Genomic DNA, 55,972 nt, shown 5'->3' with positions numbered 1-55,972 from the left:
GTCGTGCATGTCACCGTGCATCTCATGCCCGGCGGCCATATCACGGACGGCCACATTCAGCTTGACCTCACCGGCACGGGCGAAATGCAGGGTGATGGCAAAGTGCTCACCCTGCTTCAGCGGCTTTTTCAGTCCCATCAGCATGATGTGGAAGCCACCCGGCGCAAATTTGACGGTTTTGCCGGCGGCAATCTCGACACCCCCTTCGACCTCGCGCATGCGCATGACGCCATTGTCCATGCTGGTATGGTGCAGCTGGGCCTGATCGGCGACGGCCGTGCTGACCGAGATCAGTTTGTCACTGCTGGCGCCATGATTGCTGATGGTGAGGTAGGCCGCACCATTGGCGGCCTGAGCGGCCGTCGAGCGAGCCCATACGCCGTCGATGGTCAGATCGCCTGCCTTGACCGGATGGGCCGATGCCAATTGACTGGCCAGTAGCAAAAAGACCGCAGCAAATAACTTCTTCATATGACCTCGCGCAGATGAATGATGACTACGTCAAATTAACATGGGCTGATTCAGAGCAAAAGCGGCAAATTGCCACACTCCCTTATGCTAATCTGCGACCTGAAACTACCTTTAGCCGCCGCACCGGGGCTTTTTGACCCGTGCGGCATTAGAATGAGCCGCCTCGACCATTTCGGTTGCTAACAACATGTTCAAGACCTTTTTCCTGCAGTACCTGTTTGGTGGCCTGATCAGCCTGATCACGATTACCAACCCGCTGTCGAAAATCCCGATGTTTGTCACCCTGACGGCCGGCATGAGTGACCTGCGCCGCAACCATCAGGCCAAGATGGCAGCGGTCTATGCAGGATCGATCATGGCAGTCAGCCTGCTGGCCGGTAACGTCATCCTGTCGGTCTTCGGCATCTCCTATGGGGCGCTGCGTATTGCCGGCGGGTTTGTCGTGGCGGTGCTGGGCTATCGCATGCTGTTCCTGTCACAGGATCCGGGGCAGGCCCCCAAGCCGAGCAATAATCGCGAAGATTACGCTTTCTTTCCGCTGGCCATGCCCGGCATCAGTGGCCCCGGGACCATTGCCGTGGTGATCGGCATCGCCACGGAGATCGCCGAAGAGCACTCGCTGGCGACCAAGGCGCTGGCTTTCGGCATGACCTTCACCGCCATCTTTCTGACCAGCCTGGGCATGTGGTTTGTCTTGCGCTTCTCGGCCTTGCTGTCCGAAAAGATGGGGCGCAACGGCACGGAGGTCATGACACGGCTGCTGGGCTTCCTGCTGATTTGTGTCGGTGTGCAGTTCATCGGCTCGGGCATCCGCAGCTTCATGGCCGGTTCCTGATCTGTAGTCAAACTACTTTTTTGCAACAGCCCGTTTGCTACTCGGCACACGGGCTGTTTGTCTTTTTATCAACGATTTGACCATTGTCATGGTGCGGCGCACACTTGAAATGTAGTTTTATTTCAAAATCTGCCAGGGGGTGCCATGACCATCAAAGCGGTACTGTTCGACCACGACGGGACGTTGGTTGATTCGGAAATGATTCACTATCGACTGTGGTATGACGTCCTGCGCCTGCATGGTGTCGATCTGCCCTTGCCGGTCTATCAGCAACGTTATGCCGGGGTGCCGTCGGACGATAATGCCCGGGACATGGTGACGCGCTTCGAGCTGGATGTCGCTGCCGAGACGCTGTTTGCCGCCAAGGATCAGCGCACGGTCGATTATCTCGCGCAGCAGGCTTTCCCCCTGATGCCCGGTGTGCCGGAGATGCTCGATGCCTGTCGGCGTCATCGCCTCGACCTGGCGGTGGTGACCGGGGCCAACCAGCATGGCGTCGCGGCGTCGGCGCGCGAGCATGCCTGCTTCTCGCGCTTTGCCACCATGGTCAGCCGCGATGACGTGCGCTTCAGCAAACCTGAACCGGATGTCTATCTGCTGGCACTGGAAAGACTGGAATTGAAGGCCGAAGAGTGTATCGCGATCGAAGATACCGAATCCGGGGCCCGGGCAGCACACGCGGCGGGGATACGCTGCATCGCCGTTCCGACGGCTCTGTCGCAGCATCACGATTTCTCCGGCGCTGAAACGCGCTGCGGCAATATGGGCGAAGCCTGGCACTGGATCGAACAACGGGTCTGAAAGTACAGGCCATGGCGTGCCATGGCCTGCGTGATGATCAGAAACGATAGCCGACTTTTGCATTAAACCGGGTCATTGAGGGCTTGGTGCTAAAGTCGCTTATTGTGTTCGTAATCGAGTGATTGATGTTGGCGAACTGGACATATTCCCCCTCAAACTGGAGTTCCAGGCCATCTTTCCAGTTGCGGGTCAGCCCCAGTCCGATCCCGTAGCCCTTCACTTTCTTGCTTTGTATATTATCCATCCAGGTCGGGGTGGTGCGGAACCGATATGCCGACTCAGCGTTGGCCTCGTGGTAAGCGAGTTTGCCGGATACCAGCCAGTTCTCTCCCCACTTTCGTCCGATGGTGCCATAGACTGCGGTGTGATTTTTCAGCGTGAGCGTGAGGGTTTGCGAACCGGTCAGTGGAATGTAGCTGACAATGCTTTCTCCACTGGTGCGCTTGCCAGCCTCATACTCCACGCCGATACCGGCCACCCATTTCGGCGCCATCTGCCATTGCCAGTTCATGTCGATGACCGGCAGCAGGCTGGCACGGAAATCATTGCCCGAACTCATGTTGGGGTTGCCATTACTGATGGTGATGAACAGCTTGTAAATCTCCTCGTTGCTGACCTGATGTTGAATCCCGGCCAGGGAGGCGCCAAGGCTGATGGAAGGGCCGACAAAAGGATCTGCCTGCGCCCAGCTGCTGCAGGCCAGCAGGCTGCCGGCCAGGAGGAGGGGACTTGATTTGCGCATATTGGCTCCTGAAAGGACAAGAGCGCGTCAGCGCTCTTGTCGTGGGTGAAAACGGAGCCAAATTTATGGTTTCTCAGTACACCGGTCAGTCAGCCAATCTGGAAAATGCGATCAGCCAATTCCTATTCGTTGCTTTGGGCGGCCACGATGGCCGCGGCCCGCTCCGGCGGTGCCAGCAGCATGGCCAGTTTGGCACGCCAGCCCTTGACCTGACGGATTTCGTGCAGCATGTCGCGCCATTCGCAGAAGGTAACGCGCAAGGGGTTATAGGTGTTGACGGGTTTGACCGTGCCATAGTCACAGGGCTCGTCGTCACGCTCCGCCACATAGGTGCCGAACAACCGGTCCCAGATCACCAGCACACCGGCGTAATTCCGGTCGATGTAGAGCGGATTGCGCGCGTGATGGCAGCGATGCACCTGCGGGGTGTTGAGCACAAACTCCAGCGGTCCCAGATCCCGGCACAGGCGGGTGTGGACAAAAAACTGATAGGCCAGATTCAGCAGCACGACCGTAATGATCGACTGTGCCGGAAAGCCGATCCAGGCCAGGGGCAGCCAGAACAGCCACATGCCGGCCACCGGATACATCAGGCTTTGGCGGAAGGCCGTGGTGAAGTTCATGCGCGTCGAGCTGTGATGGACGTTATGGGCGGCCCATAGCCAGCGTACACGGTGGCTGGCACGGTGGAACCAGTAGTAGAGAAAGTCCTGCAGCACAAACAGCGCCAGGGTACTTTGCCAGCCCGGGGTGATGACAAACAGGTGGTGCTTTTCGGCCAGCCAGGTGAACAGTGGCAGGGTCAGCAGCCAGGCGAGCTTGTCTGCCCCCTGATGCAGCAGTGCCAGCACGGCATTGCACAGTGAGTCTGCCAGGCTGAAATACTCGCTGTGGCCATGCCGGCGCCAGTAAACAAATTCGCCGGCGACAAACAGCAGAAACAGCGGCGACATCGCCAGCAGAATCAGTTCGACATCCAGATGCATGGTGCCCCCGGCAGATTGAATGACCATTAGTCATGATAATAGCATCGCTGCGGCATGCGGATGAAAAATGGCATGGCACGGCCTGCCGGGTGTGGTATCGATACCAAGAAGAACGGGGGCCGAGGCCCCCGTGTTCATTTGCGCAGTTTGCCGATGCTCATCAGCATGCCGGTGCCGATGAACAGGGTGACGGTGGCGGTACCGCCATAGGAGACAAAGGGCAGGGGCACGCCGACCACCGGCAGAATACCCGAGACCATGCCCATATTGACGAAGGCGTAGAAGAAGAACGACAGGGTGATCGAGCCGGCCATCAGGCGGCCATACAGCGTCTGAGCCCGCGCGGTGATCATCAGGCCGCGGCTGATGATCAGCAGGTAAAGGCCGACCAGGATCAGGTTGCCGATCATGCCGAACTCTTCCGAGAATACGGCAAAGATGAAGTCGGTCGTTCGCTCCGGAATGTAGTCGAGGTGCGTCTGGGTGCCGTTGAGCCAGCCCTTGCCGATCGGACCGCCGGAACCGATGGCGATCATGGACTGGATGATGTGGTAGCCGGCGCCGAGCGGGTCGCTCATCGGGTCGATCAGGGTCAGAATGCGCTTTCGCTGGTAGTCGTGCATGACGTGCCAGATGACCGGCAGGCTGGCCGAGAAGGCGATCAGTCCGCCGACGATCACGCGCCAGGACAGGCCGGCGAAAAACAGCACGAAGAAGCCGGCGGCCATGATCAGGGTGGCGGTCCCCAGGTCAGGCTGCTTGAGAATCAGGCCGACCGGCAGCAGCATCAGTAGCACCGCACCGATAAAGTGCCACCAGCGCAGATTGGCCTCGTGCTTCTGGAAGTACCAGGCGATCATCATCGGCAGGGCGATCTTCATGATTTCCGATGGCTGGATGCGGGTGAAGCCCAGTGACAGCCAGCGGGTGGAACCATTGACGGTAATGCCCTTGAAATGGACGGCGATCAGCAACAGCAGGCCGACGAGATACAGGGGCGGTCCGAAATGCATGATCACCTGCGGTCGCGTACGCGCGATGATCCACATGATGCACAGCGACAGCACGGTGTAGGCCAGCTTGTTGTCGATCTTGTCGAAACTCTGGTTCGAGGCAGAGTAGAGCACCAGCAGGCTCAGCATGAAAATGAGGCCGAGAAACAGCATCAGCCAGCCATCGAGCGGCTCGATCAGTTTGGCCCACAGGCGCTTAAGGATTTGCGACTTCATCGCTGGCAACCTTCTTGGCGGGTGGGGGCGCCTGCACGATCGGCAGGGTCGCGGTTTTCAGTTCTTCGGCAATGGCCGGGGGGACTTTGCCGGTGAGATAGAAGTCGAAAATGGCGCGGGCAATCGGTGCCGCGGCGCCGGCACCCCAGCCGCCGTTTTCGACGATCACCGCCACGGCGATTTTCGGATGATCCACCGGTGCGAAGGCAATAAACCAGGAGTGGTCGCGGTTTTGCTCCGCAATGGCAGAGGCGTTGTACTTGGCGCCCTGCTTGATCGCCACCACCTGTGCCGTACCGGTCTTGCCGGCCATGGTATAGGTCAGGCCGGCACCAATGGAGCCTGCCGTGCCACCCGGCTTGAGCACGCCTTCCATACCGGCCTTGATGTAATCGAAGTAGGCCTGCGGGAAGGGCAGCTGTCGCAGCGGCGAAGTATTGACATGCGTCTCGCGGCCGGTGCGCACATCGACAATCGATTCGACCAGATGCGGGCGGAACAGCTTGCCGTCATTGGCCATGGTGGCGGTGGCATTGGCCATCTGCAGCGGGGTATAGGAGTTGTAACCCTGGCCGATACCGATACTGACGACGTCGCCCGGCAGCCATTTCTGCGCTGCCGGCCCCAGTCTGGCAAAGCGGCGGGCTTTCCATTCTTTCGACGGCAGGACGCCGGCCAGCTCGCCATCCAGGTCGATGCCGGTTTTGCTGCCCAGCCCGAACTGGCCGATCACCGGCGAAATCCGGTCGATGCCCATGTCCCAGGCCAGCTTGTAAAAGAAGGTGTCACTGGACACGGTGATGGCCTTTTGCAGGGTCACCATGCCATGGCCGTTCTTGTCGGCATCGCGGAACTGGTGTGAGCTGCCCGGCAGCACAAACACCCCCGGTGCGCCGCGGATGTCATCCATCTTGATGATGCCGGACATCAGTGCCGCCATGGCCATGAACGGCTTGAAAGTCGAGCCGGGAGGGTAGATACCGCGCATGGCGCGATTGACCAGCGGTTTGTGCCAGTCGCCGTTCAGTGCGGCCCAGGTCTGGCTGTCGATACCGTCGATGAACAGGGCCGGATCGAAACCCGGCTTGGAGAGGAAGGCCAGCACGCCGCCGTCATTGGGATCGATGGCGACCAGGGCGCCACGGCGGTCACCAAACAGTTTGTCGGCAATTTCCTGCAGACGGATATCCAGTGCCAGTTTGAGGGTGTTGCCGTTGACGGGCGGGGTGCGCTTGAGCGAGCGGATGGCTCGGCCACCGGAGTCGGTCTCAACCTCCTCGAAGCCGACCTGGCCATGCAGCTGGTCTTCATACACCGCTTCCAGGCCGGTTTTGCCAATATACGTGGTGCCACGGTAATTGGTGGTCTTGTCTTCGTCTTCGAGCTGTTGCTTTTCTTTCAGGTTGATACGGCCGATATAGCCCAGCGCATGGCTGGTCAGTTCCTTGAACGGATAGTCGCGGAACAGGCGGGCCTTGACCTCGACCCCCTGGAAACGCCACATATTGGCGGCCAGGCGAGCGGCTTCCTCATCGGTCAGCTTGACCTTGAGCGGCAGGGTCTCGAAATCCTTGGCATCTTCCTGGAATTTGCGGAAGCGCTTCATATCACGCGGCGTGATATCGACCAGCTGCTTGAGCTGAGCGATGGTGGCTTCCATGTCGTCGATCTTGCTGGGGGTCAGTTCCAGCGTGTAAGACGAATAGTTCTGCGCCAGGACCACCCCGTTGCGATCCAGAATCAGTCCGCGGTTGGGCAGGATGGGCACCAGCGAGATGCGGTTGTTCTGGGCCAGGGTGGTGAAGTGCTGGTACTGCACGACCTGCAGCCAGACAAAGCGGCCGATCAGCAGGAAAAACATCAGCAACATGAAGACGTACGCCACCACCAGGCGCAGCTGGAACTGATTCTCTTCCGAACGCAGGTTTTTCAGGCTGGTGAGTTTCTCGCGTGGCATGGTCAGACTTTATGCGATCGGTAGGGCAACAGCAGCAGCTTGGTCAGCAGCGGCCAGAGGATGGCGCCGGTCAGTGGCGGGATGAAATACGACCAGCCGATAAAAGCCGAGCCGGTGGCCATGCGGGTGGCCACCATGATGAGCTGGTTGGTCAGCATCAGCGCCAGCACCGCCAGCGTCTGCTGGCCGAGGTTGAACATGATCAGCTGGCGCTGGCGCAGCAGGGCCATATAGCTGGTGATCGAATACGCCAGGGCGTGCTGGCCGAACATGCCGGTCGAGGCGACGTCGGCAATGATGCCCAGGGTAAACGCCGTGCCGACGCTGACGCGGCGCGGCTGGTTGATGACCCAGTAGAGGATCAGCAGGGCGATGAAGTCGGGCAGCCAGAGCGCCGTGCTGACCGGCAGCGGCAGCAGGTCGATCAGGATGGCAATGACAAAGCTCAGGTAGATGAAGCGCCGCCGGACCGGCTTCAACAGTTCTTTCGGTCGGTCAAACGACATGGCTTACTCCGTGGAATCGTCGGGTTGTGCTTTGCCCTTCTTGGGCGCAGGCGTGGCCGGGTCGGCCGGTCGGGCAGGGATATTGGCCTTTTCCTGCAGGATCAGCACGTAGCGTCCCTTCTGGACGCCGGCAGTCGGCATGGTGGTCACATGAATGAATGCACTGTCCGGGTTGCGCTCGACGCGGGTGACGAACGCCACCGGAATCCCTTCCGGGTAGAGGCCGTCGATACCGGAGGTGACCATCAGGTCGCCCGGGCGCACGTCGGCATGAATCGGCAGATAGCGGGCTTCGACACCGCCGCCGTAGCCATAGAGGATGGCACGCAGGCCGGTACGCTGGATGGTGACCGGGATCATCAGGGTCTTGTCGGTGATCAGCGTGACTTCGGCCGTCAGGGGCTGGACGCGGGTGATCTGGCCGATCAGGCCGCGATCATCGACCACCGGCTGACCGGCGTGCAGCTTCGAATCCTGGCCCTTGTCGATGATGATCTTGTAGGAGAAGGGGTCGCGGCCGGTGTAGAGGATTTCCGCCAGGCTGGCGCCGTCCGGTCGTTCGCTCTTGAGCTGGTTGAGTGCGCGCAGGGCTTCGAAGTCGTGCTCTGCCGCTTCCAGACGCTGTACGCGCGACAGCAGCACGATCTGCTGCCGGCGCAACACTTCGTTTTCCGCCTGCAGGGTGCTTTGTGTCGTGAGAAAGTCGTCGATGCGCCGTGCGGCAACCAAGGGGAAGTTGATTGCGCGTTGCAGCGGATAGAACAGCACCGACATGCCTTGACGGGTGTATTCCATCAGCCCGTACTGGCTGTCGCCGATCAGCAGGGCAACCGACATCGCGACGCAGATGGCAAGCCGCGAGCCGGGCGAAAGTCCCTGGCGAATGAAACTGGGATTATTGGCAAAATCCATCAGACCCTGCGTTCCCCCGGTGGGGCATGACTGGTTGCAACCCCGCGGCGCCCGAGGGCGCTACGGGGCCTTTGGCAATGTGATTATGGTACGTTGGTGAAGATGGTGCCGATCTTGTCCATCTTTTCCAGTGCCTTGCCGGAACCGCGTACCACGCAGGTCAGCGGCTCTTCACCGACAAATACCGGCAGACCGGTTTCTTCCGCCAGCAGGCGGTCGATATCCTTCAGCAGCGCGCCGCCACCGGTCAGCACCATGCCCTTTTCGGCAATGTCGGCACCCAGTTCCGGCGGGGTCTGTTCCAGAGCGATCTTCACGGCGGAAACGATCTGGTTCAGCGGCTCGGTCAGGGCTTCCAGAATTTCGTTGGAAGAAACGGTGAAGGAACGCGGAATCCCTTCGGCCAGATTGCGGCCCTTGACTTCCATTTCACGCACTTCGGCGCCCGGGAAGGCGGAGCCGATGGTCTTCTTGATTTCTTCAGCGGTGGTTTCGCCGATCAGCATGCCGTAGTTGCGGCGGATGTAGTTGATGATGGCTTCGTCAAACTTGTCGCCACCGACACGCACCGAGTTCGAGTACACCACGCCACCGAGGGAGATCACGCCGACTTCGGTCGTGCCGCCGCCGATATCCACGACCATCGAGCCGGTCGGTTCTTCAACCGGCAGGCCGGCACCAATGGCGGCTGCCATCGGTTCTTCGATCAGTTCGACGCGACGGGCGCCGGCCGCCAGGGCCGAATCCTTGATCGCACGACGCTCAACCTGGGTCGAACCGCAGGGAACGCAGATCACGATGCGCGGGCTGGCCGAGAAGAAGCGGCTCGGGGTGACCTTCTTGATGAACTGCTTGAGCATCTGTTCGGTCACGGTGAAGTCGGCGATCACGCCGTCCTTCATCGGACGGATAGCCTGAATCGAGCCCGGGGTACGACCGAGCATCTTCTTGGCTTCCAGGCCGACGGCCAGGATGGATTTTTTGTTGGTCGGCGCATCGTTGTGGATCGCGACGACCGAGGGTTCATCAAGCACAATGCCCTTGCCGCGCATGTAGATCAGAGTGTTAGCGGTGCCAAGGTCAATGGCGAGGTCATTCGAAAAATAGCCGGTTAGCGAACGAAACATTGGGTCGATCCTGGTTCAGTTGTCCGTTGACGGGTGCCGGGCCCGAGGCCCGAAAGTCCATGAGTTTACACTTGAATCCACCCCGGCTGCTGAATCGTGGGCCGGACAGTGCCACCCATCAATCGGCATGCGCCGCAGTGATGCATCAATCTTGGGAGAATCAAACGGGCTATGATACCCTATTACTCTTGAAAGATTAAAGGTTTTAAAGAGGACGCCATGTCACTGACGCAGCAAGATGTCGCGCGTATCGCCAAATTGGCTCGCATCGCGGTCACCGAACAGGAAATCGAGGCCGTCGGCCAGCAATTGAATGACATTTTCGGCCTGATCGAGCAGATGCAGGCGATCAACACCGATGACGTCGAGCCGATGTCGCACCCGCAGGATGTCGCTCTGCGCCTGCGTGCCGACGCCGTGACCGAAGCCGATCAGCGTGCCGCCTTCATGGCCCTGGCCCCGCAGGCCGAAGCCGGGCTGTTCCTGGTACCCAAGGTCATCGAATAAACCCTCTCTGTACCCGAATTCGGGCGTAGTGGCAGCCAGTGCCGCCCTGCGCCAACGGCTAATGGAATGACAACAATGATCACTGCCACGCTCAAGACCCTGTCGCAGCAACTGGCGAGCGGCGCCGTTTCCAGCGAAGAGCTGGCGCGCGCCTACCTGGCGCGCATCGATGCGCTGAACCCGGCGCTGAATGCCTTCATCACCGTCGATCACGACAAGACCCTGGCAGAAGCCCGCGCGGCCGACGCCCGTCGCGCCGCCGGCCAGGCCGGCCTGCTGACCGGTGTGCCGATGGCGCACAAGGACCTGTTCTGCCAGCAGGGCTGGAAGACCTCCTGCGGCTCGCGCATGCTGGACAATTTTGTCTCGCCTTACGATGCCCATGTGGTCGAACAGTGCAAAAAGGCCGGCCTGGTAACGCTGGGCCGCACCAATATGGATGAATTCGCCATGGGGTCCTCCAACGAGAACTCCTGGTATGGCGCCGTGAAAAACCCCTGGGACACCGCCGCTATTCCGGGGGGCTCCTCCGGTGGTTCGGCCGTTGCCGTCGCCGCGCGCATGGTACCGGTGGCCACGGCAACCGATACCGGTGGCTCGATTCGCCAGCCGGCATCGCATTGCGGTGTGACCGGTCTCAAGCCGACCTACGGCGTGGTCAGCCGCTATGGCATGGTGGCCTTTGCTTCCTCGCTTGATCAGGGCGGCATGATGGCACAGACGGCCGAAGACTGTGCCCTGATGCTTAATGTGATGGCCGGTTTCGACCAGCGGGACTCGACCAGCGTCGAGCGTGCTGCCGAAGACTATGCCCGTGATCTGGCCAGACCGCTGGCCGGACTCCGGGTCGGTCTGCCGCGCGAGTATTTCGCCGAAGGTCTGTCTGCGGATGTGGCGCGCGTGGTCGACGCGGCTGTGGCCGAGCTGAAGAAGCAGGGGGCGACCGTTGTCGACGTCAGCCTGCCGAACACTGCCCTGTCGATCCCGTCCTATTACGTGATTGCGCCGGCAGAGGCGTCGTCCAACCTGAGCCGATATGACGGCGTGCGCTATGGCCACCGTGCGGCAGAGTACAGCGATCTGGTCGACATGTACGAAAAGACCCGTGCCGAAGGCTTTGGCGCCGAGGTCAAGCGCCGCATCATGGTCGGCACCTATGTGTTGTCGCATGGCTACTACGACGCCTATTACCTCAAGGCGCAGAAGATCCGTCGTCTGATTGCCAATGACTTTGCCGCGGCCTTCCGCGACTGTGACGTCATTCTCGGACCGGTGGCGCCGACGGCAGCCTTCGACCTGGGCTCGATGAACAACGACCCGGTCGAGATGTACCTGTCGGACATCTATACCCTGTCGGTCAACCTGGCCGGCCTGCCCGGCATGAGCGTGCCGGCCGGTTTCGCCGGCAATGGCCGTCCGATCGGTCTGCAGCTGATCGGCAACTATTTCGAGGAGGCGCGCCTGTTGAATGTGGCTCACCAGTTCCAGCTGGCCACCGATTGGCACACCCGCGCACCGGCGCTGTAAAGGGAAGAACAGACTATGAAATGGGAAGTCGTGATCGGTCTGGAAGTGCATGTGCAACTGTCCACCGTGTCCAAAATTTTCTCCGGCGCCTCGACCGCTTTCGGTGCGGCGCCGAACACCCAGGCCTGCAATGTCGACCTCGCCTATCCCGGTGTGCTGCCGGTACTGAACGAGGCGGCCGTCGACAAGGCCATCCGTCTCGGCCTGGCGCTGGGCTCGAAGATCAATCAGAAAAACGTCTTCGCCCGCAAGAATTACTTCTATCCGGACCTTCCCAAGGGATATCAGATCAGCCAGATGGATCTGCCGGTGGTCGAGGGCGGGCAAATTACCATTCAGCTGGGTGAAGAAGAAAAGATCATCCGTCTGACCCGCGCGCACATGGAAGAAGATGCCGGCAAGAGCCTGCACGAAGATTTCCATGGCCTGTCCGGCATCGACCTGAACCGTGCCGGTACGCCGCTGCTGGAGATCGTCTCCGAACCGGACATGCGTTCCGTGGAAGAGGCCGTCGCCTATGCCAAGTCGCTGTACACGCTGGTGACCTGGCTGGGTATCTGCGATGGCAACATGCAGGAAGGCAGCTTCCGCATGGACGTCAACGTTTCCGTGCGGCCCGAGGGGCAAAAGGAATTCGGCACCCGGCGCGAGATCAAGAACCTCAACTCCTTCCGCTTCCTCGAGCAGGCGGCACGCTACGAGATCCAGTGGCAGATCGATACGCTGGAAGACGGCGGCAAGATCCAGCAGGCCACCGTGCTGTTCGATCCGGAGAGCGGCGAGACGCGCATGATGCGCAGCAAGGAAGATGCCCACGACTATCGCTATTTCCCCGATCCGGATTTGCTGCCGGTGTGGATCAGCGAGGCATGGATTGCCCGTGTGCGCGGCGAGATGCCGGAACTGCCGGGGCAGATGAAGGCGCGCTTTGCCAGCGAATACGGCCTCTCGGCCTACGATGCCGCCCTGCTGACCAGCAGCCTGGCTCAGGCGCAATACTTTGAGGCGGCTGTCAAGGCCGGTGGCCAGGGCAAGCTGGTGGCCAACTGGATCAATGGCGAAATCGCAGCCCGGCTGAACCGGGACGGCCGCGACATCAGCAGTAGTCCGATCTCGGCCGAGCGTCTGGCTGGCCTGGTGGCGCGCATTGCCGACAATACCTTGTCCAGCAAGCTGGCCAAGCAGGTGTTCGATGCCATGTGGGACAGTGATCTGTCGGCGGATGCCATTATCGAGCGTGATGGCCTGAAGCAGGTCTCCGACGTCGGCGCTATCGAGAAAATGGTGGAAGAAGCCATTGCCGCCAACCCCAAGGCAGTCGAAGAATTCCGTGCCGGCAAGGAAAAGGCACTCAATGCGCTGGCGGGTCAGGTCATGAAGGCTTCGAAGGGCAAGGCCAACCCGGCTCAGGTACTTGAAATACTCAAGAATAAATTGACTGCCTGATTGTTAATTCGTTGATTTAAGACGGCCGGTCTTGACCGGCCGTCTGATTTTTTTCGGATTAATACTACAGATTGTGGTTTTTTCTCATTTCACACCCCACATTCAGTGCATTATTTAAGGTACTGATTTGTCTCGGTTTATCACTTCATACCCTCCAGCTAAGTCTTTGTCTCATAAGGCGAATTAGCCGTTAACGATATTGACCGTGGGGAACTTCTTTCTTATAGTGGCGAAAAGTGGGGCAAAGTGGGTTAAAGTGGAGAATGGAAGCACTCTAAGGGAAGCGTGAGCAAATAAAATGATTGGCGGTGTCAGCGTAGTCTCTCTCGATAGCAAAGGTCGTCTGGCCATTCCGGCCCGACACCGGGAGACGCTGTTGTCCGCTTTCGGCCACAAGCTGGTCGTGACGCTCGAATCTTCCGACCACCTGCTGATGTATCCGGAGCCGAACTGGCGCCCGGTTGAAGCCCGCCTGCTGGCCCTGCCCACCGGGAATCCCACCCTCAAGCGCTATCAGCGCCTGGTACTGGGGCATGCCGAAACCCTGGAAATGGATAGCGCCGGCCGCATCCTGCTGCCGTCGCGTTTGCGTGAACTCACCGGTCTGGACAAGGAAGTGGCCCTGGTGGGTATGGGGAACCGCTTCGAACTGTGGAATGCCCGCGAGTGGGACGACCAGACCAATGCTGCACTGGAAATCAGCCAGGATGACCTGGCGGAACACCTTGGAGATTTCACGCTGTGACCACCGCCCCCTTCGTGCACCTGACGGTGCTCTTGAACGAAGCTGTTGCCGCACTCGCCGTTCGCCCGGACGGTGTGTACGTCGATGGCACGTTCGGGCGTGGTGGGCATAGTCGGCTGATCCTGTCGCAATTGGGCCCCCAGGGGCGCCTGATTGCCTTCGACAAAGACCCCGAAGCCGTGGCCGTCGGCCGTGCCCTGTCCGAGCAGGACCCGCGCTTCACACTGGTGCATGACGGTTTCGAGTCCCTTGCACGTTCTCTCGATCAACTGGGTATTGCCCGGGTCGACGGCATCCTGCTCGATCTGGGGGTGTCTTCACCGCAGATCGACGATGCGCGACGCGGTTTCAGTTTCCGCTTCGATGCGCCGCTCGACATGCGTATGGATACCACGCGCGGCATGACCGCTGCCGAATGGCTGGCCACGGCTGACGAGGCGGAAATCAGGGAGGTTATCAAGACTTATGGTGAAGAGCGGTTTGCTCGCAAGATCGCAGCAGCCATTGTTGCGCAACGGGACATCGAGCCCATCACGACTACGCGTGAGCTCGCTGTGCTCGTTGGGAAAAACGTCCGTACTCGTGAGCCGGGGCAAGACCCTGCAACGCGGACTTTCCAGGCGATAAGAATTCACATCAACCACGAGCTGGACGAGCTGAACAACATTCTGCCGCAGGCGGTCTCCAGACTGGCCCTCGGCGGTCGTCTGGCCATCATCAGCTTCCATTCGCTGGAAGACCGCATCGTCAAGTTGTTCCTGCGCGATGCCAGCACGGCCGACAAGCTGCCCTCCTGGGTGCCGGTTCGTGCCAGCGATCTGGCCGAAGCACCGATGAAGCTGATCGGCAAGGCCGTGCGCGCCGGCGATGAGGAAGTCGCCGCCAACCCGCGCTCACGCAGCGCCATCATGCGCGTGGCCGAGCGTACTGCCGGGACATGGCAAGGGGAGGGGGCATGAACAAGCTCAACGCCATCCTGCTCGCCCTGGTTGTTCTGTGTGCTTGGTCAGTGGTGACCTCGCAGCACGTCTCGCGCACGCTTTACAGTGATCTGCAGAAAGAACAGAAATCCCAGCAGCAACTGGATGTCGAATATGGCCAGCTGATGCTGGAGCAAGGCACCTGGGGCGCGCATGCCGTGATCGAGAAAGCGGCAGAAGCCAGACTTGGCATGCATACACCTGATCCGCGTCAGGTTCAGGTCATTACGGCGGGAGCCACCTGATGAAGGTCTACCAGCCCGCCAAGCGCTTCGTGCCGCCACCTCCCGCCCTGCGCATGTCGACAGGGCGTGTCCGTTTTATGCTTGCGGCCATCGGCCTGCTGTTTGCCGGCCTGATCGGGCGTGCCATTTACCTGCAGGTGGCACAGCAATCCTTCCTGGTGAATCAGGGGGATGCGCGCTTCCGCCGTTCGATGGTGCTGGAAGCCAATCGTGGTCTGATCACCGACCGCAATGGCGAACCGCTGGCCATCAGTACCCCGGTGCAGACCATCTGGGCCAGCCCTTCCGACATGGATCCGGTGCCGCCGGCCAAGCTGCGTGAGCTGGCCCGCCTGCTGGAAATGTCGCCGGAAGAGGTGGACAGCAAGCTGTCCGACCACAAGCGCGAGTTCGTCTATCTCAAGCGTCAGATCAGCCCGGAGCTGGCTGCACAGGTGATGGCGCTGGGTATTCCCGGCATTGCCAAGCAGCAGGAGTTCCGCCGCTTCTACCCGGCCGGTGACATTTTTGCCCACATCATTGGCTTCACCGGTGTGGACGGCAAGGGTCAGGAAGGCGTCGAACTGGCACGCGAGAAGATGCTGGCCGGCAGCAACGGCCGCCGGGTCGTGATCAAGGATCAGCGTGGTCACATCATCGAGGATGTCGGCCCGATCGAACCGCCGCGTGATGGCCAGACCCTGATGCTGGCCGTCGACCAGCGCATCCAGTATCTGGCTTCGCGCGAAATCAAGGCCGCCGTCGAGGCCAACAAGGCCAAGGCCGGCTCGGTGGTGGTGCTGGATGCCCACAGCGGCGAATTGCTCGCGCTGGCCAACTTCCCGACCTACAACCCCAACAACCGCCAGGGCGTCACCACCGAGATGATGCGCAACCGGGCGGTGATCGATACCTTCGAGCCCGGTTCGACCATGAAGCCGCTGTCGATCTCCGTGGCGCTGGAGGAGGGCAAGGCCAGCGTCAAGACCGTGCTCGATACCCATCCCTACATGATCGGCCCGGCACGGATTCACGACGTGACCGACTCCGACCGTCTGGATATCGAAGGCATCATCAAGAAGTCCAGTAACGTCGGCGCCAGCAAGCTGGCGCTGATGGTCAAGCCGCAGGATTTCTGGAGCTACTACGATTCGCTCGGTTTCGGCCGCTCGCCGGACACGGGCTTCCCCGGGGAGGCCGCCGGCCGTCTGCGTGACTGGAAAACCTGGCGCCCGATCGAGCAGGCCACCATGTCCTTCGGCTACGGCGTGTCGGTCAGCCTGCTGCAAATGGCCCGTGCCTACAGCATCTTTACCAACCACGGCATGATGATGCCGGTTTCGCTGTACAAGACCGGTACACCGCTGCCGGGCAAGCAGGTTCTGGCGGCCAAAACCGCCGACGAGATGCGCGATGTCCTGATCGCCAACAGCGAACCCGGCGGTGGTGCCGTCGGTGGCCGCATCCTGGGCTACAGCATCGGCGGCAAGAGCGGTACCGCACGCAAACTGGTCGGCAACACTTATGTCGCCGACAAGCACCGTGCCCTGTTTATCGGCTTTGCCCCGGGCAAGGACCCGAAAATGATCGTGGCCGTGATGATTGATGAGCCTTCGGCCGGCAAGTACTACGGTGGCGCCGTGGCGGCACCGGTGTTTGCCAATGTGGCCGGTGGCGCCCTGCGCATCCTGAATGTGCAGCCGGATCAGCCGTACAACAACACCCTGTTGCCGGCAACCACGCCGATACCGGCGGATTTTTAAAGAAACCAGACAAATGTTCAGTCGCTTGTCACCGTTGCCGGACTGGAATCCGGCAGATCTCAACCAGTTGGGCGTCGACATCAAGCGTGTCGAGTCCGACAGTCGGCGCGTCATGCCGGGCGATGTATTCCTCGCCTTCGGCGGTGCGTTTGCCGACGGACGCCACTTCATCCCCATGGCCATTGCCAATGGGGCGGTGGCCGTCCTGTGGGATCCCGCGGATGGCTTCGTCTGGAACCCTGCCTGGCAGGTGCCGAACCTGGCCGTGCCTGAACTGCGCCTGCGCGCCGGCATCATTGCCAGCCACGTCAGCCACGACCCGAGCCGTGCGATGCGCGTGATCGGCATTACCGGGACCAATGGCAAGACCTCGCTGTCGCACTGGCTGGCGCAGGCCTTCTCGCTGCTGGGCCAGAAAGCGGCACTGATCGGTACGGTTGGTAACGGTATTTATGGCGAGCTGACTGAAACCACCCATACCACCCCGGATCCGGTGACCATCCAGCACAAGCTGACCGAGTATCGCCGCCAGGGGGCGCATGTGGTGACCATGGAAGTGTCCTCGCATGGTCTGGATCAGGCACGGGCCAATGGCGTGGCTTTCCATACCGCGCTGTTCACCAACCTGACCCGCGACCATCTGGATTATCACGGCACCATGGAAGCCTACGGTGCGGCCAAGGAAAAGCTGTTCCACTGGCAAGGGCTGCAAAACGCCGTGGTCAATGTCGACGACGATTTCGGTCGCGCCATGGTGGGCCGTCTCGATCACGAGCAAGTGCGGGTGATCACCTATGGCCTGGAGCAGGGGGATGTTCGCCCGCTCAAGTTGCTGAATTCGCTCGATGGCCTGCAGATGCATGTGACCACCCCCTGGGGCGAAGTCGACATCCGCAGCGGGCTGCTGGGGCGCTTTAACGCCGCCAACCTGCTGGCCTGCCTGGCTACCCTGTGCGCCAATGGCGTCGATCTGACCATTGCCGCCCAGGCGCTGGGCAAGATCCAGCCGGCTCGTGGCCGCATGCAGCGCATCGGCGGTGCGCACGAACCCCTGGTGGTCGTGGATTACGCCCACACCCCGGATGCGCTCGACAAGGCGCTGTCGACGCTGGCCGAGATTCGTCCGGCCGGCAGCAAGCTGTTCTGCGTGTTTGGCTGTGGCGGCGACCGCGACAACGGCAAGCGTCCGATCATGGGTGGGATTGCCGAGCGGATTGCCGACGTCGCGGTGCTGACCAGCGACAATCCGCGTACCGAAGATCCTCTGTCCATCATCAATATGGTGCTGGCCGGCATGAAGCACCCGGGCCATGTGGAAGTGGATCGCGAAGCGGCCATTCACTGGGCCGTGGCGCAGGCACGGGCTGGCGACATCATCCTGATTGCCGGCAAGGGGCACGAAGAATATCAGGATATCAACGGCGTCAAACGGCCGTTCTCCGATTTTCGCGTCGCTGAAGATGCACTGACCGAATGGGGCAAGACACATGATGCTGACGCTATCTGAAGCCGCACGCCTGGCGGGCGGCCAGCTGATCGGCTCGGATGCCGAGATCATGCGTGTGGTGACCGACAGCCGGGCCATCCAGCCGGGCGATCTGTTTGTTGCCCTCAAGGGCGAGCGCTTCGATGCGCATGATTTCGTGGTAAAAGCGCTGGAACAGGGGGCGGTGGCCGCCGTGGTTCACGAAGGGTTTGCGCTTGAGCAGGAAGGCAGCCTGATCGCCGTGGCCGATACACGGCTGGCGCTTGGTCAGCTGGCCGCCGGCTGGCGTGCCCGCTTCGACCTGCCGCTGGTGGGGGTGACCGGCTCGAACGGCAAGACCACGGTCAAGGAAATGCTGGCCGCCATCCTGCGTGCCCACGCCGGTGCCGATGCCGTCCTGATGACCGCCGGTAATCTGAACAACGACATCGGCCTGCCGCTGACGCTCCTGGGCATGAATGCCTCGCATCGCTATGCCGTGATCGAAATGGGCATGAACCATACCGGGGAGCTGAGCTATCTCACCGCGCTGGCTCGTCCGGATGTCGCGCTGATCAACAATGCCCTGCGTGCCCACCTGGGCCAGTTTGACTCGGTCGAGAGCATTGCCCGGGCCAAGTCGGAAATCTTCGAGGGCCTGCCGGAACATGGCGTGGCCGTGTTCAACGCCGAAGACCCGAATGCCGAACTGTTTGCCGCAGCCGCCGGTGCGCATCGCGTGCTGCGTTTTGGCCTCAAGCAGGGCGATGTGCAGGCGCTGAATTACACCCTGGGCAGTGACGGCAGCAGCATGACGCTGCACACCCCGCTGGGCGAGATGGCCGTACGCATCCCCGCACCGGGCGAGCACAACGTACGCAACGCCCTGGCCGCCGCCACGCTGGCGCTGGCGCTGGATGTACCGCCTGCTGCCATCACGCGCGGCCTGATGGCCTTCGAAGGCGCCAAGGGGCGTCTGCAAAAGAAGACCGCCCGCAATGGGGCCAGTGTGCTGGACGACACCTATAACGCCAACCCGGATTCGATGCATGCCGGCCTGGAAGTCTTGTCGCGACTGCGTGCACCGCGCTGGTTCGTGATGGGCGACATGGGCGAACTGGGCGAGACGGCGCCGCAGTTGCATGCCGAAATTGGTCAGGCTGCCCGTCAGCTTGGCGTCGAAATGATGGTGACGCTGGGGGAACTCAGCCGCCATGCCAGCGAGGCCTATGGCGCGCCGGCAAAGCATTTTGAAGCGATCGAACCCTTGCTGGCCTGGCTGGACGGCGCCTTGCCGCCGCAGGCGACTGTGCTGGTCAAAGGTTCGCACTTCATGAACATGGATCGTGTCGTCGACCACCTGGTCGGCCAGAAGGGGAAATGAAGTGTTGCTCTGGTTAGCTGATTTGCTTGCGCATCATATTCGCGCATTCAGTGTCTTCAACTACGTGACCTTGCGTGCCGTGCTGGCATCGCTGACGTCGCTGGGGATCTCCTTGTGCCTGGGGCCGATGCTGATCCGCAAGCTCACCGAGCTGAAGGCTGGCCAGGCGGTACGTTCCGATGGTCCGCAAACCCACCTGATCAAGGCCGGGACGCCGACCATGGGCGGGACGCTGATCTTGCTGTCGATCACCCTGACCGTCCTGCTGTGGGCCGACCTGCGCAACAAATATGTCTGGATTCTGCTGGCCGTGATGCTGAGCACCGGTGCCATCGGGTTTTACGATGACTGGCGCAAGGTCGTCTACCGCGACCCGAAGGGAATCTCGGCCCGCGCCAAGATGTTCTGGCAGTCGCTGATCGCCATCAGCGCCGGGGTGTTGCTGGTGAGCACCGCCAGCCTGCCGGCATCGACCGAGTTCATCGTGCCGTTCCTGAAGAACGTTATCTATCCGTTCGGCGCCATCGGTTTCTGCGTGCTGACCTATCTGGTGATTGTCGGCGCCTCCAATGCCGTCAACCTGACCGACGGCCTGGATGGTCTGGCGGCCCTGCCGACGGTGCTGGTGGCGGCAGCGCTGGCGATTTTCGCCTACATTGCCGGCCACGCGGTGTTTTCCAAATACCTCGGCCTGCCCTTTATTCCGGGGGCCCACGAAGTGGCCGTATTCTGCGCGGCGATTTGCGGCGCCTGCCTGGGCTTTCTGTGGTTCAACGCCTATCCGGCCCAGGTGTTCATGGGCGACGTCGGGGCGCTGGCACTGGGGGCTTCGCTGGGCACCGTGGCCGTCATCGTGCGGCAGGAAATCGTGTTTTTCATCATGGGTGGTCTGTTCGTGATGGAAGCCTTGTCGGTGATGATCCAGGTGACATCGTTCAAGCTCACCGGCAAGCGGGTGTTCCGCATGGCACCGCTGCATCACCACTATGAACTGAAGGGCTGGAAAGAGACGCAGGTGGTCGTGCGTTTCTGGATCATCACCATGATGCTGGTGCTGATCGGCCTGTCGACCATCAAGCTGCGCTGAGAATGAAAATGAATATTGCCAACCGTCACATCATGGTCGTGGGGCTCGGAGATTCCGGGCTGGCCACCGTGCGCTGGCTTGCCGCGCACGGCGCGATCGTGTCGGTGGCCGACAGCCGTGCCACGCCGCCCAACCTGGACGTGCTGCACCGCGAACTGCCTCAGGTGACGGTGCGTGCCGGCGCCTTTGACGCACAGACCTTCGACGGCGTCGAACTGCTGGTTGTCAGCCCGGGCGTGGCATTGTCCACCCCGGCCATTGCCGCCTATCGCGCCCGGGGTGGCGAGGTGGTCGGCGATATCGAGCTGTTTGCCCGTGCCATCGCCGGCAGTGACGCGCGCGTGATTGCCATCAGTGGCTCCAACGGCAAGAGCACGGTGACCACGCTGGTGGGACATTTGTGCCGCCATGCCGGTCTGGATGCCGAAGTGGCGGGCAATATCGGCCTGCCGGTACTGGAAGCCCTGGCGCAGCGCGAGGCCAGCGGCAAGCAGCCGGATGTCTGGGTGCTGGAACTGTCCAGCTTCCAGCTGGAGACCACCACCAGCCTGCACGCCGATGCGGCCACGGTACTGAACATCTCCGAGGATCACCTCGATCGCTACAACGATCTGCTGGATTACGCCCATGCCAAGACCGCCGTGTTCAACGGCCGCGGCGTGCAGGTACTGAATGCCGAAGACCCGCTGGTGCGCGCCATGGTGCGGCCGGGGCATGCCATCAAATGGTTCGCGCTGAATGATCGTGTTGAATACGGGCTGCAGCAGCAAGAGGGGCAGGCCTGGTTGTGCCTGGATGGCCAGCGGTCATTCGACCTGGCACAGCTCCCGCTCGAGGGACTGCACAATGCCGCCAATGCCCTGGCGGCACTGGCGCTGTGCGAAGGCATCGGCCTGGCTCGCGAGACCCTGCTGGCCGGTCTGAGCAGCTTCCGCGGCTTGTCGCATCGCGTCGAGCTGGTCAATGAATTCGACGGTATCAAGTTCATCGACGACTCCAAGGGCACCAATGTCGGTGCCACGGTAGCGGCGCTCAACGGCATGACCCGTCCGGTGGTGCTGATTGCCGGTGGCGATGGCAAGGGCCAGGATTTCGCGCCGCTGGCGCCGGCCTGCCAGCGCATTGTGCGCAAGGTGATGCTGATCGGCCGCGATGCCGACAAGATCGCTGCGGCGCTGTCCGGCAGCGAGATTGCCCTGCAGCACTTCGAGACGCTGCAGGATGCGACGCGTGCCGCCTGTGCGCTGGCGCAACCGGGTGATGTGGTGTTGCTGTCGCCCGCCTGTGCCAGCCTGGACATGTTCCGCAATTATGCCGAGCGCGCCCAGGTATTCATTGATACCGTGCGCGCCGTGCAGAGCGAGCGCGGGCTATGACGGTGGCCAGCATGAAAGGACAGTATGCCGCCACCAGCGTGATCGACGAGGCACTGGCCTGGGCCATTGCCCTGTTGCTGTCGATCAGCCTGGTGATGGTGTACTCGGCCTCGATTGCTTATGCGGAAGCCGATGCGGCAACGCAGAACAAGTACTTTTATTTGATTCGCCATGTGATTTTCATGGTGATTGGTCTGTCCGGCGGCTATGTCGCGTTTCAGATTCCGACGGCCTTCTGGCAGAAATACGCCGGCAAGTTGTTTTTGATCGGCGTACTGATGCTGGTGGCGGTGCTGATCCCGGGGATCGGCAAGGTGGTCAACGGTTCGCGGCGCTGGATCTCGCTGTTCGTGATCAATCTGCAGCCGTCTGAACTGATGAAGATGGCCACGGTGATCTACACGGCAGATTACACGGTGCGAAAGTCGCACAAGTTGCACAGCCTCAAGGAAGGCTTTCTGCCGATGTTTGTCGCCATGGTGGTGGTGGCCTTCCTGCTGCTGCGCGAGCCGGACTTCGGCGCGCTGATGGTGGTCATGACGATTGCCATGGGGATTCTGTTCCTCGGCGGCATCAACATGCGCATCTTCAGCGGGCTGGCCGCGATGGCGCTGGTGGCGATCGTGCTGCTGATCATCAGCTCGCCGTATCGCCTGAAGCGGGTGCTGGGGTTCATGGACCCCTGGGATGATCCGTTCGGCAAGGGCTATCAGCTGTCGCACTCGCTGATCGCCATCGGTCGCGGTGAGTGGTTCGGTGTCGGGCTCGGCGCAAGTGTGGAAAAACTGTTTTACCTGCCGGAAGCGCACACCGACTTCATTCTGGCCGTGATTGCCGAAGAGTTCGGCTTTTTCGGCATTTGTGTATTGATTGCCCTGTATGCCTGGATCGTGCGCCGCGCGTTCCACATCGGGGTCGAGTCGCGCAAGCTGGAGCGTTACTACCAGTCGCTGGTGGCGCAGGGCATCGGCATCTGGCTCGGGATTCAGGCCTTTTTCAACATGGGCGTGAACATGGGTCTGTTGCCGACCAAGGGTCTGACGCTGCCCCTGATGTCGTTTGGTGGTTCGGCGATGTTGTTCAACCTGATTTCGATGGCGCTGCTGCTGCGCGTCGATTACGAAAACCGGAGGATCATGCGCGGCTACAAAGGCTGAGGCGCATGGAAACGATGATGGCAAACAAGACCGTAATGATCATGGCGGGTGGTACCGGGGGGCATATCTTCCCGGCACTGGCCGTGGCTGACGTCCTCAAGGGGCGCGGCTGGCAGGTGATCTGGCTCGGTGCCGCGGGCGGGATGGAAACCCGTCTGGTGCCGCAGCACGGCTATGCCATCGAAACCATCCGCATCGCCGGCATGCGCAAGAACGGTCTCAAGCGCTGGCTCTCGCTGCCCTTCATGATGGCGCGAGCCCTGGCTTGTACCACCGGCGTCATCCTGCGCCACCGTCCGGATATCGCTGTCGGCTTCGGTGGTTATACCGGCTTCCCGGGTGGCCTGATGAGCCGCGTGCTGTGGAAGCCGCTGGTGATTCACGAGCAGAACTCGGTGGCCGGGCTGACCAATCGCCTGCTGTCGAAGATTGCCAGCCGCACCCTGTTTGCCTTCCCGGGTGCCTTCCCGGGAGATGACGGCCTGGTCGGCAACCCGGTACGTCCGGAGATCGCCGCCGTGGCCGAGCCGGAAAGCCGCTTTGCCGATCGCAGCGGCCCGCTGCGCGTACTGGTGGTGGGCGGCAGCCTGGGGGCCAAGGTGCTGAACGAAACCTTGCCGCAGGCGCTGGCCCTGTTGCCGCAAGCGCAGCGACCGCAGGTGGTGCATCAGGCCGGCGTCAAGCAGATCGATGCCCTGAAACAGCATTATGCCGATGCCGGCGTCGAGGCAGATTGCCGCGCCTTCATCGATGACATGGCCGTCGAGTATGCCCGCGCCGATCTGGTGATCTGCCGTGCCGGCGCTTTGACGGTAGCCGAACTGGCCGCGGCCGGTGTAGCCAGCATGCTGGTACCGTTGCCCAGCGCCGTGGATGACCACCAGACCGGCAATGCCCGCTACCTGTCCCGGGCCGGTGCAGCCCGTCTGGTGCCGCAAAAGGAACTGACGCCGGCCAGCCTGGCGGCCAGCCTGCAAACATTGACGCGTGACGAGTGCCTGGAAATGGCCCGCAACGCACGCCGTCTCGCCATCGTCGATGCCGCCACGCGCGTCGCCGATGCCTGCGAGGCACTGACAAGAGAATGAAATGAAACACAGAGTCAATCACATCCACTTCGTAGGCATTGGCGGTGTCGGCATGAGCGGCATCGCCGAGGTACTGCTGAACCTGGGTTATACCGTCAGCGGTTCCGACATGTCCGATAACGCCACCACCAAGCGCCTGGTCGGCCAGGGAGCGCGCGTGTATTTCGGGCACGATGCCACGTATGTGCAGGGTGCGGATGTGGTGGTGACCTCGACGGCCGTGAAGGCCGACAACCCGGAAGTGATGGCCGCCAAGGCCCAGAACATTACGGTGATCCCGCGCGCGCTGATGCTGGCCGAGCTGATGCGCTTCAAGCAGGGCATCGCCATTGCCGGTACCCACGGCAAGACCACCACCACCAGCCTGGTGTCCTCGGTACTGGCCGCTGCCGGACTGGATCCGACCTTCGTCATCGGCGGCAAGCTGACGGCGGCCGGCACCAATGCGCGTCTGGGCTCGGGCGAGTTCCTGGTGGCCGAGGCCGACGAGTCGGATGCTTCTTTCCTGTATCTGACCCCGGTGATGGCCGTCGTGACCAATATCGATGCCGACCACATGGACACCTATGGTCATGACTTCGACAAGCTGAAGCAGGCCTTCGTCGACTTCTTGCAGCGCCTGCCGTTCTACGGGTGTGCCGCGCTGTGTGTCGACGACGCCAATGTGCGCGAGATTCTGCCGCGTATCACCAAGCCGGTCACGACCTATGGTTTTGATGCCGATGCCCATATCCGCGCCGAGAACCTGGTCGCCGATGCCGGCCGCATGCGTTTCGACGTCGTGCTGAAGGACGGCCAGCGCTTCCCGGTCCTGCTCAACCTGCCGGGCCGCCACAACGTGCTCAATGCGCTGTCGGCGATTGCCATCGGTCTGGAGTGCGGTGCAGATATTCCGTCGATCCAGAAGGGCCTGGCTGACTTCGCCGGCGTCGGCCGTCGCTTCCAGCGCTACGGTGAAGTCGCCAGCAAGGATGGCGGGCAGTTCACGCTGATCGACGACTACGGCCATCATCCGGTCGAAATGGCCGCGACGCTGGCTGCCGTCCGCGGCGCATTCCCGGACCGCCGGCTGCTGCTGGCCTTCCAGCCGCACCGTTTCAGCCGCACCCGCGACCTGTTCGAAGACTTCGTCAAGGTGCTGAACACCGTGGACGGTCTGTTGCTGGGTGAGGTGTATGCCGCGGGCGAAGCCCCGATCGTGGCCGCGGATGGCCGTGCCCTGGCGCGTGCCGTGCGGATCGGCGGCAAGGTCGAACCGATTTTCGTCGAAAGCATCGACGACATGCCGCAGGCGATTCTCGATGCTGCCCGCGACGGCGATGTGGTGATCACCATGGGGGCAGGCTCCATTGGTGCCGTGCCGGCCAAAGTGGTGGCACAAGTTTAAGCAAACCGGCCGCACAGGCGGCCAGCACAGGAAACAAGGCAATGAAGCAGTACGGCAAAGTGGCAGTGATGATGGGCGGATCCTCCGCCGAGCGCGAAGTGTCGCTGATGAGCGGCAGTGGCGTGCTCAAGGCGCTGCAGTCGCGTCAGGTGGATGCGCACCCGTTCGATCCTTCCGAGAAGCCGCTGTCGGCGCTCAAGGAGGAAGGCTTCGATCGCGTTTTCATCATTCTGCATGGCCCGTTTGGCGAAGATGGCACGCTGCAGGGCGCGCTGGAAACCCTCGGGCTGCCGTATACCGGTTGTGGCGTCATGGCTTCGGCCATCGGGATGGACAAGTGGCGCACCAAGTTGCTGTGGCAGGCCGCCGGGCTGCCGATTCCGGCGTTCCGTCTGCTGGATGAGCAGACGGACCTGGATCAGGTGGTTGCCGAACTGGGACTGCCGCTGTTCGTCAAGCCTGCCTGTGAAGGCTCGAGCATCGGCATCAGCAAGGTGAAAAGCGCGGCGGAAATGCGTGCAGCCTACGAAGCTGCCCGCAAGTACGACAGCCTGGTGCTGGCGGAGCAGTTCATTGGTGGTGGCGAGTATACCTGCGCGATGCTGGGCGAGCGTGCGCTGCCGACCATCAAGATCGAGCCGGCGACCGAGTTTTATGACTATGACGCCAAGTATTTCCGTGATGACACGGTGTACCGCTGTCCGTCGGGGATTCCGGCCGACACCGAGGCCCGGGTTCACGAATATGCCCTGCGTGCCTTCAAGGTACTTGGCGGGCAGGGGTGGGGCCGCATCGACTTCCTGATGGATGAGGCCGGTCAGCCTTACCTGCTGGAAGTGAATACCGCCCCGGGCATGACCAGCCACAGTCTGGTGCCGATGGCCGCCCGTCAGGCCGGCATGAGCTACGAGGATCTGTGTCTGGCGGTACTGGATACGGCGCATGTGGGATAACCACATCGCGTTGCGCAGGCTGGCGAATCTGCTGTTGCTGGTCTCGATCGGGATGTTGCTGTACGCAGGTGGGTTTTGGGTAACGCATGCACCGGTGTTCCCGGTGAAGAAGATCCGCATCACCGGAAAGATGCAGCGGGTCACGCCGGAACAGCTGAAGTTCATTGCCGAGCATGAACTGACCGGTTCGTTCTTTACCCTGGACATTGATCGTACGCGTGCGGCATTCGGCAAGCTGCCCTGGGTCAGGGGCGCACAGGTGAGAAGAACCTGGCCGGATACGCTGGAGATCTCGATTGACGAGTATGCGGCGCTGTCGCGCTGGGGGGAGGACGGGCTGGTCGATGTCAATGGCACATGGTTTGACGCCGCCAGCGACCAGAATGATCTGCCGGTGTTTTACGGTCCGGCAGGCGCCCAGAAGGACATGGCGCAGATGTATCAGCGGCTGAAGCAGGACTTCGCCCTGGCAGATTTGAAGATCGTGCGGCTGGTGTTGTCTGATCGGCGCGCATGGAGTGTTGAGCTGGATAACGGGGTACATATCGAGCTGGGACGGGGCGATGTCGAGAATCGCGCGCTCCGGTTCACGACCCACTGGAAGGGAACGCTGGCAAGGCTGCCGTACCCGATCAGCTACGTCGATATGCGTTATCCGAATGGATTCGCTGTCCGCATGCCGGGGTATCAGGCATCGCAGGCGGCTCAAGGTAAAAAGTAAGCAGTTGGAGCGACAGGTGAGCAAACCGAAGGAAAGCAAGAACATGTTGGTTGGCCTCGACATCGGCACGTCGAAGATCGTGGCGATCGTCGCGGAGGTCCTGGAGGATGGCCAGCTCAACATCGTCGGCATGGGGCAGACCCCCTCGCGCGGACTCAAGCGCGGCATGGTCGTGAACATCGAGTCCACCGTGCAGGCGATCCAGCGCGCGCTGGAAGAGGCGGAGCTCATGGCTGACTGCAAGATCCATGAAGTGTTTACCGGCATTGCCGGTAGCCACATCAAGAGCGTCAACTCGCACGGCATGGTGGCGATCAAGGACCGTGAAGTGACGCAGATGGATATTGACCGCGTGATCGAAACCGCCCGTGCGGTGAGTATTCCGCCGGATCATCAGGTGCTGCACATCCTGACCCAGGAGTACAGCATCGATGGTCAGGAAGGGGTGCGCGAGCCACTGGGCATGAGCGGTGTCCGACTGGAGGCGAAGGTGCATATCGTCACCGGCGCCGTGTCGGCAGCACAGAACGTCACCAAGTGCGTGCGGCGCTGCGGTCTGGAAGTGTCGGATCTGGTGCTGCAGCCGATGGCCTCGGCCATCGCAGTGCTGTCGGAAGACGAAAAGGATCTGGGCGTGTGCCTGATCGACATCGGCGGCGGGACTACCGATATCGCGGTTTACGCAAATGGCGCCATCCGCCATACGGCGGTGATTCCGATCGCCGGTGACCAGATCACCAACGACATCGCCATGGCACTGCGTACGCCGACCAAGGAAGCCGAGGACATCAAGATCCAGCATGGCGTGGCGCTGGTGAACCTGGCCGATCCGGGGCAGATGATCGAAGTGCCCGGCGTGGGTGAGCGCGGACCGCGCCAGATGTCGCGCGCGACGCTGGCCGAAGTGGTCGAGCCGCGAGTCGAAGAGTTGTTCCAGCTGGTGCAGCAGGAGCTGCGCCGCAGCGGTTTCGAAGACATGCTGTCTTCCGGCATCGTGCTGACCGGCGGTGCCAGCCTGATGCCGGGCATGGTCGAACTGGCCGAAGAGGTGTTCCACATGCCGGTGCGTGTCGGTGTGCCGAAGTACGTGGGCGGTCTGGCCGAGGTGGTCAAGACGCCGCGCTTCTCCACCGGTGTCGGCCTGCTGTTGTACGGCAAGGATCAGATTCAGGCCCCGTCGGGGTCGAAGGCGGCTTCAGGCGGCGTGGGCAGTGTGTTCTCGCGCATGAAGGCGTGGTTTGCAGGCAATTTCTAAACATTGTTCGGGCGTTGTATCAGTAACAGGCTCATCTTTAATGAGGAGAGAAAAATGAGCGGAATGGTATTCGAAGTCATGCAGGATGCGGCTCAGGAAGCCGTCATCAAAGTGATCGGTGTGGGCGGCGGCGGTTGCAATGCCATCGACAACATGATCGACGGCAAGGTACAAGGCGTGGAATTCATCTGCGCCAATACCGATGCCCAAACCCTGAAGCGCAACAAGGCGCAGATCAAGCTGCAGCTGGGCACTTGCCTGACCAAGGGCCTGGGCGCCGGTGCCAACCCGGAAATCGGCCGCAATGCGGCGCTGGAAGACCGTGAGCGCATCGCCGACACCCTGCGCGGTGCCAATATGGTGTTCGTCACGGCCGGCATGGGTGGCGGGACCGGCACCGGTGCTGCCCCGGTGGTCGCCGAAGTGGCCAAGGAAATGGGCATCCTGACCGTCGGTGTGGTGACCCGTCCTTTCGAACACGAAGGCAAACGGACCAAGGTGGCCCAGTCCGGTATCGATGATCTGAAAAAGCATGTCGATTCGCTGATCGTGATCCCGAACGAAAAGCTGATGGAAGTGCTGGGCGATGATGTCACCATGCGCGAAGCCTTCCGCGCGGCGGATGACGTCCTCAAGGGCGCCGTGGCCGGTATCGCCGAAGTGATCACTTGCCCCGGTCTGATCAACGTCGACTTTGCCGACGTCCGCACCGTGATGTGCGAAATGGGCCTGGCCATGATGGGTTCGGCCTACGCCTCCGGTATCGACCGTGCCCGTGTGGCGGCCGAGCAGGCCGTTGCCAGCCCGCTGCTGGACAACATCACGCTGGAAGGTGCGCGTGGCGTGCTGGTCAATATCTCGACCGCACCGGGCTGCCTGAAGATGAGCGAATACCGCGAAATCATGTCGATCGTCCGTCAGTACGCCGACGAAAGCGCGGAGGTGAAGTTCGGTACCGCCGAAGTGGACGATATCCCGGAAGACACCATTCGTGTCACCCTGATCGCCACCGGTCTGGGCAAGAAGCCGGCAACCCGCAATGAAGAGCGTCCGGAATACATCAAGATCGTCAAGACCGGCACCGATGACCGTGCGGTCGAAGTGCTGAACTACGACGATTTCGATACCCCGGCGATCATGCGCAGCCGTGGCCGTCGCACGCCGAGCTCGACCGACTTCTCGAATCCGGAAGTGAGCGAATCGTTCGATATCCCGGCCTTCCTGCGCAAGCAGGCAGACTGATCGATACGCGCTATCGATTTGATTTTATTAATTAATAAAGCATAGGTCTTGGCCATGCTAAACTCAGGTCGTCCCTGATTTGGTAGAAAGCATCAAATGATTCTGCAGCGCACGCTGAAGCAAGCGATCAGCGCCACGGGTGTGGGTTTGCACTCCGGCGAACGGGTACGCCTGACCCTGTTGCCGGCCAAACCCGACTCGGGAATCACCTTCTATCGCACCGACTTGCCCGGGTCGGAAGCGGTGAAAGCCGAGCCGCTGATGGTGAACGACACGCGACTCTCCTCAACACTGGTCACGGAGACCGGTGTGCGTGTCGGCACCATCGAGCACCTCATGTCTGCTTTCGCCGGATTAGGGATCGACAACCTGGATGTCGAAGTGACGGCGGTAGAGATTCCCATCATGGATGGCTCTGCCGCCCCCTTTATCTATTTGCTGCAAACTGCCGGCATCATCGAGCAAAAGACAGCAAAACGTTTTATCCGCATCAAGCAGTCGGTTGAGGTGGTTGAGGGCGACAAATGGGTCCGCTTCGAGCCGTATGATGGCTTCAAAGTGACCCTGTCGATCCAGTTCAATCACCCGGCGTTTAATCTGGCGCCGCAGACCGTACAGATCGATTTTGCCAACCATTCCTATATCGACGAGATCAGCCGGGCCCGCACCTTCTGCTTCATGCATGAGGTCGAGTCGATGCGTAATCACGGTCTGGGGCTGGGGGGCAATCTGGAAAACGCCATCGTGATCGATGACGAATTTGTCCTCAATGAGGGCGGACTGCGTTTCCCGGATGAGTTTGTCCGTCACAAGATCCTTGATGCCATCGGCGACCTGTACATCCTTGGTCATCCGATCATCGGTGCCTTCTCCGGCTTTAAATCCGGCCATGCCATGAATAATCAGCTGCTGCGCAAGCTGCTGGCGACGCCCGATGCCTGGGAATATGTCAGCTTCCGCGAACCGGAAGACGCGCCCTCCAGTTTCCACCGTATTCCGGACCCCGAGTGATGCAGGCACTACTGCGTTTTGCCCTGTTTGCCGGCACCTTGTTCTGTGGCGTGGGGATGATCCGTCTGGCACGTCGGCCGGATGCCCTGCAGGCACAAAAGATCGGCCGTGGCCTGCACTATCTGACATGGCTTTGCGGCGTGCTGCTGGTGCTCTGGCTGTTGGGGTTGGCCCGGCACTAGGGGCGGTTTGAAAACTGATTGTGAAAGCGTTGCCGCAATGATATTGTCATTGCTTCTTCCTCTGTCCTGATTGCGCTTGCCCATGTGATGCATTCCTGAAAAATCCAGCCATCTTTGCCCGACAGGGCTGATTTTTCATGGGAAAACATCATGTTCCGGATTTTTCTGCGCGCATGGCGTCACCACGCCTGGCTGCGCCGCCTATGCTTTGCGCTGATCGCCAGCTCGATCGGTAATGGTCTGACCTTCATTGTCATTTTTGCTACCCTCAGGCAATGGCATGCCCCGCCATCCGGCATGGCACTGGCCTTTGTGCTGAATACGGCCCCCGGACTGCTCGGCAGCCGGCTCGGTGAGTCCCTGCTTGGCCGTATGTCGCCGGCCCGCATCCTGATGCTGGCCGAGGCCGGGGGACTCGCCGGCTTGTTGCTGCCCTGGCTGGCGCTCGCCCTGCAGCATCCGGGCTGGTTGTTGCTGGCCAGCCTGATGTCGGCATTGACCGGCGGTATGGCGCTGCCTGCGCTGACCACCCTGCTGAAGCAGGGGCTGGCGGCTGAGGAGACCGCCGCGGGGGCCCTGATCGACACCCTGGTGTTTGCCTGCCACGTCTTGTTTGGTATCGGGCTGGGCGTGCTGCTCTATCCGCACTGGCCCGCCCGGAGCTTGCTGGCGCTGGATGCGCTCAGCTATCTGCTGGCCATCGCCTGGCTGAACGCCCTGCCCGTCATCACCCGCCCAGCACCGACACCATCAGGCCGCCAGCGGCATCCCACGACGCTGACCGCCGGACAGCGCCGCAGCCTGTGGCTGCTCTCGGTGCTGACCCTGGTCGGTGCGCCTGCCATGGCCCTGTTGCCGGTACTGGGCTCACAAGGCAACCAGCAGATGTTGCCGCTGCTGTTTGCCCGCAGCCTGGGGCAATTGTGTGGTCCCTTGCTGGTGCGGGAGCACTGGCTGTCGAAAGGTGCCAGCAACCGGTTATTGCTGCTTTGTCTGGCCGGGTTTGCCTTGTGCTATGGCCTGCTGCCCGTGGTCAGTCAGCTCCCATGGGCCTTGCTGCTGGTTTTCCTGGCGCATGTGCTCTCCAACGTGGTGTTCAGCCTGGGCTGGCATGGTTTGCTGCGACATTTCCCGCCGCAGCTGATCGGCTGGGCGAGCGCCTGCAGCTATCGACGCCAGGTGTGGACTGCTGCGTGCATGGGCATGGCTGCCGGCTGGCTGGCCGACATGCTTCGTCCTGCCGTCAGCCTGTACCTGAGCAGCGCACTGGGACTGCTCATGGCGACGATTCTGCTGCTGCGACTACCCGGGCCCATGATGCAGGCCAATACAGAGCGTTCCGGCAAGGTGTAAGCTGAAACCAACCTTTGCCCATTTTTCAAGGAGCACACAATGAACCACAAGCTTGAGGTCACGACTGACAGCAGTGAAGTATGGCAACACCTGGTGACGCCGGAAGGCGAACCGGCCGGCTTTCGCATGCGGTCGACCCTGCCTGCCGATCCGAATGGGGTCGAATTGCTGCTGGAGCATTGGGACGCCGGCATGACCGAGCCGCCGCACTCGCACCCTGGTGATGACATGACCGTGGTGGTCGCTGGCCGGATGCAGGTGCAGTACTACTGTCGGGCCGCCGATGGCAGCCTGCAGAAGGATGGCGACCCCTTTGTACTGGAGCAGGGCGAAACCGGTTATAACCGTGCCGGGCGTATCCACGATGCCCGCTACCTGAGCGATTGCAAGCTGGCCTTCGTGCATAGCGGGCCGTTTGGTTTCAACGAAGAGAAATAAGCCACCCGCCTGCCTGCCCGTGGTGGCAGGCAGGCGAGCTCAGGCACCCTGGCTGTAACGCTGGTTCAGCGCGTAGAGAATGGCGCAGCTTTCAATGTCGAGTTCACCACGGATATCGCCGGGCCGGAAGTGCATCTGGAATGCCCGCAGCAGCGATCGCCACTGACTGTCTGATGCCGGGGCGGCATAACCGTAGCGCTTGAATGCCACCGCCAGCTCTGCCCGCGCGGGTAAGCCCGTACGCGTGAATTGTGCCGCGAACTGCTGTTTGACCGACTCCTCATACCAGGCGCCAATCCCGGCCTGGTGCAAGCGCTGCCATGGCAATTTCGGGCCGGGGTCGGATTTGCGCTCATAGGCGACATCCGCATGGCCGACCACATGCTTTGGCGAGATATCCGGATAGCGGGCCAGAATCGAAGTGGCCAACTGCTGCAGCGCCAGGATCTGCTCTTCTTCGTAGTCGGGGAAGTCAAATACCCCGCCGCGGGCACTGGCCAGGTTCACGATCTCGATGCCGATCGCCGTGTCATTCAGATTATCCCTGCCTGCCCAATGGCTGATGCCGGCGTGCCAGGCCCGATCCTCTTCCCTGACCAGCCTGAAAATGCGCAGCGTGTCGAAGCCGGCCGCCCGGTAGCTCGCGTCTTGTCGTGCCGGAATCAGATAGTGAGCACTGACATTGCCCCGGGTCAGGGCGGTGACTGAACCGGCAAAGGGCAGAGCAGTATAGTGGATGATCAGGAAGCGGATGCGCTGGTTGAAGCCCGATCTGGCGGGATAGCTGGTGTCGTCAATGGGGAACATCTTGGATTCTCCGGGTAAAGTGCTGCCTCCCAGGGAGGCTGGGGCGACACTATCGCAGCCTGGGGGGACGGAGAGAAGCCAAGGCGTTCGGGCTAATTATTTTGCATTAAGTAGCTGAATTTGTTGTGCCAAATACATCATTTCTGTCGGTCTGTGCCTTGCCTGAGCGTCTCGTCTGGATGCTGGCTTCGGCCGCCAGCGCGGCGCCGAGGGCCACGACGGTTTGTCTTTGCGGCGGAATCAGCACGGGCATGTCCAGTCGCTGCGTCAGGGCCTGACGCAAAGCATGACAGTGCGCCAGTCCGCCGATGAAGACCAGGGGCGACACCGGCGAGATGCGGCGCACCAGTGCGGCGGCGCGAGAGGCAACCGCATCCACGATACCGCGGGCAATTTCCTCTCGCCGGCAGCCACGGGCGATCAGGCTGACCACCTCCGACTCGGCAAAAACGGTGCAGGTGCTGTTGATGACATGCCCAGGCCCCTCTTGACCCGCCAGGGCCAATTCCCCGAACTCGTTGAGGGTGCAGCCGAGCGACATGGCCAGGACTTCGAAAAACCGTCCGGTGCCGGCTGCGCATTTATCGTTCATTTCGAACTGACCGACGTGGCCGTCCGCACCCAGTGAAATGGCCTTGGTATCCTGTCCACCGATATCCAGTACGGTGCAGCAGTCCGGAAAGCAGTGGCGGGCACCCAGCGCGGCCGCGCGTATCTCGGTAATGACTTCGCCGCCCAGCTGGCCGGCGAACAATCGCCGGCCATAGCCGGTCGCGGCGATGGCGTCGAAATGCTGATCCTGCAGCAGCTGGCGGCAGACCGCCAGCGGCTCGAAGGTGTTTTCCATCACTCGGTGCAGTACCGGCTGGCCATCCTCCAGGATGACCAGCTTGACGGTACGTGAGCCGATATCAATGCCGGCTGTTCTCATGCACTCAACCGTTCGATGAAGGCCTCGACACGGGTACGGATCTGGCCGACATCTTCCTGGCTGTAATCCGTGTCAATGCGCAAGGTCGGGATGGCCGATTGCTCCAGCGCCTTGATCACCGGACCGGTCTCCATCTGGTATGGCTGACAGAACTGCAAGGTATAGTGGATCACGCCATCGGACTTGCGCTCGGCGGAAACATCCCGCACAAAGTTCAGCCGCGACGGGTTGGGGGTGAACACGGCACAGTCGATCTGCAGGTAGCGGTCGACCAGATGCTGCATCATCTGTGGCAGCGTGCTGCCGCTTTCGTCCGTCAGCCAGCGCGTACTGCGCTCGCCGACACAGCCTTCTTCCGCCACGATGACTGCGCCGCTGCTTTCGACGATGGCCGGAATCTTCCAGTTCGGCACGGCCATCGGGCAGCCCGACAACACCACGCGCGGATGATCGGCCGGGAAAACCCCGACGCCCTGTTGGACCCGCTGCTCCAGTTCATCACACAGTTGATTGACCGAGTTGGTAAAGCGCACCGGGTCGTCGTAGAACGACACCTGCGAGATCAGCAGGGCATCCAGGCCAGAAATCGGTACCGGTCGTGCCGTGCGCAAAGCCGCCAGGCGCTTGAGTGCCCGACGCTTGTTGTTGACGGTGACAATCGCGGCGGCCAGTTTGTCGGCCTGCAAGGTTTTGCCGGTCACCGCTTCGAGTTTGCGGGCAAATTGCGCATACTCGCTGAGCATCAGTTGCTTGCCCGCTGCGGATTTCACCTGCGGCAGATCGATGACATAGAGGTCGGGGATATAGTCACCCAGAATCTCATAGGCCTTTTTCTTGCCATCACAGGTATTTTCGCCAACCACCAGATCACAGGCTTCGACGTAGGGACAGACCTTGCCCAGTTTGAAGCCGAAGGCCGATTTGATCAGTGCACAGGTATTGCGCGGCAGAATCTGATCCACCAATTCGGTCGCCCATTCGCCACCGGTACAGAGGCCAACCGACACACCATCCAGCGCCAGGATCAGCTCTTCCGGCACGTAGGTGCAGTATGAGCCGATGATTTTGCGGCCAGCCGCCTTGGCATCCATCAATTCCTTGATGCGCAGGCCATGGACTTCGCTCATGACGAAATCAAAATACTGCATGCCCTGAGGCCGGTTTGGCTGAGAGATGAATACATCCTGATAAACCTGCCCCAGGTAGGACAGCAAGGCATCGTGGGCATCCAGATCCAGCCCCAGTGATTGCCACATTTCCCGGTACTCGCTCATTACACTCCCCTTGATGATGGATCAGTGAATCAACGCAAGGTCACTTCGAGCGTGCTGACACCGTGTCCTGAGCGGTCAGGGCGGGGCGATCGGGCGGAAATGGCGAGAGGGAGGGGGCTGAGCGCCCCTGTCATCCGGGTGTTCGGACGGGCAAGGTTCAAAAGCGGGTCCGACACCGTGCTGCGATATCCGCTGCTTATGCCAGAAGAGTCCCTTGATCTAAAGATATATGTAGAGAGGATGCTACCCGGGTGCAGGGGAGTCAAACGTTTGTTTCATATGAAACGAAAACCATACCCATGGTGTGGTTAATTTGCCGAATGAGCGCGGCGGTCGCCCTGTGGCCGACCGCCGGCTGGGATGGCGATTAAAGCCAGGGGGCCTTTTTCAGCAGCGTCAGCGCCGTGGCGGCATCCGCCGGCGTTTGCCAGTCGACGCACAGATCTTCGGCCAGACGCAGACGCGTCATGTCATCTTCATTGACCCGGCGCCACACGGAGCGCCTGGATTCATACCATTTCATGCCCACCGTATCACCGAAGGCATAGGGGCGGGTCTCGCGACTCCGGCAATGGATCCCTTCGTAGCTGACATTTTCCGCACCGGTCGCACTGACCACGCGCAAGGTGAAGCGTACGACTTCATCACTGCCAACGCTGAGCGATTTGCCATCCACGTAAAAATGGTAGTCCTTCTTGAGGGGGACAAAAAAACCGACCCAATCGGGTTTGTCCGGATAGGGCGGGACGGTGTACTCCCCCTCTTTCCAGGGGCCGGTGTCTTCAAAAGCATAGACACCATTGTTGATCGGCTTGTAGTCCCGGGTTGCCGGGTTGGCCAGTGCGCCATGGGCCAGCAGGCAGCAGGCCAGGGACGCGACAAGAAGCTTGATACGCATGAATTCTCCGTTAGCGGGTGCCGGCGGGCTGCGGACCCGGGCGCAGGGTATAACGTCGTCTGCCGGTTTCTTTACCGGCCAGACCAAAGCTGCGTTCAGACACGGCGATATCGCCGCGGCTGCTGACGACCAGCAAGGTTGAGGCGCGCGTACCATAGTCGCGCCCGACGATAAAGATCGAAGATAGTACCCGTTCGAGGGCCGATCCGATACCGGTATTCGGCATGCGACCGGGGGGGGCCTGCTGGGGATCTTCCAGCCAGGCAAATGCTTCTTCCTCGCGCGGCGCGGCGCGCAGACCGCGCAGGTGATCGGCCAGCCGTTCGGTCTTGAACCAGGCCGTGTCGAGCGAGGCATTCGACAGGGTGTGCAAACCCGGGGTGACCCGCGTTAACTGTCCGGTGCGACTATGAAAATGGTAAAGGTCATCGGTGCTGCCGAACAGCAGATTGAAGGGCGCGTAGTGCTGGCGGACATCAGGCAGGCGGGCGGCAAAGTCCAGCGCGGGCTCGTCGCCGAGGACGAACTGACTGACCAGTTCGCCGCGCGAGCGTTCTCCGGTGGTGGCAAAGCCTTCCCGGATATGGGTCACGGCGGCAAAGCGTCCGTTGTTGCGGATCGCCATCCAGCTGCCGCCGGCCTGCAAGTCGCGTCCGCCAAGCACATCCGGACGATCCGGCCAGAAATCCAGCGCTTCGGTCGGGCGGGCATATTGCTCGTCCCGATTGCCCAGCAGGACCAGCTGTCCCAGGCCGGGCATTTTATAGGCGAAGGCGAGAACACACATGAATAATCACCACAACTAAAGTTGGGAGTCATACGCACTCAGCGTACACTATTAGATCCTGCGCAAGATTATCGGCAGGCGCTAATGTTTACATTGTATCGTGAATGAACCTGGATTACCCAAGATGCAAATTGATCGCTCTCTGGATTTGTCGGGCCTGAACTGCCCCTTGCCCATCCTGCGCGCCAAGAAGGCGCTGGCCGATATGGCCAGTGGCAGTACCCTGGAGGTGCTGGCCACCGATCCGGGCGCACCGGCGGATTTCGCCGCTTTCTGCCGCCAGACCGGCAACACCTTGCAGGTTTCCGAGACCACGGCCGAAGGCAAGTTCAGGCTGATCCTGCAACGCAAATGAACCACTCAGGAATCTCCCGCATGCACACCCTGACCCTGACCCGCCCGGATGACTGGCATCTGCATGTGCGCGATGGCGCTGTGCTGGCCGATGTGCTGCGCGATACCTGTCGCCAGATGGGGCGCGCCATCATCATGCCGAACCTGCGTCCGCCGGTGACCACCGTGGACGCCGCGCGCCAGTACCGTGAGCGTATCCTGGCGGCCTGTCCGACCGGCAGCCGCTTCGAGCCGCTGATGACGCTGTATCTGACGGAATCCACCAGCGCCGAAGAGGTGCGCCTGGCGCGCGCCAGCGGTTTCGTGCATGGCATCAAGCTGTATCCTGCCGGCGCCACCACCAACTCCGATGCCGGGGTCAGAGCGGTCGAGCATGCCATGCCGGCGCTGGAAGCCATGGCCGAGTGTGGTTTGCCGCTGCTGGTGCATGGCGAAGTGACCGATGGCGAGATCGATGTGTTCGACCGCGAGGCGGTTTTCATCGAGCGCGTCATGATGCCGCTGCTGGCCAGATTGCCGTCTCTGCGCGTGGTGTTCGAACACATTACCACCAAGGACGCTGTCGACTTTGTGACCGAAGGGGGCGACAACCTGGCTGCCACCCTGACGGCCCACCACCTGCTGATGAACCGCAATGCGCTGTTCGTCGGTGGTATCCGTCCGCATCACTATTGCCTGCCGGTGCTCAAGCGTGAAGTACACCGACAGGCCTTGCTGCGGGCGGCAACATCCGGATCGAAGAAGTTTTTTCTCGGTACCGACAGTGCTCCGCATGCGCGGGGTGCCAAGGAAAGCGCCTGTGGCTGTGCCGGCATGTATACCGCCCACGCAGCCATCGAGTTGTATGCCGAGGCCTTCGACAGCGTGAATGCGCTGGACAGACTGGAGGCGTTTGCCAGCTTCAACGGTCCGGATTTTTATCACTTGCCGCGCAACACCGACCAGATCACGCTGGAACGGAAGCCGCAGGCGGTGCCAGCCACACTGGCGTTTGGCAGTGAGGAACTGGTCCCCTTGCGGGCAGGCGAGACGCTCTCATGGACTATGGTGCCCTGACAGGTACCCATTCGAACAGGTGAAACACAGAGATGCGCAGACATCGCAAAGCCAAAATCGTTGCAACCCTGGGGCCGGCCAGTTCTGACCGCGCTACCATCCTGGCCCTGGCCAAAGCCGGTGCCGATGTGTTCCGGCTGAACTTCAGCCACGGTACTCATGAACAACACGCAGAACGCATGGCGGTCATCCGCAGTGTCGAAGCAGAAATTGATCGTCCGATCGGTGTCCTGCTGGATCTGCAGGGGCCGAAGCTGCGGATTGCCACCTTCGCCACCGACAGCGTGCATCTGACCGCCGGGCAGACCTTCCGCCTGGATCAGTCGCTGGAGCCCGGCAGTGTCGAGCGTGTCGGTTTGCCACATCCGGAAATCTTCGCTGCGCTCAAGCCCGGCAGCGAACTGCTGCTGGACGATGGCCGCGTCAAGCTGGAAGTGGTCAAATGCAGCCCGACCGAAGCCGAGACCGTGGTACGCACAGCCGGTGATCTGTCTGATCGCAAGGGCGTGAACGTGCCCGGTGTGGTGCTGCCGCTGTCGCCGCTGACGGTCAAGGACCGGCAGGATCTGGACTTTGGCATGACCCTTGGCGTGGACTGGGTCGCCTTGTCCTTCGTGCAGCGCCCGGAAGATATCCTTGAGCTCAAGCAGCTGATCGATGGCCGTGCCCAGGTGATTGCCAAACTGGAGAAGCCGGCCGCCATCGAGCGGCTGGACGCCATTGTCGACGTGGCCGACGGCATCATGGTGGCGCGTGGTGATCTGGGCGTGGAAATGCCGCCGGAACAAGTCCCGCCGACGCAGCGTCGCATCCTGCGTGTCTGCCGCGCCAAGGGGACGCCGGTCATCGTGGCGACCCAGATGCTGGATTCGATGGTGCATGCTCCGGTACCGACCCGTGCCGAGGCCTCTGATGTGGCAACGGCCATCTATGACGGCACCGATGCCGTGATGCTGTCGGCCGAATCGGCCTCCGGTGAATACCCGGTCGAGGCGGTGTCGATGATGGATCGCATCATTGCCCAGGTCGAGCGCGACCCGCTGCATCAGGCCATGCTGGATGCCTCGCACAGTGACCCGCGCAGCACGGCGCCGGATGCCATCAGTGCGGCGCTGCGCCAGATCGCCCATACCCTGTCGCTGCCGGTGATGGTGACCTACAGCACCTCGGGCCATACCGCCTGGCGGGTAGCCCGCGAGCGACCGGAAGCGCCGATTCTGTGCGTGACGCCGCGTGTCGGGACTGCACGTCAGCTGGCGCTGTTGTGGGGGGTACATGCCGTGGTGACCAAGGATGCCGAGTCGGTTGACGAAATGACCGATGCCGCATGCCGGCTGGCCAAGTCGCATGGTTTTGCCGAGCCGGGCCAGATGCTGGCGATCGCTGCCGGTTTGCCGTTTGGCACGCCAGGCGCTACCAACCTGCTGCGCATTGCCATGGTCGGCGCATGACGTCCTGCTGGCCACTGGTGTCATCAAAAGCCCGCACATTGCAAAACGTGCGGGTTTTTTTATCCCTGAACGGACGCTTAGCGGGCTGCTGACGGGCAGGTGCGGTCAGATGGGTACACCTTTGCATTGTCCAACAACAGGGTTGTTGGAGTGCCGGTCAGCAGTCATCCCAGGCCTTCTGGCCGGTGAAACAATATTGCGTTATTGGCTATAACCATAAATTTTGTGTCAATTGCATATCGGCATTCCACAGGGTTTTGGCGGCAGCGCCAGACAGCTTTTGGGCAAGAGTGTGCGATCTTGTGTGCAAATGATTCGCATTTTGGCGACAGCCTGTGCAACTGGCAGGCTTTTGCGACATCAAATGCCAACTGGGTGCGGGTATGACAATGGCGTGGTTCGGGGTGGGGAAATTGTCTGTTATTCGATTTTTTTAAAATATCATGCTGATCAATGCTTGATGATATAAAAAGTGCAAGAGCATAATAGGCTCATCCGTGCGGTTCACGAAACCGGATCGGTAAAACCAAAAAGCAGCCTCATCGGCCGCACTCAGAAATACAGGAGAATAGACACAATGAAACAGCAGAACATGCTGAGCGTTCTGGCGGCTTCCGTCGCCCTGGCGCTCGCTGTACCGGCCGCCCAGGCCGCCGTACCGGCTGGCGTCAAGCTGGCCGCCAATCAGGAACTGGTCCGTGGCAATGGCTCCGAAGTCGAGTCGCTGGATATCTCCCAGGTCGAATCGCAGCCGGCCATCAACGTGGCGGATGACCTGTACGAAGGTCTGACCACCCGTGATGCACACAGCAAGATCCTGCCGGGCGTGGCCGAAAGCTGGAAGCAGACTAGCCCGACGACCTGGGTCTTCCACCTGCGCAAGAATGCCAAGTGGTCCAATGGCGATCCTGTGACTGCTGAAGATTTTGTCTATTCCTGGCAGCGTACCGTTGATCCGAAGACCGCCACCCAGTACGGCATCTTCTTCGAGTTCATCAAGAACGGTAAGGACATCATGTCCGGCAAGCAGCCGGTGTCCAATCTGGGTATCAAAGCCACCGATGCCCACACCATTGAAATCACCACCGAAACGCCGACGGCTTTCCTGCCCGACATGCTGGCCAACCCGCAAATGGCTCCGCTGCACAAGGCTTCGTTCGTCAAGTTCGGCAAGGAATTCACCAAGCCGGGCAATCTGGTTTCCAACGGCGCCTATCGTCTGAAGGAATGGGTCGTCAACAGCCGTCTGGTGCTGGAAAAGAACCCGAACTACTGGGATGCCAAGAACGTCCACATCACCAAGGTCACCTACAACCCGACCGACAGTGAAGACGCCACCCTGAAGATGTTCCAGGCCGGTCAGCTGGATACCGTTCTGCGCGCACCGACCGGCATGTATCAGAAGCTGCTGAGCACCATGCCGAAGGAAGTGAAGACCAACAAGCTGCTGGCACTCTACTACTACAGCTTCAATAACGCCGATCCGGTCCTCAAGGACAAGCGCGTGCGTCAGGCCCTGTCCATGGTGGTTGACCGTGACATCCTGACCAAGAAGGTGCTGGGCGAAGGCCAGGTACCTGCTTATGGTCTGACGGTTGCCGGTACCAATGGCGCCAACGTCACTGCCTATGACTGGAGCAAGTGGCCGATGGCCAAGCGTGTGGACGAAGCCAAGAAGTTGCTGACCGCTGCCGGCTATGGCCCGAACCATCCGCTGAACCTGAAGCTGTCGTACAACACCTCGGAAGCGCACAAGAAGGTCGCGCTGTTCCTGTCCAGCGAGTGGAAGACCAAGCTGGGTGTGACGACCTCGATGGAAAACCAGGAGTTCAAGGTATTCCTCAAGACCCGTCACGACGGTGCCTATCAGGTTGCCCGTAACGGCTGGACCGTTGACTACAACGACGCCACCTCCTTCCTCGACCTGATCCGTTGCGGTTCGGACCAGAACGACCTGAAGTATTGCAGCAAGAAGGTGGACGCACTGATCACCCAGGGCAAGGAAACCATCGACGCTGCCAAGCGCACTGCCTTGCTGACCCAGGCAGCCAAGACGGCCATGGATGACTATCCGATGATGCCGCTGTATCAGTACACCAACCCGTATCTGGTGAAGACCAAGGTCGGTGGCTGGAACATCCCCAATCCGACGGATCATTACAAGACCCAGTTCCTGTATATCCAGCAGTAATCAGCAGTCAGACTGCCTGTATTCCCGCCCGGAGCGATTCCGGGCGGGTTTTTGCCACGCGCGTTGATTCCATCGGCGTTTCAAACGTGTTGTGAGGATCTGAGTCGGAGTTATTGATCCATGTTGTCTTATACCTTCAAACGCATTTTGGGTGCGATTCCGACCGTGTTCGTCGTGATCACGGTCTGTTTTGTCATGCTGCAACTGACGCCGGGCGGTCCGTTCGACCGCGAACGCAAGGTGTCGCCCGAGGTGCTGGCCAATCTGCAGGCCAAGTACCATCTGAACGAGCCGGTCTACAAGCAGTTCGGCTACTACCTGAACAACCTGCTGCACGGGGATCTGGGCGCCTCTTTCCGCTATGCGGACTGGTCGGTCAATACCCTGGTGGCCCAGGCCTTGCCCTATTCGATCACGGTCGGTGGTGTGGCGATGGTCCTGTCGCTGGTGATTGGCGTCTTGCTGGGGATTACCGCTGCGCTCAAGCAGAACAGCATCATCGATTATTTCGTGATGTTCCTGGGTAACTTCGGCAGTGCCGTCCCGTCGTTCATCATCGGGCCGGTGATGATTCTGATTTTCTGCATCTGGTCCAAACTGCTGCCCTTTGGCCAGTTTGACCTGACCCTGGCCTATCTGGCGCTGCCGGTGGCCTTGCTCACCATCATCAACGTGTCCACGCTGGGCCGGATGATGCGCGGCAGCCTGATCGAAGTGCTGCACAGCAACTTCATCCGCACGGCGAAAGCCAAGGGCCTGCCGATGCGCGTCATCATCATGCGCCATGCGCTCAAACCGGCCTTGCTGCCGATCGTGACCGTACTTGGCCCGCTGGCCGTCAGCTCGATTGCACAGGCCGTGGTGACGGAAACCATGTTCTCCATTCCCGGTCTGGGTCGCCTGCTGGTCAATGGCGCCATCAACCGTGATTACACGCTGGTGCTCGGCCTGGTGACCCTGGTGGCGATTCTGACGGTCTTGTTCAACCTGATGGTCGACATTGTGTACGCGATGCTCGATCCACGTATCCGTTACTGACCTCAGGAGATTCAAGATATGTTTAGCAAAGCCAAGCGTCAGGAAATGACGCAAACCCTGGAGTCGGCACTGGATGTGGCCGTGGTGGAAGGCCGCAGCCCATGGAAGGATGCCCGGCTGCGTTTCATGAAGAACCATGCTGCCGTGGTCAGTCTGATGCTGCTGATCCTGATCGGTCTGCTGGTGACGGTGGGCCCCTGGGTCTTGCCGAATGCCTTTGACGCACAGGACTGGTCGGCTGGTCAGCCTTTCGGACCGACGCTGGAAAACTGGCATCTGTTCGGCTCGGACGATCAGATGCGCGATCTGCTGGTGCGTGTTCTGGTCGGCGGCCGTATTACCTTCATGGTCGGCATTCTCGGCTCCTTCGTGGCCGTGGTGATCGGTGTCGCCTGGGGGGCCATCGCCGGCTTCGTCGGCGGCAAGGTCGATGCAGTGATGATGCGTTTCGTTGACGTGATGTATGCGCTGCCCTTCATGCTGTTCGCCATTTTGCTGATGACCTTCTTCGGTCGCAGTCTGGTGCAGATGTTCATTGCCCTGGGGGCGATTTCCTGGCTCGACATGGCGCGTATCGTGCGTGGCCAGACCTTGTCGCTGAAGTCGAAAGAGTTCATCGAAGCGGCACACGCCATCGGCGTTTCCCGCTGGGCCATCATCTTCCGCCACATCGTGCCCAACCTGCTGGGCGTGGTGGTGGTCTACGCCACGGTCACCATCCCGAACGTGATCCTGACCGAGTCGGTACTGTCCTTCCTCGGCCTGGGCGTGCAGGAACCGATGACCAGTTGGGGGGTTTTGGTGCAGAACGGTGCTCAGTACATGGATTCGGCCTTGTGGATGCTGGCTTTCCCGGCCTCCTTCCTGATGGTCACCCTGTATTGCGCCAATTATGTTGGTGATGGTCTGCGCGACGCGCTCGACCCGAAAGACCGTTGAGCGGAGGACAGACAATGGCATTGTTACAAGTGAAAGACCTCGGCGTGCGTTTCAGCACGCACGATGGCATGGTTCACGCCGTCAACGGTGTGAGTTTCAACCTGGAGCGCGGCCAGACCATGGGGATTGTCGGTGAGTCTGGCTCGGGCAAGAGCCAGTCGGTACTGGCGATGATGGGCTTGCTGGCGCGCAATGGTCAGACTTCGGGCGAGGCGCTTTATCAGGGCAAGAATCTGCTGACCATGCCGGCCCATGAACTGAACAAGATTCGTGGCGACCGTCTGTCGATGATCTTCCAGGACCCGATGACCTCGCTGAATCCTTACCTGACCATCGAGCGCCAGATGACCGAAGTGCTGGAACTGCACAAGGGCATGGATCGCAAGAGCGCCAAGGCGCGCGCGATCCAGCTGCTTGATGCGGTCCGTATTCCGGATGCCAAGCGTCGGGTGGACATGTACCCGCATGAATTCTCCGGCGGCATGCGTCAGCGGGTGATGATTGCCATGGCCCTGTTGTGCGAACCGGAAATCCTGATCGCCGACGAGCCGACCACTGCGCTGGACGTGACTGTCCAGGCACAGATCCTCACCCTGCTCAAAGAGCTGCAGCGAGACTTTGGCACCGCCATTATCATGATTACGCACGATCTGGGGGTGGTTGCCGGCTTGTGTGATCAGGTCATGGTGATGTACGGCGGTCGTGTCATGGAGTATGCCTACTCCGACAGTATTTTCTATTCGCCGAGCCATCCTTACACCATCGGTCTGCTGGGTGCGCTGCCGCGCATGGACGAAGATGGCAGTGAACTGGTGAGCATTCCGGGCAACCCGCCCAACCTGGCCAATATGCCCAAGGGCTGTCCGTTTGCCGAACGCTGCACACATGCGACCAGCCAGTGCGCCAGCGAGGTGCCTGTCCTGGTGTCGAACGAGGACGATACCGTGCGTCGTGCCTGCCATGTGCCAGCCAGCCAGTTGATCAATATGAACAAGGAGGCGGCTCATGTCTGAATCCAAACAGCCGATCCTGTCGGTACGTAATGTCAAAGTGCACTTCAAGGTGACTGGCGGCGAGAAGGCCTGGCCCTGGACGCCCAAGAAGACCCTCAAGGCAGTCGACGGTGTGTCGTTCGATCTGTATGCCGGCGAAACCCTCGGTGTGGTGGGCGAGTCGGGTTGCGGCAAGTCGACGCTGTCGCGTGCCATCCTCAACCTGATCCCGGCCACGGATGGCGAAATCGTCTGGATGGGCAAGGATCTGCGCAAGGGGGGCAGCAGTGACTGGCATCGGGTCCGTCGCGACATCCAGATGATCTTCCAGGATCCGCTGGCCTCGCTCGACCCGCGCATGACCGTGGCGCAGATCATTGCCGAGCCGCTGCGTACGCACCGTCCGGAACTGTCTGACAAAGAGGTGAAGGATCGTGTGCGCAAGATGATGAAGCGCGTCGGTCTGACCGAACAGCAAATCAACCGTTACCCGCACGAGTTTTCCGGTGGTCAGTGTCAGCGTATCGGGATTGCCCGTGCGCTGATTCTGGAGCCGAAGCTGATCATCTGCGACGAGCCGGTCTCGGCACTGGATGTGTCGATTCAGGCGCAGATCATCAATCTGCTCAAGGAATTGCAGCGGGAGATGGGTCTGGCGCTGATCTTCATCGCGCACGATCTGGCGGTGGTCAAGCACATCTCCGACCGCATCCTGGTGATGTATCTGGGCCGTGAAATGGAACTGGCCAACAAGCATGCGCTGTACGATAGCCCGACGCATCCGTACACCCGGGCTCTGTTGTCGGCGATTCCCTTCCCCGATCCGGAGCGTGAGCGTAACAAGACCATCCAGATTCTGAATGGCGACTTGCCCTCACCGATCAACCCGCCGTCCGGCTGCGTGTTCCGTACCCGTTGTCCGCAAGCCGAAGCACGTTGCGCCAGCGAAATGCCCAAGCTGCACTCGGTCACCGGCGAGACGCAGTGCTCCTGCCTGCTGGTCTGAGCACCTCTGCGAGTAGAAGAAAAAGGCGCTGCCAGTCTGGCAGCGCCTTTTTTTGTTCACGGTATCCTTCGAGTTGTCGGGGCGAATAGAGACGTGCCCCGGGCTCGACTGTCAGGCTTATTTGGCGGCCGATGCGTCCTTGGGAGGATCTTCGCTATCCAGTTCGTACGTCGGGTCCTTCACCCACTCCACCATATCTTCGGCAATCTGCTTGCTGCAGCGGCGCAGGATGTCACAGGTTCCCTTGAACGCAGCGAAGGCGCCACCGGTCGACCAGCGGGTCAACTTGCCCTCGCGGGTGAGCTTGCCGTTTTCAAGCAGCTGAGGCTTCACCGTGATGGCTTTCGGCCCGGTCCAGCCGCCGCCACCGACACCCATGACGAAGGAAATACGCAGGCGCAGGACGGTCTGCTGACTCTGATCGGCCTTGGCATCGATGGTGCCTGTACCGCCATGATCGTCTGCCAGCGCCGCCCCGACGTCCTTGGCCAGCATGTCTTCGATCTTGCATTCCGCCTTGACCGAGTCAACCACCCCGGCATCGTCGGTGTAACGCACCGGCGTTTCCAGCAAAGCCCCGGCAGCCTGACTTTGCTGTGCCAGTAAGAGTGCCAGCACGCAAGGGAACAGTATTTTTTTCATTGTATTTCCAAGCAAAAGTGAAGGAATCGCCATCATATTACATCAATATATCTTTATATGAAATAAATGGCCATGACAAAAGAATTACCTTTTGCTGCGGAAAATTGCCATGAAGCATGCAGGGGAGAGGTCGGGGGGGAGTGTCAAGGTCGTTGTGCCCAGAGCCGCCTGGCATGGTACTGCAAGGTAAAGCTCAGCAAGGCCAACAACACCAGATGTCCTGCCGTGAGCAGCAGGTCACCTGAGCGCAGATGACTGAGCTGGTGAGGCAGCAAAACCGCGAGAAAACCCAGGGACAGGGCGCTGTCTGTCAGGCTGGTGATCCATGTTTTTGGACATGTCATGGGCGTACTCCGTACCGGGTTTCCCTGGGACGCCCGATGAGGGCCGAAGTTTACCGGGCTGACCGGCTGGACAGGGGCGCTCAGCGCACTGCTTTGCCTTTGCTCAGCTGTTTCAGGCACTCGGCTGCGGCAATCAGGCCGAAGCTGGCCGTGACCGCCATGCTCGCGCCAAAGCCGGCGCAGGACAGGCCCTGGGGGGCCGCGCCTTGTGAGGTGTCACAACTGGCCTGTGGATAAATCAGCTGCTCGGTGGAGTAGATGCACGGTACTTTCATGCGGGCGTCGCGCGGGAAGCCGTGATGGCGGCGCAGGTTGTAGCGCAGCTTTGAGAGCAGTGGGTCATAGCGTGCTTCGGACAGGTCGCCGGTCTTGATCTGGGTCGGATCCATCTGCCCGCCGGCGCCGCCGCTGACGATGAAAGGCAGGCGATGGCGTACACACCAGGCGGCGATGGCAGTCTTGACGCGCAGTTCGTCAATGCAGTCGATGACGAAGTCGTAGCCGGCGCCGAGCATCTGGTCCAGATTGTCGAGGGTGACGAAGTCTTCGATCTCGGTGACCTGGCAGGCCGGATTGATGGCCAGGATGCGCTGATGCAGCGCCGTGACCTTGGCCATGCCGAAGTGGGGATCCAGGGCCGGCAGTTGGCGGTTGACGTTGGATTCAGCCACGTTGTCGAGGTCGATCAGCGTCAGTTTGCCGATGGCGCTGCGCGCCAGGGCTTCCACCGCCCAGGAGCCGACGCCGCCGACGCCGATCACGCAAACGTGGGCGTTGGCAAAACGCGACAGCGCATCGTTGCCGTACAAACGGCCGATGCCGCCGAAACGGCGTTCAAGGTTGGCGCTGGGCTGGTCCATGTCGTTGAATTCCTGCGGGCTTTTCAAGCGGCGACAGCATACTGCAAAGGGGGCGGGCTGACTACCCTGTGGCCGGTCTGAGGCAGGCTTGCAACAGTCAGGTCGGACCGATTGGCGTGCTTGCAACGCGGGCAGCCAAATTCTGCGTGGCAAGGAGAAATTGCTGGTGACACGCGGTGTCTCTCGCTATCGTTAGGGAGAGTCTTGCGTGTGTCACGGTCGGGTCCTGATGGCTTTCACCGTTGTTCCGTCGAGGTTCCCGTCGTTGGCCGACAAGGCTTTTCGTCGTTTCTGCAAGGGAGAGTCCCATGAAGCAGTCGCCGAGATTCGATATCGACCTCGACAAGCATTACAACGCCACCATCGTCATTGCCTGCGATGCGTGCGGTCATGAAAGCCGGGTAGACCTGAAAGCCCTGTCGCCCGATGTCCCCGTCCGATGCAAGTGCGGTTCCCAGATCGGCATGACGCCGCACGCCATTCTCAAAGCGCAGGAACGAGTCAGCCAGATCAAACAATCTTATGGCGTCTGACGTCTGAGCAGTCGCACAATATGCGCCGGTACGGCCGGCATGAGCCAGACGTGATGTCTGCAGTCAACGGCGACCCAGGGTCGCCGTTGCGTCTTTTAAATTGGGGAAAAACATGCAGTGGATCGATATGCGCAGTGATACCGTCACCCAGCCGACACCCGCCATGCGGGCGGCGATGGCACAGGCGGCGGTAGGGGATGATGTCTATGGTGATGACCCGACCGTGAGTGAACTGGAGCGGCAGGCGGCGCAGAAGGTCGGCATGGCGGACGCTCTGTTCGTGCCCAGCGGCACCATGGGCAACCAGCTGGCATTGTTTACCCACTGTCAGCGTGGCAATGAGGTGATTGCCGCCGATGACTGCCACATCATCTGGCATGAGGCTGGTGCAGCGGCCGTGATTGCCGGTGTGCAGATGCGCACGGTCGACAGCGTCGATGGCCTGATGCCACCCGAGGCCGTGGCCAGCCGGATCCGCATTGGCGATGACATCCATTTCCCGAAAACCGGTCTGATCTGCCTGGAAAATGCCCACTCTGGCGGCCGGGTCCTGCCACTAAGCTATATGCAGGCGATCCGTGCCATCGCCCGGGACCATGCTATTCCGGTGCATCTGGATGGTGCCCGGGTCTTCAATGCCGCAGTCAGCCTTGGCGTGGATGTGCGCGAGATCACTGCGCAGGTCGACAGTGTGATGTTCTGCCTGTCGAAAGGTCTGGCGGCGCCGGTCGGCTCGATTCTTGCCGGCTCGTCCGCCTTCATTGCCCAGGCAAGGCGCAAGCGCAAGCTGCTTGGTGGCGGCATGCGTCAGGTCGGTGTGCTGGCTGCGCCGGGTCTGCTGGCCCTCAACGAAATGAGCCAGCGACTGCACGAAGACCATGCTCATGCCCGCTATATGGCGCAGCAATTGGCCGGACTGCCCGGTATCGAGCTGGATCTGCAGACCGTGGACATCAATCTGGTGTGGTTCACGGTACCGCCGACCCTGTCTGCCGAGCGACTGATGCAGGCGCTGGAGCAGGCCGGCATCAAGGCCAACCCGCCGGAAGCCGGACGCATGCGGCTGGTGACGCACTGGCAGATCGGCCGGGAAGAGATCGACCGTGTGGTTGCCGTGCTGCGCACGGTGCTGGCGGCCTGAGTCGGGGCTTTGTGTTACCCTCGCGGCTTCCGCGACGAACCCGAATACCATGACTGCTTACGCTGACCCCTATCTCTGGCTGGAAGAACTCGACAGTGACGAAGCCGTGCGCTGGGTCGAGGCACAAAATGCCCGTACCAGCGCCGTGCTGGATGCCGATGCACGCTTTGCCCCCCTGCAGGCCGAGATCCTGCAAACCTTGCGTGACACCCGGCAGATTCCCTATTTCAACCAGCATGGCGAGTGGCTGTACAACTTCCACCAGAGCGAGGCGCAGCCGCGTGGCGTGTATCGGCGTACCACGCTGGCGGCCTACCGCGCGGGAGCCAGCGATTGGCAGGTGGTGCTGGATATTGATCAACTGGCCGTCGCCGAGCAGCAGGACTGGTATCTCGAAGGGGTGTCCCATTACACCCTGGGGCCCGCGCGTTGCCTGCTGACACTGTGTCTGGGCGGCAGTGATGCCGCGGTGACCCGCGAGTACGATCTGGAGGCCGCGGCCTTTGTCGAGGGGGGATTCAGCCTGCCCTTCGGCAAGAATCATGTTGCATGGCGTGATCAGGACAGCCTGTTTGTCTGTCCGGCCTGGGAGGCGCGGCAATGCTCGCGTGCCGGCTATCCGCGCGAGGTCTGGCTGCTCGAGCGTGGTCAGGACTGGTCGCAGGCCCGTCGGCTGTTTACCGCCCCGGTCAGTGCGATGATGGTCACGGCCTGGCGCTTTCTTGATTGCGCGGGCGGCTGGCTGGACATGATCGAAGCTTCCGATGGCTTTTACCGCAAGCGCTATCACTTGCTGCGAGCGGACTTGAGTACGCAGCCGCTGCCGCTGCCGGCCGACGCCGAAGTGCTGGCCTGGCTGCATGGCGATTTGCTGGTCAAGCTGGCCCAGCCCTGGACGCATGCCGGGCAGACCCTGCCGGCCGGTGCGCTCATCACCTACCGGGTCGACAATGGCGTGGTGGCACCCCTGTTGTGTCCCGGGGTGCGCGCCTCGGTCGAGTCGGTCGAGTGCAGTCGCGGCTTTATTTTGGTGAATCTGCTGGAGAATGTGAAAAGCCGTTTGCTGGCTTTTCGCTGGCAGCAGGGACAATGGTGCGAGGTGGCCTTGCAGGCCCAGTCGGATGGCGTGATCGAATTTGTCGACCAGCCCTGGGACACCGACGTACTGTATTACAGCTATAGCGACTTTCTGACCCCGACCGGCCTGTATCGCCTCGAGCTGCCGCAGGGCTCGCCGGAATGCCTGCGCGCCCAGCCGGCGGCCTTCGATGCCTCGCGTTTTGTCGCCGAACAGTGGCATGCCCGTGCCGCCGATGGCACCGACATTCCTTATTTCATCGTGCATGCCCGCGATCTGCCCCGCGACGGACAGGCCCCGACCCTGCTGTATGGTTATGGCGGCTTTGAGGTGGCCATGTTGCCGTATTACATGGATAACTTCGGGCCGCACTGGCTGGAAAAGGGCGGGGTTTTCGTGGTGGCCAATATCCGAGGCGGTGGCGAGTTTGGCCCGGCCTGGCACCAGGCGGCACAAGGGGTTCGGCGTGCGGTCAGTTTTGAAGATTTCATCTGTGTGGCCGAGGACCTGATTGCACGGGGCGTCACTCGACCCGACCGGCTGGCCATCGAAGGGGGCAGCAATGGCGGTTTGCTCGTCGGCGCCGCCATGGTGCGTCGTCCCGAGCTGTTCCGTGCAGTCGTGTGCGAGGTGCCGCTGCTGGACATGCTGGGCTATACCCGGCTGCTGGCCGGTGCCAGCTGGATCGACGAGTATGGCGATCCGGACGATGCTGCTCAGCGTCCGCATCTGCAGGCCTACTCGCCCTATCATCAACTGCAGCCTGGGAAGGGTTACCCGCGAGCGCTGTTTACCACCAGCCGGCGCGATGACCGGGTTCATCCGGCCCATGCACGCAAGATGGTGGCGCAACTCAATGCGCTCGGTCATGCCCCGCTGTTTTACGAGACCGACAGTGGCGGTCATGGCGGGAATGCCGGTCAGGCTCAGACCGCGACCGATCTGGCGCGGGTGCTGGTGTATCTGTATCAGCAGCTGTTTGACTGAGCCGGTCCCCGCCGGTTTGCTGGGGGCTACTGATCGAGCTGGCTCTCGAGTTCGGCCAGCCGGGTGCGCAGTGCCTCGACCTGTGCTTCCAGGGCAGCCACCCGTCCGGCCAGCCCGACATCGATCTCGCTGCACGCTTGTGCCATCTGCTGCGGTTCGCCGCTGAGCAGGTGCGCCCAGCGCGCCTCGCGTGCCCCCGGTTGTCTGGCCAGTTTCAGCGCCATGGGCGGATACTTGTCCGCCAGCGCCAGCAGGGCACTTTCGACCTCTTCCGTGCTGGAGAAGGCATAGATCCGTCCGCTGCGTGCACGGATTTCGGCGGCGGTCTGGGCGCCGCGCAGCATCAGCAAGGCCAGGGCCGCCAGTCTGGCGCCGTCAATATTCCAGGCGTAGTTGAGGCGATGCTCGTATTTGGCCACCCGGCTGCCGGCCGGCGTGCGTTCGGCGATCAGCTTCTGCGCCATCAGGCTGTCCAGCGCGGCGAGAATGTCGCTCTCGCTCAGTTGCATGACCGGCTCGCGGCTGGTCAGCTGATTGCAGGCGCCGGTCAGCGCGTTGAGCGTCAGCGGATAGGCATCCGGCGTCAGCGCCTGTTTCTCCACCAGTACGCTCAAGACCCGGACTTCAACGGCATCCAGTTGATAGCCATCCATAAACCGCCTCCTGCATGGGTAAAAATGCGATTCTAGCACCGGGATGCGGTACGGCAGTTGACAGCTTTGTCTGACGACGCCACCCTGACGGCTTTTCCAGCCTGCCACCTGCCATGATCCGTGCCGATTTGCTGCTCGTTGCCCTGGGGTTGGCCCCTTCGCGGACCAATGCCCAAAATCTGATTGATGCCGGTCGCGTCAGCGCCGAGATCGACGGCCGTCTGGTGCCGGTCAACAAGTCCGGCCAGAAGTTTCCCCCTGATTTTGCTGCTTTCCAGGTCCGCCCTGACCCGGCTGATCGTTATGTCTCGCGTGGCGGTCTGAAAATGGCCGGCGCGTTGCAGTCGGCCCAACTCGATGTGCGGGGGATGAGCGTGCTGGATGTCGGTCAGTCGACCGGGGGCTTTACCGATTGTGTGCTGCAGGCAGGTGCGTGCCGGGTGGTCGGGGTGGATGTCGGCCATGACCAGCTGGCGGCGCGGCTGCGCAGCGATGCGCGCGTGCGTTTCTTTGAGGGGGTGAATGCCCGGGCGCTGGATCCGTCGATATTGCTGGCAGCCAATGAGGCGCAGCCCTTCGACCTGGTGATTGGCGATGTGTCGTTCATTTCCCTGACTCTGGTGCTGCCTTCTGCGCTGGCCCTGTTGCGTCCGGGCGGCTACCTGCTGTCGCTGGTCAAGCCGCAGTTTGAAGTGGGCCGCGAAGGCATCGGTCGTGGTGGCATTGTGCGCGATCCACGGCTGTATGACGGTGTTCGTCGCAAGATGAGCGATGCACTGGCCGCCGAGGGGATGCAATTGCTGAAGTGGTTCGACAGCCCGATTACCGGAGGGGACGGTAATCGCGAGTTTTTTGTCTTTGCCAGGAAGGCGGATTAAGCATTGCTCATGGTTTGTGGGGCTGGTGTGCTGGCCCTGGCCGGGTTGTAACGCACCATCATCATCGGGCAGGAGGCCTGACGCATGACATGCTCGCTGAAGCTGCCCATCAGCATGTGACGCATCCCTCCCTGGCCATGCGTGGCCAGCACCAGCAGATCGGCATCAACCTCCCGGGCAAAGCGAGTCAGTACCATCGCCATATCCCGCTTGCCATGCCAGCATTCTCCCAGATAGTGCCGTACCTCGATGTCCGAGGCTGCCTGTATTTGGCGGCAGGCCTGCGCCAGGAGGGTTTGTCCGTGCAGCCGGGCTTGCGCCAGGCTTTCCGCCAGCGGAATCAGCTCATGATCGCCCCGGGCCAGCTGCTGCAGGTCGAGCAGGTGGACCACGGTCAGGGCGGCCTGCATTTGCCTGGCCAGTTGTGCCGCCTCCTGCAATGCATGGCTGGCAGAAGGGCTGCCATCGACGGCAGCAATGATATGTCGATACATGGCGATGCCTGCTTGGTGTCATGGCAATCACGGCGTGTGATGAGCTCCGCGGCCGGCAAAGAAAAATGCCCACCCGAGTGGGGGTGGGCAGAAATGGCTGCGGGGGGCCAATGAGCCCTGTAACCAGGAGACTCATTAGCCGTTTTATGCAACTTGTCGGGGCTTTGCCAAAAGAAAAGTGGCATTTAAGTGGTAGTACTTAGGAGCCTCGAATCACTCCACATCTTGTGAACAGCTTGTGCACAGCTTGTCCACATCTCCCGGTTGTGGCATGGCATGGGCCATGCCGAAAACTCATTGCCGGATCTGGCCGTCCCCGAGTACGACCCATTTCTGGCTGGTCAGGCCGAGCAGCCCGACTGGCCCGCGTGCATGGATCTTGTCGGTCGAAATGCCGATCTCTGCGCCCAGACCATATTCGAAGCCATCGGCGAAGCGGGTACTGGCATTGACCATCACACTGGCAGAATCCACCTCGCGCAGGAAACGCCGTGCCCGCGTGTAGTTTTCGGTCACGATGGCATCGGTATGGTGGCTGCCATAGTGATTGATGTGCTCGATCGCCTGATCCAGATCGTCGACGACGCGCACGGCCAGAATGGGCGCCAGATACTCCGTAAACCAGTCTTCTTCGCTGGCCGCCTGTACCGAGGCGCCCAGCAGGGCCACCGTCCGTTCGCAGCCGCGCAAAGCCACACCCTTGTCGCCATAGGCGGCGGCCAGTTGCGGCAGCAGCGCAGCGGCCATGGCCTGATGAACCAGCAGGGTCTCCATGGTGTTGCAGGTACCATAACGGTGGGTCTTGGCATTGACGGCAATGGCGATGGCCTTTGCGGGATCGGCTGCCTCATCGATGAAAACGTGGCAGTTGCCATCCAGATGCTTGATCACCGGTACGCGCGCCTCGGCACTGATGCGGGCGATCAGCCCCTTGCCGCCGCGCGGCACCAGGACGTCGACGTACTCCGGCATGGTGATCAGGGCGCCAACCGCGGCACGGTCAGTGGTTTCGATGACCTGCACGGCGGTCTGCGGCAAGCCGGCAGCCTGCAGCCCTTCGCGCACACAGGCGGCGATGGCCTGATTGCAATGAAAGGCCTCGGAGCCTCCGCGCAGGATGGCGGCATTGCCGGATTTCAGGCACAGGGCGGCAGCGTCGGCGGTGACGTTCGGCCGCGCTTCGTAAATGATGCCGACCACACCCAGCGGCACGCGCATCTTGCCCAGCTGGATGCCGGACGGACGATAGCTGAAGTCGCTCATCTCGCCGACCGGGTCCGGCAGCGCGGCAACCTGGCGCAGGCCTTCGGCCATGGCGCTGATGCCCTTGTCGCTCAGGGTCAGCCGGTCAAGCAGAGCGGGCTCCAGCCCGGCCGCTTCAGCCGCTGCCAGATCCTGGCGGTTGGCTTCGGCCAATTGGCTGCGATCGCGTTCGATGGCATCCGCCATGGCCAGCAGGGCGCGATTCTTCTGCTCGCTGTCGGCACGGGCCAGCTGTCGGCTGGCGGCCCGGGCAGCGCGACCAACGGTCTGCATATAGTCGTGAATCGTCATGCTTTGTCCCGATATTTATTGATGTCCGTGATGAAAGTCAGCGTAACCGACATGATGCAGTGCGGCAACCTGAAATGCGGGCACAGGCAGGCTGAGAAAAGCAGTGAAATGACGTTTGCGGCGGAATGTCGGGTTGGATATGGCTGGTTGGCGGCATCGCCTGCCATTAAAGAGGGAGGTTTTTTGCGTTTGTAGTCAGTCGACTGGTCTTTGGCGCGGCTGGGCGA

General features: G+C 61.1%; 55 protein-coding genes (1 of these 55 only partly in view). 36 read left to right on the top strand and 19 right to left on the bottom strand.

The window, feature by feature from the left end; translation table 11 throughout:
• A protein-coding gene (locus tag AACH39_RS10325; RefSeq protein WP_215780177.1) for a copper chaperone PCu(A)C crosses the window boundary here: on the bottom strand, positions 1-471 show its 5' portion. The gene continues 18 nt to the left of window position 1, outside the view; only the first 471 of its 489 coding nucleotides appear in the window; its start codon is at positions 469-471; its stop codon lies beyond the left edge, outside the window.
• A gap of 187 nt (positions 472-658) precedes the next feature.
• Between AACH39_RS10325 and AACH39_RS10320 the strand changes: the two genes are divergently transcribed.
• Complete coding sequence (locus AACH39_RS10320) at positions 659-1,306, top strand: MarC family NAAT transporter (RefSeq protein ID WP_215780179.1); 648 nt, start codon at positions 659-661, stop codon at positions 1,304-1,306.
• Between the two features lie 144 nt (positions 1,307-1,450).
• The gene (locus tag AACH39_RS10315) at positions 1,451-2,107 is read left to right on the top strand and encodes an HAD family phosphatase (RefSeq protein WP_215780181.1); all 657 of its coding nucleotides are present in this window, start codon (positions 1,451-1,453) and stop codon (positions 2,105-2,107) included.
• Between the two features lie 37 nt (positions 2,108-2,144).
• Here AACH39_RS10315 and AACH39_RS10310 read toward each other — a convergent pair whose 3' ends face one another.
• From AACH39_RS10310 to AACH39_RS10280, 7 genes are all read right to left on the bottom strand, one after another.
• Positions 2,145-2,849: an outer membrane beta-barrel protein gene (locus AACH39_RS10310; protein WP_215780184.1), complete on the bottom strand. Its 705-nt coding sequence runs from the start codon at positions 2,847-2,849 to the stop codon at positions 2,145-2,147.
• A gap of 122 nt (positions 2,850-2,971) precedes the next feature.
• Positions 2,972-3,835, bottom strand: a complete 864-nt coding sequence (locus AACH39_RS10305) for a sterol desaturase family protein (RefSeq protein ID WP_338619848.1) — start codon at positions 3,833-3,835, stop codon at positions 2,972-2,974.
• Positions 3,836-3,969: 134 nt separating this feature from the next.
• Positions 3,970-5,064: a rod shape-determining protein RodA gene (gene rodA, locus AACH39_RS10300; protein ID WP_215780186.1), complete on the bottom strand. Its 1,095-nt coding sequence runs from the start codon at positions 5,062-5,064 to the stop codon at positions 3,970-3,972.
• The gene (gene mrdA / locus AACH39_RS10295; protein WP_215780189.1) at positions 5,045-7,021 is read right to left on the bottom strand and encodes a penicillin-binding protein 2; all 1,977 of its coding nucleotides are present in this window, start codon (positions 7,019-7,021) and stop codon (positions 5,045-5,047) included. The genes rodA and mrdA overlap by 20 nt, the downstream gene beginning before the upstream one ends.
• A 2-nt stretch (positions 7,022-7,023) precedes the next feature.
• Positions 7,024-7,527, bottom strand: coding sequence for a rod shape-determining protein MreD (mreD, locus tag AACH39_RS10290; protein WP_215780191.1), 504 nt, complete (start codon positions 7,525-7,527; stop codon positions 7,024-7,026).
• Between the two features lie 3 nt (positions 7,528-7,530).
• A complete protein-coding gene (mreC, locus tag AACH39_RS10285) occupies positions 7,531-8,439 on the bottom strand; it encodes a rod shape-determining protein MreC (protein ID WP_215780193.1) in 909 nt (302 codons plus the stop codon).
• Between the two features lie 83 nt (positions 8,440-8,522).
• Entirely contained in the window at positions 8,523-9,566 is a 1,044-nt protein-coding gene (locus AACH39_RS10280; RefSeq protein ID WP_133682305.1) for a rod shape-determining protein, read from the bottom strand.
• A 219-nt stretch (positions 9,567-9,785) separates the two neighbouring features.
• On the opposite strand from AACH39_RS10280, the gene gatC reads away from it, so the two are divergent.
• From gatC to AACH39_RS10170, 22 genes are all read left to right on the top strand, one after another.
• On the top strand, positions 9,786-10,073 hold the full coding sequence (gene gatC / locus AACH39_RS10275) for an Asp-tRNA(Asn)/Glu-tRNA(Gln) amidotransferase subunit GatC (RefSeq protein WP_215780196.1): 288 nt from the start codon (positions 9,786-9,788) through the stop codon (positions 10,071-10,073).
• Positions 10,074-10,148: 75 nt separating this feature from the next.
• On the top strand, positions 10,149-11,600 hold the full coding sequence (gatA, locus tag AACH39_RS10270; RefSeq protein ID WP_338619846.1) for an Asp-tRNA(Asn)/Glu-tRNA(Gln) amidotransferase subunit GatA: 1,452 nt from the start codon (positions 10,149-10,151) through the stop codon (positions 11,598-11,600).
• Positions 11,601-11,615: 15 nt separating this feature from the next.
• Entirely contained in the window at positions 11,616-13,046 is a 1,431-nt protein-coding gene (gatB, locus tag AACH39_RS10265) for an Asp-tRNA(Asn)/Glu-tRNA(Gln) amidotransferase subunit GatB (RefSeq protein ID WP_338619845.1), read from the top strand.
• Positions 13,047-13,344: 298 nt separating this feature from the next.
• The gene (gene mraZ / locus AACH39_RS10260; protein WP_215780203.1) at positions 13,345-13,791 is read left to right on the top strand and encodes a division/cell wall cluster transcriptional repressor MraZ; all 447 of its coding nucleotides are present in this window, start codon (positions 13,345-13,347) and stop codon (positions 13,789-13,791) included.
• Positions 13,788-14,750, top strand: a complete 963-nt coding sequence (gene rsmH / locus AACH39_RS10255) for a 16S rRNA (cytosine(1402)-N(4))-methyltransferase RsmH (protein ID WP_338619844.1) — start codon at positions 13,788-13,790, stop codon at positions 14,748-14,750. The genes mraZ and rsmH overlap by 4 nt, the downstream gene beginning before the upstream one ends.
• A complete protein-coding gene (gene ftsL, locus AACH39_RS10250) occupies positions 14,747-15,016 on the top strand; it encodes a cell division protein FtsL (protein WP_215780207.1) in 270 nt (89 codons plus the stop codon). Before rsmH ends, ftsL begins: the two co-directional genes overlap by 4 nt.
• Positions 15,016-16,758: a penicillin-binding transpeptidase domain-containing protein gene (locus AACH39_RS10245; RefSeq protein WP_215780209.1), complete on the top strand. Its 1,743-nt coding sequence runs from the start codon at positions 15,016-15,018 to the stop codon at positions 16,756-16,758. The genes ftsL and AACH39_RS10245 overlap by 1 nt, the downstream gene beginning before the upstream one ends.
• A gap of 13 nt (positions 16,759-16,771) precedes the next feature.
• Positions 16,772-18,265, top strand: a complete 1,494-nt coding sequence (locus tag AACH39_RS10240; RefSeq protein ID WP_338619843.1) for a UDP-N-acetylmuramoyl-L-alanyl-D-glutamate--2,6-diaminopimelate ligase — start codon at positions 16,772-16,774, stop codon at positions 18,263-18,265.
• Positions 18,246-19,607, top strand: coding sequence for a UDP-N-acetylmuramoyl-tripeptide--D-alanyl-D-alanine ligase (gene murF, locus AACH39_RS10235; RefSeq protein WP_338619842.1), 1,362 nt, complete (start codon positions 18,246-18,248; stop codon positions 19,605-19,607). The genes AACH39_RS10240 and murF overlap by 20 nt, the downstream gene beginning before the upstream one ends.
• A gap of 1 nt (position 19,608) precedes the next feature.
• The gene (gene mraY, locus AACH39_RS10230) at positions 19,609-20,694 is read left to right on the top strand and encodes a phospho-N-acetylmuramoyl-pentapeptide-transferase (RefSeq protein ID WP_215780214.1); all 1,086 of its coding nucleotides are present in this window, start codon (positions 19,609-19,611) and stop codon (positions 20,692-20,694) included.
• A gap of 8 nt (positions 20,695-20,702) precedes the next feature.
• Entirely contained in the window at positions 20,703-22,070 is a 1,368-nt protein-coding gene (murD, locus tag AACH39_RS10225; protein WP_338619841.1) for a UDP-N-acetylmuramoyl-L-alanine--D-glutamate ligase, read from the top strand.
• Positions 22,071-22,081: 11 nt separating this feature from the next.
• Complete coding sequence (gene ftsW, locus AACH39_RS10220; protein WP_215780218.1) at positions 22,082-23,227, top strand: putative lipid II flippase FtsW; 1,146 nt, start codon at positions 22,082-22,084, stop codon at positions 23,225-23,227.
• 17 nt (positions 23,228-23,244) lie between these two features.
• Positions 23,245-24,315, top strand: coding sequence for an undecaprenyldiphospho-muramoylpentapeptide beta-N-acetylglucosaminyltransferase (murG, locus tag AACH39_RS10215; RefSeq protein ID WP_338619840.1), 1,071 nt, complete (start codon positions 23,245-23,247; stop codon positions 24,313-24,315).
• Between the two features lies 1 nt (position 24,316).
• Positions 24,317-25,702 (top strand): UDP-N-acetylmuramate--L-alanine ligase, encoded by a 1,386-nt coding sequence (murC, locus tag AACH39_RS10210; RefSeq protein WP_215780223.1) that lies wholly within the window; start codon positions 24,317-24,319, stop codon positions 25,700-25,702.
• 41 nt (positions 25,703-25,743) lie between these two features.
• Positions 25,744-26,655, top strand: a complete 912-nt coding sequence (locus tag AACH39_RS10205) for a D-alanine--D-alanine ligase (RefSeq protein ID WP_338619839.1) — start codon at positions 25,744-25,746, stop codon at positions 26,653-26,655.
• Positions 26,645-27,376: a cell division protein FtsQ/DivIB gene (locus tag AACH39_RS10200; RefSeq protein WP_215780227.1), complete on the top strand. Its 732-nt coding sequence runs from the start codon at positions 26,645-26,647 to the stop codon at positions 27,374-27,376. The genes AACH39_RS10205 and AACH39_RS10200 overlap by 11 nt, the downstream gene beginning before the upstream one ends.
• Positions 27,377-27,392: 16 nt before the next feature.
• Positions 27,393-28,631 (top strand): cell division protein FtsA, encoded by a 1,239-nt coding sequence (gene ftsA, locus AACH39_RS10195; RefSeq protein WP_338619838.1) that lies wholly within the window; start codon positions 27,393-27,395, stop codon positions 28,629-28,631.
• Positions 28,632-28,685: 54 nt separating this feature from the next.
• Positions 28,686-29,873: a cell division protein FtsZ gene (gene ftsZ, locus AACH39_RS10190; RefSeq protein WP_215780229.1), complete on the top strand. Its 1,188-nt coding sequence runs from the start codon at positions 28,686-28,688 to the stop codon at positions 29,871-29,873.
• A gap of 99 nt (positions 29,874-29,972) precedes the next feature.
• Positions 29,973-30,884 carry a UDP-3-O-acyl-N-acetylglucosamine deacetylase gene (gene lpxC / locus AACH39_RS10185; protein WP_215782623.1) on the top strand — a complete coding sequence of 304 codons (912 nt, stop codon included), beginning with the start codon at positions 29,973-29,975 and terminating at the stop codon, positions 30,882-30,884.
• Positions 30,884-31,066: a hypothetical protein gene (locus AACH39_RS10180; protein ID WP_338619837.1), complete on the top strand. Its 183-nt coding sequence runs from the start codon at positions 30,884-30,886 to the stop codon at positions 31,064-31,066. The genes lpxC and AACH39_RS10180 overlap by 1 nt, the downstream gene beginning before the upstream one ends.
• Before the next feature lie 150 nt (positions 31,067-31,216).
• Complete coding sequence (locus AACH39_RS10175) at positions 31,217-32,419, top strand: MFS transporter (RefSeq protein WP_338619836.1); 1,203 nt, start codon at positions 31,217-31,219, stop codon at positions 32,417-32,419.
• 39 nt (positions 32,420-32,458) lie between these two features.
• Positions 32,459-32,857: a hypothetical protein gene (locus AACH39_RS10170; RefSeq protein ID WP_215780236.1), complete on the top strand. Its 399-nt coding sequence runs from the start codon at positions 32,459-32,461 to the stop codon at positions 32,855-32,857.
• Between the two features lie 39 nt (positions 32,858-32,896).
• Here the strand turns inward: AACH39_RS10170 and AACH39_RS10165 are convergent, their stop codons facing one another.
• The 5 genes from AACH39_RS10165 to AACH39_RS10145 form a co-directional block, all read right to left on the bottom strand.
• Complete coding sequence (locus tag AACH39_RS10165) at positions 32,897-33,664, bottom strand: N-acetylmuramoyl-L-alanine amidase (RefSeq protein WP_215780238.1); 768 nt, start codon at positions 33,662-33,664, stop codon at positions 32,897-32,899.
• A gap of 106 nt (positions 33,665-33,770) precedes the next feature.
• Positions 33,771-34,595: an acyl-CoA dehydratase activase gene (locus AACH39_RS10160; RefSeq protein WP_215780240.1), complete on the bottom strand. Its 825-nt coding sequence runs from the start codon at positions 34,593-34,595 to the stop codon at positions 33,771-33,773.
• Complete coding sequence (locus tag AACH39_RS10155) at positions 34,592-35,869, bottom strand: double-cubane-cluster-containing anaerobic reductase (protein ID WP_215780241.1); 1,278 nt, start codon at positions 35,867-35,869, stop codon at positions 34,592-34,594. The genes AACH39_RS10160 and AACH39_RS10155 overlap by 4 nt, the downstream gene beginning before the upstream one ends.
• A 367-nt stretch (positions 35,870-36,236) precedes the next feature.
• The gene (locus AACH39_RS10150) at positions 36,237-36,767 is read right to left on the bottom strand and encodes a CNP1-like family protein (protein ID WP_338619833.1); all 531 of its coding nucleotides are present in this window, start codon (positions 36,765-36,767) and stop codon (positions 36,237-36,239) included.
• 10 nt (positions 36,768-36,777) lie between these two features.
• On the bottom strand, positions 36,778-37,554 hold the full coding sequence (locus AACH39_RS10145; protein ID WP_215780244.1) for an NRDE family protein: 777 nt from the start codon (positions 37,552-37,554) through the stop codon (positions 36,778-36,780).
• A 124-nt stretch (positions 37,555-37,678) separates the two neighbouring features.
• Here AACH39_RS10145 and AACH39_RS10140 point away from each other — a divergent pair, with 124 nt between their 5' ends.
• The 8 genes from AACH39_RS10140 to oppF all read left to right on the top strand — a co-directional run bounded on the left by AACH39_RS10140 (position 37,679) and on the right by oppF (position 46,581).
• On the top strand, positions 37,679-37,909 hold the full coding sequence (locus tag AACH39_RS10140) for a sulfurtransferase TusA family protein (protein ID WP_215780246.1): 231 nt from the start codon (positions 37,679-37,681) through the stop codon (positions 37,907-37,909).
• A gap of 20 nt (positions 37,910-37,929) precedes the next feature.
• Positions 37,930-38,964 carry a dihydroorotase gene (gene pyrC / locus AACH39_RS10135; RefSeq protein ID WP_338619831.1) on the top strand — a complete coding sequence of 345 codons (1,035 nt, stop codon included), beginning with the start codon at positions 37,930-37,932 and terminating at the stop codon, positions 38,962-38,964.
• A 32-nt stretch (positions 38,965-38,996) separates the two neighbouring features.
• Positions 38,997-40,415, top strand: coding sequence for a pyruvate kinase (gene pyk / locus AACH39_RS10130; RefSeq protein ID WP_215780250.1), 1,419 nt, complete (start codon positions 38,997-38,999; stop codon positions 40,413-40,415).
• A gap of 577 nt (positions 40,416-40,992) precedes the next feature.
• Positions 40,993-42,606, top strand: coding sequence for a peptide ABC transporter substrate-binding protein (locus tag AACH39_RS10125; protein WP_215780253.1), 1,614 nt, complete (start codon positions 40,993-40,995; stop codon positions 42,604-42,606).
• A gap of 120 nt (positions 42,607-42,726) precedes the next feature.
• Positions 42,727-43,644, top strand: coding sequence for an ABC transporter permease subunit (locus AACH39_RS10120; protein WP_215780261.1), 918 nt, complete (start codon positions 42,727-42,729; stop codon positions 43,642-43,644).
• Between the two features lie 18 nt (positions 43,645-43,662).
• The gene (locus AACH39_RS10115) at positions 43,663-44,583 is read left to right on the top strand and encodes an ABC transporter permease subunit (RefSeq protein WP_215780262.1); all 921 of its coding nucleotides are present in this window, start codon (positions 43,663-43,665) and stop codon (positions 44,581-44,583) included.
• A gap of 14 nt (positions 44,584-44,597) precedes the next feature.
• Positions 44,598-45,596 (top strand): oligopeptide/dipeptide ABC transporter ATP-binding protein, encoded by a 999-nt coding sequence (locus AACH39_RS10110; protein WP_215780263.1) that lies wholly within the window; start codon positions 44,598-44,600, stop codon positions 45,594-45,596.
• Positions 45,589-46,581: a murein tripeptide/oligopeptide ABC transporter ATP binding protein OppF gene (gene oppF / locus AACH39_RS10105; RefSeq protein ID WP_215780264.1), complete on the top strand. Its 993-nt coding sequence runs from the start codon at positions 45,589-45,591 to the stop codon at positions 46,579-46,581. Before AACH39_RS10110 ends, oppF begins: the two co-directional genes overlap by 8 nt.
• A 117-nt stretch (positions 46,582-46,698) precedes the next feature.
• Here oppF and AACH39_RS10100 read toward each other — a convergent pair whose 3' ends face one another.
• From AACH39_RS10100 to AACH39_RS10090, 3 genes are all read right to left on the bottom strand, one after another.
• Positions 46,699-47,223 (bottom strand): hypothetical protein, encoded by a 525-nt coding sequence (locus tag AACH39_RS10100; RefSeq protein ID WP_215780265.1) that lies wholly within the window; start codon positions 47,221-47,223, stop codon positions 46,699-46,701.
• A 143-nt stretch (positions 47,224-47,366) separates the two neighbouring features.
• Positions 47,367-47,567: a hypothetical protein gene (locus AACH39_RS10095; protein ID WP_338619829.1), complete on the bottom strand. Its 201-nt coding sequence runs from the start codon at positions 47,565-47,567 to the stop codon at positions 47,367-47,369.
• A gap of 80 nt (positions 47,568-47,647) precedes the next feature.
• The gene (locus AACH39_RS10090; RefSeq protein WP_338619828.1) at positions 47,648-48,427 is read right to left on the bottom strand and encodes a tRNA threonylcarbamoyladenosine dehydratase; all 780 of its coding nucleotides are present in this window, start codon (positions 48,425-48,427) and stop codon (positions 47,648-47,650) included.
• A 308-nt stretch (positions 48,428-48,735) separates the two neighbouring features.
• On the opposite strand from AACH39_RS10090, the gene AACH39_RS10085 reads away from it, so the two are divergent.
• The 3 genes from AACH39_RS10085 (at position 48,736) to AACH39_RS10075 (ending at position 52,166) form a co-directional block, all read left to right on the top strand.
• Positions 48,736-48,960 (top strand): hypothetical protein, encoded by a 225-nt coding sequence (locus AACH39_RS10085; protein WP_215780271.1) that lies wholly within the window; start codon positions 48,736-48,738, stop codon positions 48,958-48,960.
• A 112-nt stretch (positions 48,961-49,072) separates the two neighbouring features.
• Positions 49,073-50,101 carry a low-specificity L-threonine aldolase gene (gene ltaE / locus AACH39_RS10080; RefSeq protein ID WP_338619827.1) on the top strand — a complete coding sequence of 343 codons (1,029 nt, stop codon included), beginning with the start codon at positions 49,073-49,075 and terminating at the stop codon, positions 50,099-50,101.
• 49 nt (positions 50,102-50,150) lie between these two features.
• On the top strand, positions 50,151-52,166 hold the full coding sequence (locus AACH39_RS10075) for a prolyl oligopeptidase family serine peptidase (protein ID WP_338619826.1): 2,016 nt from the start codon (positions 50,151-50,153) through the stop codon (positions 52,164-52,166).
• Between the two features lie 26 nt (positions 52,167-52,192).
• On the opposite strand, the gene AACH39_RS10070 is transcribed toward AACH39_RS10075, so the two are convergent.
• Positions 52,193-52,819, bottom strand: a complete 627-nt coding sequence (locus AACH39_RS10070) for a YceH family protein (RefSeq protein ID WP_215780277.1) — start codon at positions 52,817-52,819, stop codon at positions 52,193-52,195.
• Between the two features lie 113 nt (positions 52,820-52,932).
• Here AACH39_RS10070 and AACH39_RS10065 point away from each other — a divergent pair, with 113 nt between their 5' ends.
• Complete coding sequence (locus AACH39_RS10065) at positions 52,933-53,697, top strand: TlyA family RNA methyltransferase (protein ID WP_215780278.1); 765 nt, start codon at positions 52,933-52,935, stop codon at positions 53,695-53,697.
• Here the strand turns inward: AACH39_RS10065 and AACH39_RS10060 are convergent.
• Entirely contained in the window at positions 53,694-54,191 is a 498-nt protein-coding gene (locus tag AACH39_RS10060) for a universal stress protein (protein ID WP_338619825.1), read from the bottom strand. The genes AACH39_RS10065 and AACH39_RS10060 overlap by 4 nt on opposite strands.
• Positions 54,192-54,485: 294 nt before the next feature.
• Positions 54,486-55,745 (bottom strand): glutamate-5-semialdehyde dehydrogenase, encoded by a 1,260-nt coding sequence (locus tag AACH39_RS10055; RefSeq protein ID WP_215780280.1) that lies wholly within the window; start codon positions 55,743-55,745, stop codon positions 54,486-54,488.
• Positions 55,746-55,972: the final 227 nt, after the last annotated feature.

It is taken from the genome of Paludibacterium flexuosum (assembly GCF_037076605.1).
Lineage (GTDB): Bacteria > Pseudomonadota > Gammaproteobacteria > Burkholderiales > Chromobacteriaceae > Paludibacterium.
Note: the sequence above shows the minus strand (reverse complement) of the source record. Positions and strands in the feature narration are given on the sequence as shown.

What these genes read in the sequence shown, in the direction of transcription:
- AACH39_RS10090 (WP_338619828.1), bottom strand. Translation starts at nt 48,427, where the DNA reads ATGGACCAGCCCAGCGCCAACCTTGAACGCCGTTTCGGCGGCATCGGC.
- AACH39_RS10100 (WP_215780265.1), bottom strand. Translation starts at nt 47,223, where the DNA reads ATGAAAAAAATACTGTTCCCTTGCGTGCTGGCACTCTTACTGGCACAG.
- rodA (WP_215780186.1), bottom strand. Translation starts at nt 5,064, where the DNA reads ATGAAGTCGCAAATCCTTAAGCGCCTGTGGGCCAAACTGATCGAGCCG.
- mreD (WP_215780191.1), bottom strand. Translation starts at nt 7,527, where the DNA reads ATGTCGTTTGACCGACCGAAAGAACTGTTGAAGCCGGTCCGGCGGCGC.
- gatC (WP_215780196.1), top strand. Translation starts at nt 9,786, where the DNA reads ATGTCACTGACGCAGCAAGATGTCGCGCGTATCGCCAAATTGGCTCGC.
- AACH39_RS10150 (WP_338619833.1), bottom strand. Translation starts at nt 36,767, where the DNA reads ATGCGTATCAAGCTTCTTGTCGCGTCCCTGGCCTGCTGCCTGCTGGCC.
- gatA (WP_338619846.1), top strand. Translation starts at nt 10,149, where the DNA reads ATGATCACTGCCACGCTCAAGACCCTGTCGCAGCAACTGGCGAGCGGC.
- AACH39_RS10165 (WP_215780238.1), bottom strand. Translation starts at nt 33,664, where the DNA reads ATGTTCCCCATTGACGACACCAGCTATCCCGCCAGATCGGGCTTCAAC.
- AACH39_RS10125 (WP_215780253.1), top strand. Translation starts at nt 40,993, where the DNA reads ATGAAACAGCAGAACATGCTGAGCGTTCTGGCGGCTTCCGTCGCCCTG.
- AACH39_RS10075 (WP_338619826.1), top strand. Translation starts at nt 50,151, where the DNA reads ATGACTGCTTACGCTGACCCCTATCTCTGGCTGGAAGAACTCGACAGT.
- mrdA (WP_215780189.1), bottom strand. Translation starts at nt 7,021, where the DNA reads ATGCCACGCGAGAAACTCACCAGCCTGAAAAACCTGCGTTCGGAAGAG.
- AACH39_RS10095 (WP_338619829.1), bottom strand. Translation starts at nt 47,567, where the DNA reads ATGACATGTCCAAAAACATGGATCACCAGCCTGACAGACAGCGCCCTG.
- AACH39_RS10315 (WP_215780181.1), top strand. Translation starts at nt 1,451, where the DNA reads ATGACCATCAAAGCGGTACTGTTCGACCACGACGGGACGTTGGTTGAT.
- AACH39_RS10320 (WP_215780179.1), top strand. Translation starts at nt 659, where the DNA reads ATGTTCAAGACCTTTTTCCTGCAGTACCTGTTTGGTGGCCTGATCAGC.
- ltaE (WP_338619827.1), top strand. Translation starts at nt 49,073, where the DNA reads ATGCAGTGGATCGATATGCGCAGTGATACCGTCACCCAGCCGACACCC.
- pyrC (WP_338619831.1), top strand. Translation starts at nt 37,930, where the DNA reads ATGCACACCCTGACCCTGACCCGCCCGGATGACTGGCATCTGCATGTG.
- ftsW (WP_215780218.1), top strand. Translation starts at nt 22,082, where the DNA reads ATGAAAGGACAGTATGCCGCCACCAGCGTGATCGACGAGGCACTGGCC.
- AACH39_RS10070 (WP_215780277.1), bottom strand. Translation starts at nt 52,819, where the DNA reads ATGGATGGCTATCAACTGGATGCCGTTGAAGTCCGGGTCTTGAGCGTA.
- AACH39_RS10065 (WP_215780278.1), top strand. Translation starts at nt 52,933, where the DNA reads ATGATCCGTGCCGATTTGCTGCTCGTTGCCCTGGGGTTGGCCCCTTCG.
- murG (WP_338619840.1), top strand. Translation starts at nt 23,245, where the DNA reads ATGGCAAACAAGACCGTAATGATCATGGCGGGTGGTACCGGGGGGCAT.
- oppF (WP_215780264.1), top strand. Translation starts at nt 45,589, where the DNA reads ATGTCTGAATCCAAACAGCCGATCCTGTCGGTACGTAATGTCAAAGTG.
- AACH39_RS10175 (WP_338619836.1), top strand. Translation starts at nt 31,217, where the DNA reads ATGTTCCGGATTTTTCTGCGCGCATGGCGTCACCACGCCTGGCTGCGC.
- AACH39_RS10245 (WP_215780209.1), top strand. Translation starts at nt 15,016, where the DNA reads ATGAAGGTCTACCAGCCCGCCAAGCGCTTCGTGCCGCCACCTCCCGCC.
- AACH39_RS10200 (WP_215780227.1), top strand. Translation starts at nt 26,645, where the DNA reads ATGTGGGATAACCACATCGCGTTGCGCAGGCTGGCGAATCTGCTGTTG.
- AACH39_RS10155 (WP_215780241.1), bottom strand. Translation starts at nt 35,869, where the DNA reads ATGAGCGAGTACCGGGAAATGTGGCAATCACTGGGGCTGGATCTGGAT.
- AACH39_RS10205 (WP_338619839.1), top strand. Translation starts at nt 25,744, where the DNA reads ATGAAGCAGTACGGCAAAGTGGCAGTGATGATGGGCGGATCCTCCGCC.
- AACH39_RS10280 (WP_133682305.1), bottom strand. Translation starts at nt 9,566, where the DNA reads ATGTTTCGTTCGCTAACCGGCTATTTTTCGAATGACCTCGCCATTGAC.
- murF (WP_338619842.1), top strand. Translation starts at nt 18,246, where the DNA reads ATGATGCTGACGCTATCTGAAGCCGCACGCCTGGCGGGCGGCCAGCTG.
- AACH39_RS10060 (WP_338619825.1), bottom strand. Translation starts at nt 54,191, where the DNA reads ATGTATCGACATATCATTGCTGCCGTCGATGGCAGCCCTTCTGCCAGC.
- mreC (WP_215780193.1), bottom strand. Translation starts at nt 8,439, where the DNA reads ATGGATTTTGCCAATAATCCCAGTTTCATTCGCCAGGGACTTTCGCCC.
- AACH39_RS10160 (WP_215780240.1), bottom strand. Translation starts at nt 34,595, where the DNA reads ATGAGAACAGCCGGCATTGATATCGGCTCACGTACCGTCAAGCTGGTC.
- AACH39_RS10085 (WP_215780271.1), top strand. Translation starts at nt 48,736, where the DNA reads ATGAAGCAGTCGCCGAGATTCGATATCGACCTCGACAAGCATTACAAC.
- AACH39_RS10145 (WP_215780244.1), bottom strand. Translation starts at nt 37,554, where the DNA reads ATGTGTGTTCTCGCCTTCGCCTATAAAATGCCCGGCCTGGGACAGCTG.
- AACH39_RS10120 (WP_215780261.1), top strand. Translation starts at nt 42,727, where the DNA reads ATGTTGTCTTATACCTTCAAACGCATTTTGGGTGCGATTCCGACCGTG.
- mraZ (WP_215780203.1), top strand. Translation starts at nt 13,345, where the DNA reads ATGATTGGCGGTGTCAGCGTAGTCTCTCTCGATAGCAAAGGTCGTCTG.
- AACH39_RS10115 (WP_215780262.1), top strand. Translation starts at nt 43,663, where the DNA reads ATGTTTAGCAAAGCCAAGCGTCAGGAAATGACGCAAACCCTGGAGTCG.
- pyk (WP_215780250.1), top strand. Translation starts at nt 38,997, where the DNA reads ATGCGCAGACATCGCAAAGCCAAAATCGTTGCAACCCTGGGGCCGGCC.
- murC (WP_215780223.1), top strand. Translation starts at nt 24,317, where the DNA reads ATGAAACACAGAGTCAATCACATCCACTTCGTAGGCATTGGCGGTGTC.
- gatB (WP_338619845.1), top strand. Translation starts at nt 11,616, where the DNA reads ATGAAATGGGAAGTCGTGATCGGTCTGGAAGTGCATGTGCAACTGTCC.
- AACH39_RS10140 (WP_215780246.1), top strand. Translation starts at nt 37,679, where the DNA reads ATGCAAATTGATCGCTCTCTGGATTTGTCGGGCCTGAACTGCCCCTTG.
- ftsZ (WP_215780229.1), top strand. Translation starts at nt 28,686, where the DNA reads ATGAGCGGAATGGTATTCGAAGTCATGCAGGATGCGGCTCAGGAAGCC.
- AACH39_RS10240 (WP_338619843.1), top strand. Translation starts at nt 16,772, where the DNA reads ATGTTCAGTCGCTTGTCACCGTTGCCGGACTGGAATCCGGCAGATCTC.
- AACH39_RS10180 (WP_338619837.1), top strand. Translation starts at nt 30,884, where the DNA reads ATGCAGGCACTACTGCGTTTTGCCCTGTTTGCCGGCACCTTGTTCTGT.
- ftsL (WP_215780207.1), top strand. Translation starts at nt 14,747, where the DNA reads ATGAACAAGCTCAACGCCATCCTGCTCGCCCTGGTTGTTCTGTGTGCT.
- AACH39_RS10310 (WP_215780184.1), bottom strand. Translation starts at nt 2,849, where the DNA reads ATGCGCAAATCAAGTCCCCTCCTCCTGGCCGGCAGCCTGCTGGCCTGC.
- AACH39_RS10110 (WP_215780263.1), top strand. Translation starts at nt 44,598, where the DNA reads ATGGCATTGTTACAAGTGAAAGACCTCGGCGTGCGTTTCAGCACGCAC.
- AACH39_RS10170 (WP_215780236.1), top strand. Translation starts at nt 32,459, where the DNA reads ATGAACCACAAGCTTGAGGTCACGACTGACAGCAGTGAAGTATGGCAA.
- murD (WP_338619841.1), top strand. Translation starts at nt 20,703, where the DNA reads ATGAATATTGCCAACCGTCACATCATGGTCGTGGGGCTCGGAGATTCC.
- AACH39_RS10055 (WP_215780280.1), bottom strand. Translation starts at nt 55,745, where the DNA reads ATGACGATTCACGACTATATGCAGACCGTTGGTCGCGCTGCCCGGGCC.
- AACH39_RS10305 (WP_338619848.1), bottom strand. Translation starts at nt 3,835, where the DNA reads ATGCATCTGGATGTCGAACTGATTCTGCTGGCGATGTCGCCGCTGTTT.